The organism is Streptomyces sp. V4I2 (assembly GCF_030817655.1).
GTDB classification, from domain to species: domain Bacteria; phylum Actinomycetota; class Actinomycetes; order Streptomycetales; family Streptomycetaceae; genus Streptomyces; species Streptomyces plumbiresistens.
This window is the reverse complement of the sequence record NZ_JAUSZM010000003.1, coordinates 7,927,622-7,984,620: the sequence shown is the minus strand read 5'-3', so window position 1 is coordinate 7,984,620 and position 56,999 is coordinate 7,927,622. Positions and strand designations below refer to the sequence as shown.

Below are 56,999 nucleotides of genomic sequence, written 5' to 3'. Positions count from 1 at the left end.
GGGGGAAGAGGTGGAGGAGGGCGGCCAGCTTGCTGTGCTGGAACTCGTGGACCAGCGTCTCGGCGAGGGCGAGCGCGGAGGAAGGGCGGGCGATCACCATCGCGCCGAAGGAGTCGCCGCTGGAGGCGGAGGCCTGGACGGTCGGCGGGGCGGGAGGGAGCGTGCTCGTGCGGCCCCACGGCACGACCGCCCGGATCCATGCCGGGTCGAGCCGCCCGGGCCCGACACCGCCGGGCGCGGCGAGCACGGCGACGGCCTCCTCGAACACCCGCTGCCACTCCTCCGCCTCGGCGGCGTCGAGCCGGGCCGGCGGCAGGGGGTCGTCCAGGTCGCGGTAGGGGTCGAGGTCGTCGAGCGGGATGGCGACGGTACCGGTGGGCGTCGGATGGGTGAGGGTGCGCAGGGGCAGCCAGGAAGCCGCCGCCGAGCCGTCCTCGGCTCCCCCGCTCCCCAGCCCCACCGTCCCCGGCCGGACCGTCACGGACGTCATGTCCCCGTCGCGCCCCGGCCCCGCGAGAGTCAGCTCTCCCCTGCTCGTGCGGGCCCGTCCGATCGTCAACGCCCCTTCGGCGTCCGGGAGTCGGGCCAGGCCCAGTCCCGGCAGGGACAACGCGCCGTCCACCAGCGGGACCCGGAGTTCCGCGTCCGTGCCGGCGTGCAGCGACGCTGTCACCGCCAGGGCGCACAGGTGGCCGGCCTCCGCCCACAGGGCGGGTCCGGACGCGGTGCCGTGGGCCCGGCGCAGGACGTGGGCGAGCCAGCCGCCGGTCGCGGGGGCGAGCAGCAGCCGGTCGACCGGCTCGGGTGCCCGGGCCGCCGCGTCCTTCAGGATGTGCCAGGCCTCGGCGGCGGGCGTCAGCTGCGTGGGCAGCGCGTCGAGGCGGTCCAGCAGGGTCCGCAGGAGCAACAGCCGCCGCGCCCGCTCCGCCCGTCCGAGGAAGGCCACAGCCTCCGGGGAGCCGCCTCCGGCGGCCAGTTCCGCGAAGAGCCGCTCGGGCATGCGGAACGGAGCGGAGCGCGGCTCGCTGGACATTCCCGGAGACCTCCGTGTGTGGGCATGCCAGGGCCCGGGCCGGGCCCTGGCGTCGAAAGCGGGCGGTCGGCTATTCGGCCCGGCCCGTCTCACCCCCGCCCCTGATGCTGCCGCGGGCGCGCAGGACCTCCTCCAGGAGGCGGGCAGTGGGGCGGAGCGGGGCGAGACCGTCCACGGCGGTCAAGGGCATCTCCGCGAGGTCGGCCAGATCCGACTCCCAGACGTCGGTACCCGCACCGGCGGCCGGCCCAAGGAAGGCTGCTTCGGCATGGTGCAGAGCGGGCGACTGGTCCAAGATGCTCCCCCTTCTCGCACGGAGGCACGGGATGCCCCGTGCCCGTTTCCGTGTCCTTTTCCATCATGGCCATTCCTGCCCAAGTCGAAAACCGTACGATCACGCCACTCGATCATCTCCGATCACGCCGGCGCTTCGCCGAGGCCTCGAATTCACGCAACGCCGCACCGAGTTCCTCCCCCCGCTCGGGGTGGTCGTCGACGGACACCACGGCGTCGTACAGGTCCCACAGTGCCTGAGGCAGGTGCCGGGCGAGCCCGTTGAGGATGCCGATGGCGTCCGTGCGGGGCTTGGGGGTGACGGGGCAGTGTCGCTGTGACACGGGGGTTCAACGCGGCGACCACCGTCTGCCGTTCGGTGGGATCGTTCATCAGCGGATAGGCGAGGAGCGCCTCCACGGCCCGCTGGAGCGGCGAGGCCGGGCGCCGCTCGGGTGCCGCTCCCGCCGGTGGCAGGATCTCGACGCGCTCGGGACTCTGCAGGCGGATCTCGGGATACTGCAGAGTACGGCCCGCTTCCCTGAGGGCCGCGATACGTGTTCGAACGGCCGGAAACAGTTCCTCCGGATCCGGTGGTGCGGGCAGGACAGCGGCGCGGTCGGCCAGCAGCGACAGCAGGATCTCGGAGAAGAGTCCGGTGCCGCGCGCCGGTTCGTTGGCCGCGGCCCGGCCGCGCCCCGCGGCACGCAGCACGGTTTGCTGATGGGCGTGGTTGCGCCGCCCGACCGGCAGCGCGTCCGGCGGCAGCGGCTCCCGGAAGGCCAGGGTCTCCTCGAAGGTCTCGCAGGCGTCCACGATCCGATCCACAACTGCTCGGCGAAGCCGGCCACCGCGTCCCCGGCGTACCGCTCCAGCGCGGAGTCCAGGTCGATGCCCAGTTTGTCGGCGGTGGACGCGTCCGCGCAGAACAGCCGCAGATGGCCGGCCCGGTCGAGGACGCCGTGTCCGCCCCACCACACCCAGAGGATGTCGCCCTGGTTCGGGGGCAGTGCCGGCAGGCCGGGATGGACGGCTGGGCCGGAAACGGCGACGAACCCGGGTCGACGGGTCGCGGCCGTCCGGCTCACAGACGTGGGTCCACCGGCTCCGACTCCAGCGCCAGTACCCCGAACACGGCCTCGTGCACCCGCCACAGCGGCTCGCCCTCGGCCAGCCGGTCGAGCGCCTCAAGGCCGAGCGCGTACTCGCGGATCGCCAGCGACCGCTTGTGGTTGAGGAACCTGTGGCGGAGCCGGGCGAGGTGGTCCGGGCGGGTGTACTCCGGGCCGTAGATGATCCGCAGGTATTCGCGGCCGCGGCACTTGATGCCGGGCTGCACCAGACGGCCCTGCGCACTGCGTACCACCGCGCCGACCGGCTTGACGACCATGCCCTCGCCGCCCCGCCCGGTCATCTCCAGCCACCAGTCGACGCCCGCCCGCACCGACTCCGGGTCGCCGGTGTCGACGTAGAGGCGTCGGGTGGTCTGGAGCAGCCCGGTGCTGTCGTGCTCCACGAGCCGGTCCAGCAGGGCCAGCTGCTCGTCGTGCGGCAGGGCGGCGAGGCTGCGGCCCTGTACGGCGAGGATCTGGAACGGTGCCAGGCGGACGCCGTCCAGGCCGTCCGTGGTCCAGCAGTAGCGCCGGTAGGCGTCCGTGAACTTCGAGGCGGCGTCGGCCCGTTCGCGCTGGCGGGCCAGCAGGTCCGCGACGTCGACGCCGCGTGCCGCCGCGCTCTCCAGGGCGGTCAGCGCACCCGGGAAGACAGCGCCGGAGGCGGCGCCGACAGCCGCGTACTGACTGCGGAGCAGACCGGACGCCTTCAGCGACCAGGGCATCAGTTCTGCGTCCAACAGGAGCCAGTCAGTGTCGAGTTCGGTCCAGAGGCCGGCCTCGTCGATCGCCTTGCGCAGGCGGCCGAGGATCTCCTCGGTGACGGACTCGTCGTCGAAGAACGGGCGGCCGGTGCGGGTGTAGAGGGACCCGGTCGGACCGTCCACCCCGAAGCGCTTGCGGGCCGCCTCCGCGTCCCGGCACACCAGGGCCACCGCCCGCGAGCCCATGTGCTTCTCCTCGCACACGACCCGCTCGACGCCGTCCTCCTGGTACTGGGCGAACGCCTCGGCCGGGTGCTCCAGGTAGCCCTCGATGTGCGAGGTGGCGGTGGGCGCCATGGTCGGCGGAAGGTACGGCAGCAGCCGCGGGTCCACCGCGAAGCGGCTCATGACCTCCAGGGCCGCCGCCGCGTTCTCCTCCCGGACCGACACCCGGCCCGCGTGCCGTGTCTCCACGACCCGGCGCCCGTGCACGTCGGCGAGGTCGAGCGGGCGTCCGTCGTGCCCGCCCGGGGCCTCGCTGCGCAGCGGCTTCGTCGGCTCGTACCACATCTGCTCCGCCGGTACGTCGACCAGCTCGCGCTCCGGCCAGCGCAGCGCGGTGAGCTTGCCGCCGAAGACGGCGCCGGTGTCCAGGCAGATGGTGTTGTTGAGCCACGTGGCCTCGGGGACCGGGGTGTGGCCGTAGACCACGGCCGCCCGGCCCCGGTAGTCCTCCGCCCACGGGTAGCGCACCGGCAGCCCGAACTCGTCTGTCTCTCCGGTGGTGTCGCCGTACAGGGCGTGCGAGCGGACCCGGCCGGAGGTGCGGCCGTGGTACTTCTCGGGCAGGCCGGCGTGGCAGACGACGAGCCGGCCGCCGTCGAGGACGTAGTGGCTGACGAGCCCGTCGATGAACTCCCGGACCTCGGCGGCGAACTCCTCGCTCTCGCCGTCCATCTGCTCGATGGTCTCGGCGAGTCCGTGGGTGTGCTGGACCTTGCGGCCCTTGAGGTAACGGCCGTACTTGTTCTCGTGGTTGCCGGGCACGCACAGGGCGTTGCCCGACTTCACCATCGACATCACGCGGCGCAGCACGCCCGGGCTGTCCGGGCCGCGGTCGACGAGGTCGCCGACGAAGACCGCGGTGCGGCCCTCGGGGTGGACGCCGTCGGTGTAGCCCAACTTGCCGAGCAGGGTCTCCAGTTCGGAGGCGCAGCCGTGGATGTCGCCGACGATGTCGAAGGGTCCGGTGAGGTGGGTCAGGTCGTTGAAGCGCTTCTCGGTGACGACGGTGGCGTTGTCGATGTCCTCGACGCCCCGGAGGATGTGCACCTTCCGGAAGCCCTCGCGCTCCAAGTGCCGGACGGACCGGCGCAGTTCGCGGATGTGGCGTCCGATGACCCGGCGCGGCATGTCGGCGCGGTCGACGCGGGCCGTGTTGCGCTCGGCGCACACCTCCTCCGGCACGTCGAGCACGATGGCGATGGGCAGCACGTCGTACTGCTTGGCGAGGTCGATCAGCTGCCGGCGGGAGTCCTGCTGCACGCTGGTGGCGTCCACGACCGTACGGCGGCCCGCGGCGAGGCGCTTGCCCGCGATGTAGTGCAGGACGTCGAAGGCGTCCCTCGTCGCGCTCTGGTCGTTCTCGTCGTCGGAGACCAGGCCGCGGCAGAAGTCGGAGGAGATGATCTCGGTCGGCTTGAAGTGCCGGTGGGCGAAGGTGGACTTGCCGGAGCCGGAGGCTCCGACGAGAACGACGAGGGAGAGGTCGGTGACGGGGAGGACGCGTCCCTTGGTCTGCTGCTGCGTATCGGTCATGCTGCCTTCGCCTCCTTCTCGGTCGCGTTCTGCTGGATGAATATGGCCATCTGAGTCGGTGGCCCGACCTCCGGGTCATCGGGTCCGACCGGTATGAACTCCACGCCGTAGCCGTGCCGTTCGCCCACTGCCTGTGCCCATGCCCGGAACTCCGCGCGCGTCCACTCGAAGCGGTGGTCGCCGTGCCGGACGTGTCCGGCCGGGAGGCTCTCCCAGCGCACGTTGTACTCGACGTTCGGGGTCGTCACCAGCACGGTGCGCGGACGGGCCGAGCCGAACACCGCGTACTCCAGGGCGGGAAGCCGCGGCAGGTCGAGGTGTTCGATCACCTCGCTCAGCACGGCGGCGTCGTACCCCTTGAGCCGGTTGTCGGTGTACGCCAGCGAGCTCTGGAAGAGCTGGACGCGCGAGGCCTGCCGCTCCCCCATGCGGTCCAGCTTCAGCCGCCGGGAGGCGACGGTCAGCGCCCGCATGGACACGTCGGTGCCGACGATCTCGGTGAACTTCGGGTCCTTGAGCAGCGCCTGCACCAACTGGCCCTGCCCGCAGCCGAGGTCGAGCACCCGGGCGGCGCCGGACGCCTGGAGCGCGGCGACGATCGCGTCCCGGCGCTGTACGGCGAGCGGGGTCGGCTTCTCCTCGGTCTCGGCCTCCGCCTCGACCGCGTTGTCGATCTCCTCGACCTCGCTGTCGTCGGTCTCGGCCAGCCGCACGAGCTCCAGCCGTTCCATCGCCTGCCGGGTCAGCGACCAGCGGCGCGACAGATAGCGGCTGGTGATCAGCTTCTGCTCCGGGTGCTCGGGCAGCCAGCCCTCACCGGCCCGCAGCAGCTTGTCGACCTCGTCGGGGGCCACCCAGTAGTGCTTGGCGTCGTCGAGGACGGGCAGCAGGACGTACAGGTGACGCAGGGCCGCGGCGAGAGTGAGCTCCGAGGATTCCAGGACGAGCCGTACGTACCGCGAGTCGCCCCACTCCGGGAACTCGGCGTCCAGCGCCACCGGATCGACGGTCACCGCCCAGCCGAGCGGTTCGAAGAGGCGTCGTACGAGTTCCGGGCCGCCTCTGGCCGGAAGGGCGGGCACCTCGATGCGCAACGGCCTGGTCTGCTCGGCCGCTTCGGGCCTGGCGTTGCACACACCCCGCATCGCGCTGGAGAAGACGCCGCTCAGCGCCACGGCGAGCAGCGAGGAGGCGGCGTACGGGCGGTCGTTGACGTACTGGGCGAGCGCCGCGTCGGGGGCGCCGCCGCGTCCCTTGCCCTTGCCGCGCCTGACCAGTGCCACCGCGTCGACCTCCAGCAGCAGCGCCGCCGTGCAGCGCTCGGCATCCGCCTCGGGGTAGAGGACGTGTGCCGTGCCGTAGGAGGTGGAGAACGCCTGCGCCTTCTCGGGATGCTTGTGCAGCAGGAAGCCGAGGTCGGTGGCGGGGCGTTCGGCGGTGCCGGTGGTGCTGATCGTCAGGAACACGGTGGTTACACCTCGAAATACCTTCTGAGCTGGGAGGTTTCGTCATGTCGGACCTCGCGGTCGCGTCCGCACAACGTACATCGGCCGCTCCCTGCGCACACTCAGGATTTTTCACGCAACCCCGTTCGTCACGTGCCGCGCCGGATCCCCGATCCCGCGGCCAGGGCGGCGGCGGCCAGGGACACCCCGGCGAGCAGGACGAAGAGCTGCGGGTAGCCGCCCAACGCGTGCGCCAGCGCCGCGCCGGCGAAGGGTGCCAGCGCCCCCGCGATGGCGGCGGGGGCGGCGAGGATCCCGGACAGGCGGCCGTAGTCGGCCGTTCCCCAGCGGTCGGCCACGGCGGTGGCCTGGAGGAGAGTGAGGTTGCCGCGCACCATGGCCGCGGCGACGGCCAGGAGGAGCAGCAGCGGGTACGGGCCCGGGACGACGGCGAGGGCCGCGGTGGCCGCACCGCCCAGGACGATCAAGGCGACGGTGCGGGTGGTGACGCCGGTACGGCGGGCGAGCCCTTGGTACAGCGTGCGGCCCAGGGTCTGGCCCACTCCGCCGAGGCCCAGGGCCCAGGCCGCCTCGGTGGGGCTCGCGCCGCGTTCGGCGAGGAGCGGGACGAGGGCGACGACGACGGCGTACATCGCGAAGCCGTTGAGGGTGAAGGCGGCGGCGAGGAGGAGGAAGGGGCGGCTGCGGGCGACCGACCGGCTGCCGCCGCCCGCCCGGTGCGTGGGGTGGGCCGGTGCGGCCGGCCAGGGTCCGCGCAGGGCGAGGGCGTGGGCGGGGACGGTGACGGCCGCGAGGATCGCCGCCAGGACGGTGTACGTCAGGCGCCAGCTCAGGTGTTCGGCGAGGGCGGCCGTCAGGGGTGCGAAGGCGGTGGAGGCGAGGCCGCCGGCGAGGGTGACGATCGTGAGGGCACGGACGCGGTCCTCTCCCCACCAGCGCGTGACGGCGGCGAACGCGGGCTGGTAGAAGGTGGCGGCCATCGCCGTCCCGGCGAGCAGCCAAGCCGCTGTGAAGACCGCCAGGTTGGGCGCCCACGCGAGGGTGAGCACCGCGACGACGGCCAGCAGTGAGCCGGTGGTCATCACGGCGCGTGGGCCCCGGCGGTCCAGGATGCGGCCGACCGGTATTCCGGCGAGCGCGGAGACGACCAGGGCGCCGGAGAAGGCGCCGGTCGTTGCGGTGGTGGACCAGCCGGTGTCGGCGGTGATGCGCGCGTTGAGGACGGGGAAGGCGTAGTAGACGATGCCCCAGCCGGTGATCTGGGTCGCGCACAGGGCGGGAAGGGCGGCACGCGGTCGCGACCGGTCCCCGGTGCCGGTCGCGACCGCGCTGCCGTGCAGGTCCGTCACCGCGGGGTCAGCAACCGCCGGACGAGGCGGGGGCGCCGATACCGATCTGCACGAGAGCGGGCGCCGGGGCGCAGCACCCTCCGCCGTCCGCCTGCTCGGCGGCCGGGTCGTCGAAGAGCCCGGCTCCGCCGCACACCCCGGTCTCCGGCAGGGTCAGCTCCACGCGGTCGGCGGACCCGAGGTCACCGGCGATGGCCGCGGCGACGGAGCGGACCTGCTCGTAGCCGGTCATGGCGAGGAAGGTGGGGGCGCGGCCGTAGGACTTCATGCCGACCAGGTAGATGTCCTGCTCGGGGTGGGACAGCTCCTTGTGGCCGTGCGGGTAGACGGTGCCGCAGGAGTGCTGGTTGGGGTCGATGAGGGGCGCCAGCGCGGGTGGGTGCCTGGAGGCGCTCGTCCAGGCCGAGGCGGACCTCGGACAGGAAGGACAGGTCCGGGCGGAAGCCGGTCAGCACGATGACCTCGTCGACCGGGTCGAGTCGCCGTCCGTCGTCGCCGACCAGGATCAGCCGTTCGTCCTCGGCGCGCTCGATCGCCTCGGTACGGAAGCCGGTGACGGCGTCCGCGTGACCGTTGTCGACGGCGGCCTTCGCCGCCAGACCCAGGGCGCCGCGGGCGGGCAGTTCGTCGGCTTCGCCGCCGCCGAACGTGGAGCCGCTGATCCCGCGCCGCAGGATCCACACCGCGTGCGTGCCCGGCTCCTCCTGGGCGACGTCGGCGAGGGTGGCCAGCGCGGTGAAGGCTGAGGCCCCGGAGCCGATGACCGCGGTGCGCCTGCCGGCGTAACGGGCGCGGACGGCGGGGTCCTTGAGGTCGGGCACCCGGTACGTGACGCGGTCGGTGACGGCCTTCTCGCCGAGGGCGGGCAGGCCGCTCGCCCCGGCCGGACCGGGCGTGGTCCAGGTGCCGGAGGCGTCGATGACGGCCCGGGCGAAGAGGCGCTCCTCGCGGCCGTCGGAGGTGGTGAGGTGCAGGACGAAGGGCTGGGACTCGCGGTCGGCGTCGACGATGCGGTCACGGCCGGTGCGTGAGACGCCGGTGACCTGCGTGCCGTACCGGACGCGGTCGCCCAGGGCGTCGGCCAGCGGCTGCAGGTACTGCTCGGCCCAGTCGCCGCCGGAGGGATACGTGGCCGCGTCCGGCTTGGTCCAGCCGGTCGGGGCGAGCAGCTTCTCGGCGGCCGGGTCGGTGACCTCGCCCCAGGTGGAGAACAGCCGCACATGGCTCCACTCGCGCACCGCGGAGGCGGCGGCCGGTCCGGCCTCCAGGACGAGGGGTTCGATGCCGCGCTCGACGAGGTGGGCGGCCGCGGCCAGGCCGACAGGGCCGGCTCCGATGACGACGACGGGGAGCTGCTGCTCACTCATGGTGGTCGATCTCCCTGCTTGCTTCGATGATTGTCGATGTCCTGTGATGTCTGGAGCTTGCCACCCGTATCGACGAGTGTCAACATAGACGCATGTCGAAATCAGAGATCGCGGAACTGCCGGTCCTGGACGCCGGGGCGACCGTGCCGTGCTGCCCGCCGATCACCGCCGGGGAACTGTCCCGGGCCGACGCGGAGAAGATGGCCGCGATGTTCAAGGCGCTGTCCGATCCCGTGCGGCTGCGCCTGTTCTCCAAGATCGCCTCCTACCCGGGCGGCGAGGCGTGCGTCTGCGACATCTCCGACGTCGGCGTCTCCCAGCCGACCGTCTCCCACCACCTGAAGAAGCTGCGCGAAGCCGGACTGCTCACCTCGGAGCGGCGCGGGACCTGGGTCTACTACCAGGTCGCCCCGTCCGTGGTCGCCGCCATGTCCGCCCTGCTCGACCTGCGCACCTGAGCGACTTCGGCCTGATCAGGCGGGAAGCCATCGGTCGAGGTACTCGCGCAGCCCCGCGAGCTGCGCTCCGGTGGCCACATATCCGAGGTACCCGTCGGGGCGCAGGAGCCCGTGCGCGACGCCGGGCCAAGGGCCCCGGTTCTCGAGGCGGTGGACGCCGACGAGGCCGTCACGGCCGCGCAGGAGAGGGCCGATCCGTTCGTCGCTCCACAGGTGGGGCGGCCCGGTGTGCAGCAACTGGTACCCCGGGCCGGCGCACCGCGCCTGGAGCCCGCTCGGCAGGTCGGGCAGCCGGTCACCGGCCCGCGGGCCGCGCCGCGGCGGACGCGAGCCGTCCACCGAGGCGGGGCTGCGCCGGTAGTGGATGCCCAGTTCGGAGACCGTACGGAAGATCCGCCCGCGCAGCGCCGCCGACCGCAGCGCCAACGGGGCCAGCCGCGGGGCGAGTTGGGTGCGGGCGAGCCGGACGGCCGGGTTGCCGCTGGTACCGACGGTGAAGGCGCGGTCGGTGAAGCGCCGGACGACGCGGCCCACGGGGGCGCGCTCCGTCTCGTACGTCTCCAGCGATCCCTCCGGCGCGGCGCCCCGGCAGACGAGGGCGAGTTTCCAGCCGAGGTTGAGCGCGTCCTGGATGCCGGTGTTCATCCCCTGGCCACCGGCCGGGCTGTGGATGTGGGCCGCGTCCCCGGCGAGGAAGCAGCGCCCGGCGCGGTAGCGGGCGGCGCCGCGGTTGTGGAGCCGGAAGTCGGTCATCCACACCGGGTCCCGCAGCGCCAGGCGGTCGTCGGTGTAGCGGCCGACGGTCTCCTCCAGGAGCGACACCGTCACCTCGGCGTCCGGAGCGTCGGGCGGCCGCATCGCGAGCATCCGCCAGGTGGCCGGCGAGCCGAGCGGGAAGAAGAACAGCATCCCGTTCCCCGCCATGTACGAGTGCACGGCATCCGGCTCCAGTCCGTCGACCTCCAGATCGGCGAGCAGGAACGTCTGCGGATACGCGTACCCCTCGAACCCGATGCCCGCCTGCGCCCGCACAGTGCTGTGGGCGCCGTCGCAGCCGGCGACGTACCGCGCCTGCACCGTCTCCTCGGAACCGTCCGGGCCGCGCAGCCGGCAGACGACGTACGCGTCCTTCTCCTCCAGCCGGACCAGCTCGGTGCCGCGCTCGACCGCGACGCCTCGTGCGGCCAGCTGCCCGGCCAGGACACTCTCGGTCTCGGCCTGCGACAGGAACAGCAGAAAGGGGTACGGGGTGTCGCTCAGCCCGATGTCGAAGAGCCGCACCGACACCACCCGCCGGGGCAGGTGCATCCGCAGCCGCATCGCCGGGTTGCCCCGGGCGACCAGCTCGTCCGTCACACCGAAGCCGGCCAGCGCCTCCAGCGTCCGGGGCTGGATGGCCAGCGCCCGGGACTCGCGGACCCGGTCCAGGGACCGGTCGACGATCCGGAGCCGGGTCCCGTACGCACGCAGCTGCGCGGCGAGCGCGAGCCCGGTAGGGCCCCCGCCGACCACCAGCACATCCAACGGTGCCGCCATGGCCCCACGGTAGTGCGCCGTGCCGTCGATCACGTCACCGTGGACGCCGTGGCGTCAGCCGGAGCACCGTACCCTCCCCGTCGGCCGACAGGAGCAGTGTGCCGTCCGGGGCGGCGGCGAGTCCGGAAAAGCGGCGGGCCAGACCGGGCAGGCCGGCCGCGAACAGCGCGGGTTCGGCGCGGGGCACGTCGCCCGGCGGTGGGCCGACCGGCAGCTCCTCGGCGTCGATCCGGCTCTCCCCCGTCGTCAGGGAGATCACCCGCAGCCTGCGCGGCCCGCTCTCCACCGTGAACAGCTCGTCGCCCAGGACCACCAGCCCCTGCGGTGCGCCGAGCCCCTCCGCGACGACCGTCGTTTCCCCGTCCTCCTCGATCCTCAGTACGGCACCCCGCCGCTCGTCGCTGACGTAGCAGCGTCCCTCCGCGTCGAAGGCCACGTCCACGGGCTGGTCGAAGCCTTCCGCGAGCACGGTGACGGCGTCGCTCGCGTCGACGGCCACGACCCGCCCGGCACCCGCCTCCGCGACGACGAGCGAGCCGTCCGGGCCGACCGTGATGCCCAGGGGTCGGTTCAGTCCGGTGGCCCGGGTCCGCGCGGTCTTCTGTGCCGGGTCGTAGGTCTGCACCTGCCCGAACTGGGAGGTGAGGTGCAGGAGTTCACCGTCGGCGGTGATGCCGTGGGAGAAGTGCAGCAGGGCCTCGGTGGTCACTCCGCCGGGCTGGCCCCCGGTGGAGCCGGCGCTGTGCGGCTCGCCCTCGTGGGACAGTGCCGGGCTCGCCACCCGGTAGTGGTCGGCGGCGTACACCGTGCCGCCCAGGTCGATCGTCACGCCGTACGGCCCGTCGAGACCGCGCGGCACGAGCTCACGCGTCCGCCCGTCGGGATGCAGCTCGGTGACCCCGCCGCTGGCGTAGCTGGAGACGAACATCCGGTTCTCGGCGTCGAACGCCCCGTTGTCCAGGCCGACCACCCCGCTGGTGCTCAGCGTCCGCGACCCGCTGCCGTGCAGGTCGACGCGGGTGACGATGCCCTCCGGCCCCCGGGACAGGACGTGCAGGACGCCGCCCTGGTCGAAACGGACCGCGACCGGCTGGTGGACCTCCTCGGCGACCACCTCGGGCACCCCGCCGTCCGGCGGGATCCGCCAGACCTGGCCGGTCATCATGTGGGGGTAGTACAGGTGGCCGTCCGGGCCGCGCTGCATGGCGTTGCCGAGGGCCAGGCCCTCGGTGAGGACCACCGGATCGCCGCCTTCGGGGAACAGTTCCATCAGACGGCCGTCCGGCTTCATCTCGTTGACGAAGAGCCGGTCGCCGACGCAGGTTATGCCGTTCGGGTTCGTCACGTCGTCGGAGACGAGCATGAACTCCCCCTGTGGGCTGCGGCGCCACACCCGCCCCGGAACCAGGTCGGCGATGTACATCGAGCCGTCCGCCCCGAAGGCGAGGTCGTCCGGCGACTGGACCGGGCTGTCCATCGGTACGACCACCTCGACATCCCCGCCGGCGGGGTCGACGGCGCTGATCCGGCCGGCCAGGAACTGGGCGACGTACAGCCGCCCGTCGGGCCCGAACGCGACACCGTTGGAACCCCACAGCAGGTTGGGCGGGTTGAGCCGCTCGGCCTGCCAACGAGCGCTGGTGACCTGCCGGTTGCCGGTGTCGTCGAACCGGCTGGGAGACACGGTGCTCATGCCGGCCGCTCCGTCTCCCCGAGGACGTCGTCCATGCCGCCCTCCGCGCGCCAGCGGCTGAGCAGCTCGTGGAAGGCGACCGGCCCGTCGCCGTACGACTGGCTGCGCTGTCTGGGCATGCCCTCGTTGTTGTAGTAGCCGGGGGTGCACTCGGCCTGGAACCTGTGCAGGTCGGCGGCCTTCTCGCGGATCGTGGCCACCCAGGCGTCCTGGGCCTCGGCGGTCGGCTCGACGTGCCGGGCCTGCCGTTTGCGCGCCTCGGCGACGATCTCGGCGACGTGGCTCGCCTGCTCGTCGAGGATGTGCACGAAGTTCACGGCGGAGGCGTTCTGCAGCGGGCCGAGTAAGAAGAGGTTGGGGAAGCCGCCCATGGTGAACCCGTGCAGGGTCTTCGGGCCGCCGCCGGTCGTCCAGGACTGCAGCAGGTTGACGCCTCCCCGGCCGTACACGGGCAGTTGCCCGGACAGGATCCCGGACACCCCGACCTGGAAGCCGGTCGCGAAGATGACGCAGTCGACCTCGTACGCGGTGTCGCCGACCACCACGGCGCCCTCGGTGATCCGCTCCACTCCGTGGGTGTCGGCCGTGTCCACCAGCGTCACGTCGGGCCGGTTGAACGTGTCGAGGTAGGTGTCGCTGAAGGTGGGCCGTTTGCACATGTAGCGGTACCACGGCTTGAGCTTCTCCGCCGTCTCCGGATCCCCGACGACGGAGTCCACCCGGGCGCGCAGCTCGTTCATCTTCTGGAAGTCGGCGATCTCGTAGGCGCGTTCGCGCTCCTCGGCCGGCACGTCCGCGTACGCGTTGGTCGGGATGAGCTTCTCCTGCAGCCGGGCACTGGTGGTCCAGGCGTCGTCCACCAGGTCCTCGTCCACGCGGATGCCGGTGACGAGCTTCAGGAAGTTCTCCCTCCGCCGCTTCTGCCAGCCCGGCCGCAGCGACTTGGCCCACTCCGGGTCCGTGGGGCGCTGGCCGCGCACGTCCACCGTGGAGGGCGTGCGCTGGAACACGTACAGGTGCCCCGCGTCACGGCCCAGGTGCGGGACGACCTGGATCGCGGTCGCGCCGGTCCCGATGACGGCCACCCGCTTGTCGGCGAGCTTGTGCAGGCCGCCGCTCGCGTCGCCGCCCGTGTAGTCGTAGTCCCAGCGGCTGGTGTGGAAGACCTTCCCCTTGAACGTCTCGATGCCGGGGACGGCGGGGAGTTTGGGCGTGCTGAGCGTTCCGCTGGAGATCACCACGAAGCGGGCCCGCATCCGGTCACCGCGGTCCGTGCCGACGGTCCACTCCATGTCGGTGTCGTCCCAGCGCAGTTCGCTCACCCGGGTCTGGAAGCAGGCGTCCCGGTAGAGGTCGAAGTGCCGCCCGATCGCCATCGCGTGCTGCCGGATCTCCTCGCCCGGCGCGTACTTCCACTTCGGGAGGCGGCCGAGTTCCTCCAGCAGCGGCAGGTAGATGTACGCGTCGATGTCGCAGTGGATGCCCGGATACCGGTTCCAGTACCAGGTGCCGCCGAAGTCGCCGGCCTGCTCGATCACCCGGATCGACTCCACGCCCGCCTGCCGCAGCCGTGCCGCGGCGAGCAGCCCGCCGAACCCGCCGCCGACCACCACCGCGTCGACCCGGTCGTGCAACGGCTCCCGAGCGACGAACTCGGTGTACGGGTCGTCGTACGAGCCCGGCTCGGCGGTGAGGCGCCGGTACTGCTGGTTGCCGTCGGGACGGATCCTGCGGTCGCGCTCGGCGCGGTACTTGGCGCGCAGGGCGTCGGGGTCGAAGCCGAGATCTTGGGAAGTGGAGATGCCGGCGGTGTGGGGGGAGGTGGACATGTGTGTGCCCTTTCTACTGTCCCGGGCTCGTCATCGGTGGTGGGGGAAGTCCGATCCGAGTGCCATTCCGGGATGAGCTGCGGCACATATACAAGCAGGGCAAGCTGACAGCCTCGGCCGCGTTCCTGACAGAAACCTGACATGCCGGAGATCACGAGCGCGCGCTACCGCTCCTGGGCCGTCCAGGGGCCGACGCCCAGCTTTCCGGTGGTCCCGAGGTCGAGGTGGGGGGTCACCGTGACGGGTGCGGCGCCGGCCTTCGCGTGGACCCTGACGAAGGGGGCGTCGACGGCTTCGGGACCGGCTTCGGTCGTGTTGCGCCACACCAGGACTGCTCTGGCGCGTTCGCCGGGCTTCAGGGTCACGGGTCGGGGCGGGTCCTCGGCGCCGGTGACGGAACTGGTGATGTCGCCACTGCCCTTGAGGACCCTGACGCCCTCGACCGGTTCGCGGTCCTCGTCGAGGAGGGTGAGCCGCGGGTAGCCCTCGACGTGGTAGTCGGCGGTGCCGCAGTTCCTCAGCCACAGCCCCACGACCCGCAGCCCCATGGCGGCGTCGCCCTCGTCGACCGTGACGTCCACCCCGGAGGCGGGGCACGTGTCCGGAGCGGCCGGCGCCTCTGCGGCGGGGACGCTGGTGACCTCGGAGACCTTCACCCGCGTCACGTCCATGTCCCCGCCGCCACCCATCGAGAGCGGCATCTCGACGGTCCGCCGCACGGTGCGGCCGGGTTCGACGTCGTGCACGGTCTGCCGGGTGGTGGTCATCGCCGCGCCGGTGGCCGTCGTGAAGTCGAACAGGATCGTGTATGTCAGTGCTTCGGAGCTGTCGTTGACGACCTCGTAGGTGGCGGAGACCGGGGAGTACGCGGAGACGATCCCGGGCGTCGGGGGAGACGGAAGGGTCACGCCGGTGACCCGCACACCGTCCAGCCCCGGATCGGAGACCGGGGAGACCGAACTCCGGGGCGAGGCAGCGGATCCGGCGCTCGGGGAGCCGGCGCGTTCCGATCCGCAGCCGGTCACGAGCAGGGCCGCGGCGACCAGGACCGGCAGGAGGGGGGTGGCTCTTCGCATCGGGCCACCCCATCAGCCCCTGGTCGGTCCACCTGTGGCGGAGGCCACAGTTCCGGCCACAGGACTGTCACAGTGCCCTCCTTGCCGCCACGACGGCTTTCACAGCGCCGTTATTGGAGCTGCGACTGCACCTGCGAGGAGATCAGTTCCAGGTGGTCCAGGTCGGACAGGTCGAGGATCTGGAGGTAGATCCGCTCGGAGCCGATCCCGGCGTAGCGGCCGATCTTGTCGACGACCTCGGACGGGGTGCCGGCCAGACCGTCGGCCTTCAGGTCGTCGACCTCGCGGCCGATGGCGGCGGCGCGGCGGGCGACCTCCTGGTCGTCCTTGCCGACGCAGACGACGAGGGCGTTGGAGCAGGTGATCTCGTCGGCCTTGCGGCCCGCCTCCTCGGCGGCGGCGCGCACCCGGCCGAACTGGCGCTCGCTGTCCTCGACCGAGCCGAACGGCATGTTGAACTCGTCGGCGTACCGCGCGGTGAGCCGCGGGGTACGGCTCGCGCCGTGGCCGCCGATGAGCACGGGGATCTTGCTCTGCGCGGGCTTGGGCAGCGCGGGCGAGTCGGTGAGGTCGTAGTACGTGCCGTGGAAGTCGAAGGTCTCGCCGAGGCCGGTCGCCCACAGCCCGGTGACGATCTCCAGCTGCTCCTCCAGACGCGCGAACTTCTCCTTCGGGAAGGGGATGCCGTACGCCTTGTGCTCCTCCTCGAACCAGCCCGCGCCCAGGCCCAGTTCGACCCGGCCGCCGGACATCTGGTCGACCTGCGCGACCTGGATGGCGAGGACGCCGGGCAGCCGGAAGGTGGCCGCGGTCATCAGTGTGCCGAGGCGGATGCGCTTCGTCTCGCGGGCGAGGCCGGCGAGGGTGATCCAGGCGTCGGTGGGGCCGGGGAGGCCGTCCACGGAGCCCATCTTCAGGTAGTGGTCGGAGCGGAAGAATGCGTCGAAACCGAGGTCTTCGGTGGCCTTGGCGACGGTGAGAAGGGTGTCGTAGGTGGCGCCCTGCTGGGGTTCGGTGAAGATGCGAAGATCCATGCCTCCATCCTGCACGCTGCGCTCGCGGTCAACCTCACCGGTCCCTGTGGTCACACCGATGCCTGGTCGGGTGAAAATCGGTCAGCGCCGAGCGCGCGGGGTGACCTCGCCAGTGACCCGGTACGGCGGTGATCGTTGGCTCCGGGGCGTCGTCGTTCGTCACCCGCGTCGGCCTCCTGTGGGGCCGGGCCCTGGGCCGAGGAGGCCGTCATGTCCGAAGAAACTGTGCCGCAGCAGGGTGGGGGCGCGGGTTCCGGTTCCGGTACCGGAACCGGGCAGCCGAAGGGGCTGTTGGAGCAGATGGAGGAGCTGATGGCGGCGTTGAACGCGGATCTGTCGGCGCTGGAGAGGAGCACTGCGGGGTTGGCGGAGGACGGGGAGGCCGGCTGAGGGCGGTGCGCTTGCCGGGTGGACGGGGTTGGTGCCTGGGGGGTCGCGCAGCCCGGCGCCACGGGGTGCCGCCCGCGCCCACCCTCCCCCACTCGGCTTCGCTCGAGCGGAGGGACCCCCATCGCCCCAGCGGCACGACTGCCCGCGGACTGACGGCAGTTGCCTGGCCGCGGACTGACGTCACACGGCCGGGCCAGGCCGGGGTCGACCGCCGCGGACTGACGGGACATGACCGCCCGCGGACTGACCCGCACATGACTGGCCTCGGTTCGGTGGCACATGAACGTCAGCTGATTGACCGCACATCACCGCCCTCAGCCCGACCACCACACTAAGCCGGTAACGCCTCATCCCGGTCCGCCAGTTTCCGCAGCATGTCCATGACCCGGTCCCTCGACTCGTCCGCCGCGTCGATCGCCTCCATGCACTGCCAGTACGTGCGCTCGTCGTCCGCGGCGGAGGCGAGGCCGACGAGGGCGATGCCCACCTCGCCGAGGAGGCCGCCGAGGCAGAGCAGCGCCTGGCGGGCGTCGCCCAGTTCGGTGAGCTGGGCGGCACGGAGGTGTTCCGTGGTGATGTCCGGGCGGTCGAGGACGCCGCAGCCTCTGCCCGCCAGCTCGGTCAACCCGAGGGCCTCGCCGCGCAGTTCGGGCGGCCCGGCGACCGCGAGGCGGCTGCCTATCGCCTGGGCCAGGGCCTGCGCCTGCCACACCTCCGCCATGAGATCCGGCGCGTCACCGCCGCCCACCAGGGCGCGTCTGCTCGTCACGATCAGCCGCACAGCGTCCATGCGCTGCCCCCGTCTGTCCCGACGCGCTCATTGGCACGTCCGCCCGCACTCCCTTGTTCACTACCCAGAGTGAGAGCGGTTGAGACGAAAAGCCAGAGGAAGAGGGAAATCTTCGGACAACGAAACGGTTGCGGACAGCCGAATGACTCCGGAGAGTGAAAACGGACTCTGTTGTTCCTGAAATTGGTCTACGGCCCTGACATTGGTCTACGGCGCCGGGAACCTCCGCTCGTTGCGGTCGATCTTCGCGTCCAGCGCCGCCAGCGGGTCGATGCCGAGCACCTCGCACAGCTGCAGCAGATACGCGAGGACGTCGGCGACCTCGTCCGTGACGCGGTGCGCGGTGTCGGGGTCGTCCATGACGCCGGCGGACTCCTCGGGCGTCAACCACTGGAAGATCTCGACCAGTTCGGACGCCTCCACGCTGAGCGCGGCCACGAGGTTCTTGGGGGTGTGGTACGGCTGCCAGTTGCGCGCGGCGGCGAACTCGGCCAGCCGGCGCTGCAGTTTCGCCACGTCGAGAGGTTCGGTCACGGGGTCAGGTCTACCACCGTGACTCCGGTCGACCCGGCGGCCCAGGACGCGTCGCTCACCGCGCCGACCAGGCGGATGTGCCCGCGGTCGCACATCCGGGCGGCGAGCCGCAGCAGTTCGGTCCGCTGCCGTGGGTCCAGGCCGCGGTCGAGGTTGTCGGCGAGCACGGTGAGCGTCTGCAGGGCCGCCGGCACCTCGCCGGCCGGGTCGACCTCCAGCACTCCGGGCCCGGTGAACAGCACCAGGGCGAGCGCGAGGTACCTCAACTCCCCGTCGCCCAGCCGTCCGAGCCGGGTGCGGATCCCGTCGCCGCGGTCGAGCAGCGCGCGTACGGTCCCGTCGGGGAGCGGTTCGGCGTAGAGGTCCGCGACGGGGCCGGTGCAGCCGGCGCGTACCGCCGCGACGAGTTGCGCGTGCCGTCGGGTGCACTCGGCGCGGGTGCGCCAGAGGACGTCGGCGAGGTTGTCGCAGCCGCCGAGCAGCCGTCCGGAGCCGGTCGGGACGGGGGTGCGCATCCGGCCGGGGCGTGGGTCGCAGGCGAAGACGGAGCGCAGGGCGACGACCATCTGTTCGGCGGCGGCAAGCACCCTGCGCTGCCCGTCCGTCTTGCCGGCGACGCGCAGCGGGAGCAGGGCGGTGCCGAGCCGGTCGTCGGGCAGCGGGGCGCGGGTGACCGGTGCGGAGCCCGCCGTGTGCCAGGCGGCCTGCACGGTGCGCCGCGAGGGGTCGCGCAGGGCGGTCTGCAGGAGGACCAGGCCGTCCGTCGACAGCCGCTCGCCCACGATGCGCAGGTCGGGTTCCGCCTGGATCGCGACGTCGAGCCGGACCGGGCCCTCCGGCCCGTCGGCGGTGCAGCCGATGCGGAAGCCGCGCCGGCGCTGGGCGTCGGCCCGGGCCCGGTCGGGGACGCAGGCGGCCGGGTCGGGGAAGACCTCGTCGACGGCGGCTCCGCCACCGAGCCGGGCGAGTGCCTCGTACGCCCGCAGCGCGGTCGTCTTGCCGCAGCCGCTGGGTCCGGCGAACAGGGTGAGCGGGCCGAGCGGGAACCCGGCGCGCCGGTGCCCGGCGAAGGCGGACAGCCGCAGTTCGGTGACGCACGGCCGGTCCGGGTGGCCCCTGCCGTCCCCGGGCGGCGCCGGAGCGGGGGGTAAGGCGGACGCGGGGGGCGTGCAGGACACGGTCATGTGCGGACCGTAGGACTCCGCCGTCAGGCGAACCGTTTTGCCCCGGGCACCTTCCTACGATCGGGGGACCGGTCTCACGTGCCGGGCACCCCGACCCCCTCCATCAGGCCGGTCACCTCGGTGCCGGCCGGTGTGAGAAGGAACACGTTCCGTTCGACACGGTGCATTCCGCTCGCCAGTCCGAAGACGACGCCCGTGCTGAAGTCGAGGACCCGCTTGGCGACGTCGGTCTCCGCGCTGGTGAGGTCGAGGAGCACGGGTATGCCCGCCATGAGCGTCTCGGCGACCTCGCGGGCGTCCGCGAAGACATTGATCCGCAGGACGACGAAGCGGCGCCGGGTTTCGGTCTCGGCTTCAGGCAGGGACCGGTGTCCGACCGAGGACGGCCAGGCGTCCCGGCCTCGCAGCGGCACGACCTGGGCGAGCCCCTCCCACTGTTCGTCGGTGACATCGCGGCTGTTCACCGGCATGCTCCGTCCTTGGCTCGCGCTGCTGTCTGCATCGGGCAATTCTTACGCATGGTCACCCGTTCGGCCGAACACGACACGCTCCGCGACCCCCTCACACCGCCTCTGGTACGCCTGTGCAGCGGGCGTAACCCCTGGTGATCAAGTTGTGTCACATAGGCGTAACGGGCAATTCGTACGGTTGTCGGCATGACGACGACCCCACAGACGCAGCAGGTGCGAACGGTCTGCTCGTACTGCGGTGTGGGCTGCGGCATCCTGCTCGACGTCGGGATGGGTCCGGACGGCAGGCGTACGGTCCTGAAGGCGTCCGGCGACAAGGCGCACCCGGCGAACGCGGGCCGGCTCTGCACCAAGGGCGCGACCACCGCCGAGATGCTCGCCGCGCCCGGCCGGCTGACCACCGCGCTGGTGCGCGACGACCGGGGCGAGGAGCCGGTGCCGGTGCCCGTGGCCGACGCGATCGCCGAGACCGCGCGGAAGCTGCGCACGATCGTCGACGAGTACGGGCCGGACGCGATCGCCTTCTACGTCTCCGGGCAGATGAGCATGGAGGCCCAGTACCTGGCGAACAAGCTGGCCAAGGGCTTCGTGCGGACCAACCAGATCGAGTCGAACTCGCGGCTGTGCATGGCCAGCGCGGGTGCCGGATACAAGCTGTCGCTGGGCGCCGACGGGCCGCCCGGGTCGTACGAGGACTTCGACCGGGCGGATGTCTTCCTGGTCATCGGCTCGAACATGGCCGACTGCCATCCGATCCTGTTCCTGCGGATGATGGAGCGGGTCAAGGCGGGCGCCAAGCTGATCGTCGTGGATCCGCGGCGCACCGCGACCGCCGCCAAGGCCGACGTGTTCCTCCAGGTCAGGCCGGGCACCGACCTGGCTCTCCTGAACGGGCTGCTGCACCTCCTGGTCGAGAACGGGCACACCGACCCGGACTTCATCGCCGCGCACACCGAGGGCTGGGAGGCGATGCCGGAGTTCCTGGCCGACTACGCGCCTGCGGCGGTGGCCGAGCTCACGGGGATCGCGGAGGACGACCTCCGCGAGGCCGCGCGGCTGATCGGTGAGGCCGGTGAGTGGATGAGCTGCTGGACCATGGGGCTCAACCAGTCCACGCACGGCACCTGGAACACGAACGCCCTGGTCAACCTGCATCTCGCGACCGGTGCCATCTGCCGTCCGGGCAGCGGGCCCTTCTCCCTCACCGGCCAGCCCAACGCGATGGGCGGCCGCGAGATGGGCTACATGGGGCCGGGACTGCCGGGGCAGCGGTCGGTGCTCGTCGACGAGGAGCGGGCGTTCGCCGAGGAGGTGTGGGAGCTGCCGCCGGACACCCTCAGGAAGGACGGCGTCGGCAAGGGCACCGTCGAGATGTTCCAGAAGATGGCCGACGGCGAGATCAAGGCCTGCTGGATCATCTGCACCAATCCGGTCGCCTCGGTCGCGGGCCGCCGTACCGTCATCGAGGGCCTGGAGTCCGCCGAGTTCGTCGTCACCCAGGACGTGTTCGGGGACACCGAGACCAACGCGTACGCCGATGTCGTCCTGCCCGGCGCGATGTGGACCGAGGGCGAGGGCGTCTTCGTCAACAGCGAGCGCAACCTCACGCTGACCCGGGCGGCGGCCGATCCGCCCGGGGAGGCGATGGCGGACTGGCGGCTGATCGCGGCCGTGGCGCGGGAGATGGGGTACGAGAAGGGGTTCTCGTACGACAGTGCCGAGGAGATCTTCGAGGAGATCCGGCGCTTCTGGAACCCGGTGACCGGCTGGGATCTGCGCGGGGTGACGTACGAGCGGCTGCGGTCGACGCCCGTGCAGTGGCCGGCCGCGTCGGAGGAGGGGCCGGCCCGCAATCCGATCCGGTACGTCTCGGGTGCGGGCGGGCCACACTTCCCCACGGCGAGCGGGCGAGCCGTCTTCCATGCCCGGCCGCACCTGCCCGCCGCCGAAATGCCGGACGACGACTACCCGTTCGTCCTGAACACCGGGCGGGTGCAGCACCAGTGGCACACGCTGACGAAGACAGGGAAGGTCGCCAAGCTCAACAAGCTGAACTCCGGGCCGTTCGTGGAGCTGCATCCCGAGGACGCGCGGGAGTTGGGGATCGCGGACGGCGACCGGGTGGAGGTCGCCTCGCGGCGGGGGCGGGCGGTCCTGCCCGCGGTGGTGACCGACCGGGTGCGGCCGGGAGCCTGTTTCGCGCCGTTCCACTGGAACGACCTGTTCGGCGAGTACCTGAGCGTCAACGCCGTCACCAACGACGCGGTGGATCCGGTGTCGTTCCAGCCGGAGTTCAAGGTGTGCGCGGTGTCGCTGACACGCGTGGCGGCACCACCGGCGGCCCGCGCCGAGGTCATCCTCCCGACCGCCGTCACCCCGACCGCCGTCACCCCGGGCGCGGACCCCTTCGGGCTCGCCCCGGCCCCGCCGCCCGTGCTCTCGGCTCAGGAGCGGCTCTATCTCACCGGCTTCCTCGCGGGCATCGACTCCGGTGCCCCCGGCGTCCCGGTGCTCCCCCCGGACGCGCCCTTCAGCCCCGAGCACGCGCTGTGGGTGAATGGCGTCCTCGCCGGCATGTACTCGCGGACCGCGGCCGAGCCCCAGGTCCGGCGCGGCCGCGAGATCGTCATCCTGTGGGCCTCGCAGACCGGCAACGCCGAGGAGTTCGCCGGGGCCGTCGCCGACCGGCTGTCCCGGAGCGGGCACACGGCGAGGCTCCTCGGCATGGACGACACCGACCCGGGCGCGCTGCCGTCCGGCGCCGACCTGCTGCTGATCACCAGCACCTTCGGCGACGGGGACGCGCCGGACAACGGCTCCGGCTTCTGGGAGGCGCTGTCCGGCGAGCAGGCCCCGCGCCTGGAGGGCGTGCGCTACGCCGTCCTGGCCTTCGGCGACTCCTCGTACGACGACTTCTGCGGGCACGGCCGCCGACTGGACGCACGGCTGGACGAGCTGGGCGCGGTGCGGCTGGCGCCGCGCATCGACTGCGAACCGGACTTCGAGCCGTCGGCGGACGCCTGGCTGGACGAGGTGCTCGGCGCGCTGGCCGCCCAGACCGACGTCCAGGAGCCGACGACGGGTACGCCGCCCCCGGCCCCGAAGTCCGCCCGCTCCCCCAAGCCCGCCCCCGCCGCCGCCCGTCTCGTCGGCAACCGGCTGCTCAGCCGGCCCGGCGCGGACAAGGAGGTCAGGCGGTTCACGTTCGACACCAGCGGGACGCCGCTTGCGTACGAGGCCGGGGACGCGCTCGGGGTGCGTCCGGTCAACTCGCCCGCGCTGGTGAAGGAATGGCTCGCGGCGACCGAGGTGGCGGGGTCGGCCTCGGTGTCCCTGGAGGGAGTCGGGGAGGTGCCCTTCGCCGAGGCCCTGCACCGGCACCTCGACATCACGAAGATCACCCCCGACCTGCTCCGCTTCGTCGCCGACCGGGTGCGGGACGACCGGGAGCTGCGCAGGCTGCTGCGTCCCGACAACAAGGACGGCCTCGCCCAGTGGAGTTGGGGCCGCCAGGCGGTGGACGTGCTCGCCGAGCACCCCGTGCGGGCGGGTGCGCAGGACTGGGCGGACGTGCTCAGGAAGCTGCAGCCGCGGCTGTACTCCATCTCCTCCAGCCCGCTCGTCGACCCGCACCAGGTCTCGCTCACGGTGTCCGTCGTGCGCTACGAGAACCTGTACGGCCGTCCGCGCGGCGGGGTCTGCTCGCCCTTCCTCGCCGACGCCGAGGCGGACACCGAGGTGCCCGTGTTCGTGCAGCGCTCACCGCACTTCCGGCCGCCCGCCGACGCCTCGACGCCGATGGTGATGGTCGGACCGGGCACGGGGGTCGCGCCCTTCGTCGGCTTCCTCCAGGAGCGGCGCGAGCTCGGTCACCGGGCGCCCAACTGGCTGTTCTTCGGCGAGCAGCACCGCGCCACCGACTTCTACTACGAGGACGAGCTGACCGCGCTGCTCGACGAGGGCGCCCTGTCCCGCCTCGACACCGCCTTCTCCCGGGACCAGCGCAACAAGGTCTACGTGCAGGACCGGATGCTCGAACACGGCCCCGAGCTGTGGCGCTGGCTCCAGGACGGCGCCCACTTCTACGTCTGCGGCGACGCCTCCCGCATGGCGAAGGACGTGGACCGGGCCCTGAGGGACATCGCGGTCGCGCACGGCGGTCTTGACGAGGCGGAGGCGTCGGCGTGGGTGAAGCAGCTGGCGGCGGCGAAGCGGTACGTACGGGACGTCTACTGACCCGGGCCCTGAGGCGCCGTTTGCCCGGGATGCCCGGTTCTTACCTGCCTCACACCGGACTCTTCACCTCCGTCGGCACCTCGCTCACCAGCCACGATTAGCGTCCGGTGACGTGCTCCTGGCAGATACTCAGCTGTCGGCGCCCGGCCGGCGAACCCAGCCGGCGGTGTCCGCCGCCCCGGAACCTCCCGCGCAGTGGCATCGCGTCCTGACGCTGCTCGCCGACATCAGCCTTCTCATCGGCACGCGCTCGGTGTGGACACAGGCGGCCGGCCACCGGCTCCCCGTGGCCGCGGTGATCTCCGTGTGCTACGCCTCGATCCTGGTGTGCGGGGTGCTGGCGCTGGTGGTGCGCCGGGAGCGGTCGCTGGCACGGGTGGACCTGTGCGTCCTGGTGACCGCGGTGACGCTCGCCCTGTGCGCGCTCGTGCTCTTCCACCGGGGCTCCGACGAGGCGGACCTCACCACACAGGCCGCCCGGGCACTGGTCGCCGGGCACCCCGTCTACGGGCAGCCGTGGCCCTGGCTGTTCGGCCGGCCCGGCGTCGGCCTCACCGCGACGGTGACCGGCGGCTACGACCTCACCTACGGCTATCCCCCGCTGGCCCCGCTGCTGACCGCGCCCCTGCTGTGGCTGGGCGGCGGCGGTGTGCCGGCGTCGGTACTGGCCACCGGCGCACTGCTCGTCGGCACGGTGGTGCTGTGGCGGCTGCTGCCCACGCCGTGGCGGTCGGCGGCGACCATGGCGTGCCTCGGCTTCGGCATGCTGCCCTCGTACGCCAGGCTCGGCTACCCGGCGATCCTGGCCCTGGCCCTGCTGGTGCCGGTGGTGGTGCGCTGGCCGCGGATCGGGCGGGGCGGGCGGCTCGGCACGTCCGGGCTCGCGCAGGCGGCCTGTCTGGGAGCGGCCTGCGCGGCGCAGCAACTGCCGTGGTTCCTCGCGCCGTTCCTGCTGGCCGGCGTCTACGCCGTGCGGCGCGGCGAGCTGGGCGCGCGGGCGGCGGCGCTGGTGGTGCTGCGGGTGGTCGGGGTCGCCGTCACCGTATGGCTGCTGATCAGCACGTACTTCATCGTGAGCGAGCCGGGTCCCTGGCTTGCCGGTATCGCGCTGCCGTTGACCCAGGGCGCGGTGCTGCACGGGCAGGGCCTGCTGGACGTCTCGCTCTACTTCACGAACGGCAGCGACCGGCTCGACTGGTACGGGCACGCGAGTCTGCTGCTGGCCGTGGGACTGCTCGCGCTGTTCGTGCTGTTCGTACGGCGGTTGGGGCCCGCGGCGACCGTCCTGCCGTGGTGCGCCTTCTTCCTGGCGACGCGTTCGCAGGACGGCTACTACCTGCTGATGACGCCGCTGTGGCTGGCGGCGGCCGTGACCGCGCCCCCGTCCGAGTTCGCCGACGCGTGGCAGCCGAGGCCGCGCCTGCTGTCCGGCCTGGATCGGAGTCCGGCGCGAGCCGCTGCGGTCGTCCTGCTGCTCGCACCCGCCCTGGTCGGGTCCGTGCTGGCAGTGACGGGGACGCCCCCGCTGCGGATGCGGGTCGCCGCGGTGCGGCGGGCCTCGGCGACCGCGGCGTCCGAGCTGACCGTGCGGGTCACCAACACGGACGGCAGCGCTCTGACGCCCCACTTCACCCTCACCACGGGCCAGGGCATGGACGCGTACTGGTCGGTCGTCCGAGGCCCGGCCTCGCTGCCCGCGCACGCGACGGCGACATACGAACTCCGGCCGCCGAGCGGGACGTACGCCCTGCCCCGACGGGCGGGCGTACGGATCCGGCTGCGGGCCTTCACGGCCTCGCCGCAGACGCTGTCCAGCGCCTACATCACGCTGCCGACCGGCTGAAGCGGAGCGTCGTCGCGATCGTGGTCAGGCCGCGGATCATGCTCATCTGGTTCCAGCCCATGCCGAACTCCTCGCGGTCCACGGTGAATTCGGCCTCCAATGTGAGCGCGTCGGCGTCCGCTCCGACGAGGTTCGCGGTGAAGGTCAGGGGCCTGCTGATGCCGCGTGCGGTGAGCTGAGCGACGACGTGGACCTTGTTGCCCTCGCGGAGTTCGGCGCTGCGGACGGTGAGGCTGATCTGGGGGTGGTTGTCGACGTCGAAGAAGTCGGCGGATTTCAGGTGGACGTCGCGCTTGGCGTTCTTGGTGTCCAGGGAGGCGGCCTCCAGGGTGAGGGTGCCGACGGCCGAGCCGTCGGGGCGGACCTCGCCCTGCCCCGCCACGCCGGAGAAGGTGCCCTTCACCGTGACCAGGCCCCACATCGTCTTGTGCCGGAACGCCACGGTCGAGGCGGTCGGGTCGAGCTGCCAGAGGCCGGTTTCCACAGCGACGGTCATGATCTCTTACTCCCTGTCGTCCAAATTTGGATGACCTGACCGTAGCCAATAATCCAAACTTGGACAACAGGTAGACTCGAATTCATGGCCGACCTGCCCGAATGCCCTTCCACGTCCGGCGACAGAGTCCTGCCGGACGAACTGCGCGCCTGGATGGTCGTGCTGGCCTCCACCGGGGCCGTGGAACAGCGGCTGCGCTCCGTCGTCAAGGAGCGGCTCGACGTCTCGCACGACGAGTTCCTGGTCCTGTGCCTGCTGGCCGAGCAGCCCGCGGGCCTGCGCATGACGCAGATCGCGGAGCTCCTGGGCCGCCCCAAGACCCGGCTCACCTACCAGATCGCCTGCCTTCAGCACGCCGGTCTCGTCACCCGCAAGTCGGTCTGCGGCGACAAACGGGGCGTCGAGGTGGCCCTCACGGAGAAGGCACGACAGCTCCTGACGGAGTCCTCCGGGCTGCTGGCCCAGACGGTGATCCAGGCGCTCGAGCAGTTCGTGGGTCCCGCCCAGCGCGACGCGATGTGCGCGCTGCTGCCGGGCCTGGCCTCGGAGGCGGACGCCCAGTAAGGCCCCGTGTCGTCGGCACCGCCGGGGGTACCCGGTCGCCCCCGTGCCCCGGGGCACGGTCGCCGCTGCGCCGACGACGCGAGGAGGGGCCCATGGGCGCGCTGGACCTGCCCGATCCCGTCACGAGGCGAGCGGCCCTGCCGCCGGTCGACACCGGGGCCCTGGAGAGGACCCTGCGCGCGCGGGTCGACGGTGAGGTCCGGTTCGACGCGGGCAGCCGGGCCGCCTATTCCACGGACGCCTCCAACTTCCGGCAGACCCCGGTCGGCGTGGTTGTGCCCCGTACCCCCGAAGCCGCCGCGGCGGCGGTGGCCGTGGCTCGGGAGTACGACGTGCCCGTGCTGTCCCGGGGCGGCGGGACCAGCCTGGCCGGGCAGTGCACCAACACCGCCGTCGTGATCGACTGGTCGAAGTACTGCCACCGGCTGGAGTCCGTGGACGAGGACGCCCGTACCTGTGTCGTCCAGCCCGGCATCGTGCTGGACGAGCTGAACCGCCAACTGGCTCCGACCGGGCTGCGCTTCGGTCCTGAGCCCGCCACCCACGCGAACTGCACGATCGGCGGCATGATCGGCAACAACTCCTGCGGGGCCACCGCACAGGCGACCGGCAAGGTCGTCGACAACATCGCCCGCCTGGAAGTGCTGCTCTACGACGGCACCCGTTTCTGGTGCGGTGCGACCAGCGACGAGGAGTACGCCGAGATCGAACGGCACGGCGACCTCCGGGCCGCGGTCTACCGCCGGTTGCACGCCCTGCGCGACACGTACGCCGACGAGATCCGCCGCCGCTTCCCGGACATCCCCCGCCGGGTCTCCGGCTACAACCTCGACTCACTGCTCCCGGAGCACGGCTTCGACGTGGCGGGACTGCTGGTCGGCAGCGAGTCGACGCTGGTCACCGTCCTGCGGGCCGAGTTGGAGCTGGTGCCGGTCGTCACGGGACGCACGCTGGTGGTCCTGGGTTTCCCGGACATCAACCGGGCCGCGGACGCGGTGCCGTCGATCCTGCCGTACGAGCCGATCGCGCTGGAGGGCGTCGACTCCAAGCTGATCCGCGACGAGCAGCTGAAGCACCTCAACCCGAAGGCACTCGCCGAACTCCCTGAAGGGCACGCCTTCCTGATGGCGCAGTTCGGCGCCGACACCGTCGAGGAGTCGGACACGCGGGCGCACCGGATGCTCGACGCGCTGCACGAGTCCGACCACGACCCCCAGGTCGCCTTCATGGACGACCCGGCCCGCGAGGAGGAGTTGTGGCAGGTCCGCGAGGCCGGTCTCGGCGCCACCGCGCACATCCCGGGCCGGCCCGACACCTTCGAGGGCTGGGAGGACTCCGCCGTCCCGCCCGAGCGGCTCGGCGACTATCTGCGCCGACTGCGGGGCCTGTACGAGGAGTTCGGCTACCAGAGCGACACCGGACCCAGCCTCTACGGCCACTTCGGGCAGGGCTGCGTACACACCCGGATCCCCTTCGACCTGTACTCCGCCGACGGGGCCGCCGCCTACCGGCGGTTCATGGAACGGGCGGCCGATCTGGTCGCCGAGTTCGGCGGCTCCTTCTCCGGGGAGCACGGGGACGGGCAGAGCCGGGGCGAGTTGCTGCCGCGGATGTTCGGGGACGAGCTGGTGGAGGCCTTCGGGCGGCTCAAGGCCGTGTTCGACCCGGGCGACCGGATGAACCCCGGGAAGGCCGTGGCACCGTACCGGCTCGACGAGAACCTGCGCCTCGGCGGGGACTGGGCGCCGCACGACCCGCGCGACCTGCACTTCCGCTTCCCGCACGACGGCGGGTCCTTCGCCGAGGCCGCCAACCGGTGCGTGGGCGTGGGGAAATGCCGGCAGCACACCAACGAGGGCGGCGCGGTGATGTGCCCCTCCTACCAGGTGACCATGGAGGAGGAGCACTCCACGCGCGGACGCGCCCGGCTGCTGTTCGAGATGCTCGACGGACACGGCGACAGCGCCGTCCGGGACGGCTGGCGGTCCGAGGCGGTGCGCGACGCGCTCGACCTGTGCCTGGCGTGCAAGGGCTGCAAGAAGGACTGTCCGGCCGACGTGGACATGGCCACGTACAAGGCGGAGTTCCTGTCCCACCACTACGAGGGCCGGCACTGGCGCAGGCCCCGCGCCCATCTGTCGATGGGATGGCTGCCCGCCCTCGCCCAGGCGGTCGGCCGGGCGCGGCTCGGGCCGGTCGTCAACGCGCTCACCCACACGCCCGGCCTGTCGAAGGCGGCCGTGGCCGTGGCGGGGGTGGCGGAGCGGGAGGTGCCGCTGTTCGCCGGGGAGACGCTGCAGCAGTGGTTCGGCCGGCACGAGCCGTACGGCGACGGGGCGCGCGGGAGCGTCCTGTTGTGGCCGGACACCTTCACCAACCACTTCCACCCACACGTCGGGCAGGCGGCCGTACGGCTGTTGGAGCACGCGGGGTGGCGGGTGATGGTGCCCCGGGAGCCGCTGTGCTGCGGGCTCACGTGGATCTCGACGGGGCAACTCGCCGTCGCCGAACGTGTGTTGTCCCATGCCGTGCGCCATCTCGCCGACCACGTACGGGCGGGCGGTCTGGTCGTCGGCCTCGAACCGAGCTGTACGGCCGTGTTCCGGTCGGACGCGGCCGAGCTGTTCCCCGGCGACCGTGACGTGCGCCGGCTGCGCGAACAGACGGTCACCCTGGGCGAGTTGCTCACCGAGCGCTCCCCCGGTCACGAACCCGAGCAGGTGCCGGACCGTTCCGCACGGGCGCTGGCCCAGGTGCACTGCCACCAGCACGCGGTACTCGACTGGACGGCCGACGAACGCCTCCTGCACCGCGCGGGGGTCGAGGTCGAGCGGCTGGAGTCCGGGTGCTGCGGCCTCGCCGGGAACTTCGGCTTCGAGCCCGGGCACCTGGACCTCAGCAGGGCGAGCGCGGAACGCGTCCTGCTGCCGCGGCTGCGCGAGGAGGCGCCGGAGACCGTGGTCCTCGCCGACGGCTTCAGCTGCCGTACGCAGATCCACGAGTTCGACAGCGGCGGCCACGAGGCGGTGCACCTCGCGGAACTGCTGGCTTCGGCCCTCCCCGAGGCCGCCCGGTCCGGCACACCGGGGAGCGCGTACGGCCTCGCTCCCGGCGCCCGGCCCGCCCCGCCCGGGCGTCCGGCCAAGGCGCTCGCCCTGGCCGGAGCCGGTCTGGCCACGCTCGGCACGGCGGCCGGGCTGGTGCGGAAGCTGCGCCGCTGAGCCGGGCCGCGTCAGGCCGCCACAACCGCCGGCCGCGGACACTGCTCGTCCGCCGCGGTCAGCAGGTCGATGAGCGTGGCGCGGGCGCGGGCCACCCGGGAGCGGACCGTGCCGACCGGGCAGCCGGTCAGCGCGGCCGCCTCCCGGTAGGGCAGGCCCAGCAACTGGGTGAGGACGAACGCCTCCCGGCGCTCCTCGGGCAGCGCCGCCAGCAGGTCGGCCAGCGCGACGCCGTCGTCGAAGCCGGGCAGCCCGCACGGCTGGGCCCGCTCGACGGCGAGCTGCCAGTCCGTCGCGTCGTGCAGCCGGGGCCGGGCCGCCGAGTGCCGGTAACTGTCGATCACCGCGCGGCGCGCGATGGACAGCAGCCAGGCACGGGCGGAGGAACGGCCCTCGAACCGGTGCAGGCTGCCGAGCGCCCGCAGGAACGTGTCCTGGGCCAGGTCGTCCACGGCCTGGGGATCGGCGCAGAGGTGGGCGACGTACCGCAGCACGTCACGGTGCAGGGCGCGGACGAAGTGCTCGACGGCCTCGGCGTCACCGGCGCGGCCGGCGAGCGCCCAGGCGGTCGTCGACTCGTCCATGGGGTCCCTTGTGGGGATCATCTGGTGTCCTTCTCGGTCATCCGTGAGGGAGGAGAGGGGGATGGCGGCCGTACGACGCCTGCGTGGGCGTACGACGCCCGGCGTGGGCGTACGGCAGCCGCCCGAGGCGCCCTACGGCGGCCTCGGGTTACCAGAGCTGTCTTCAGACGACAGCCGTCCCCAGGGGCGGACCCCGAGAAGTGATCGCGTGGACGAGAAGGAGCAGGCGGGGCGCCCGGCCCGAGCGCGGGCGGCGTCCGCCGAGACGCGGGCGGTCGGCCACGGCGGGCAGCGCCAGCAGCAGCCGCAGCGGAGCCGCCAGCCGTCCTGCGACGGCCCGCAGGATGCGGAAGGCGGCCCGTTCGCCGTGGGCCAGCCACAGGCCGCACAGCAGCGCGGCCAGGAGGTGGGCGGCGAACATGCCGAACGAGGACGTGCCGCCGTCGGCGGAGGAGCCCATGTGGCTCATGTCCATGTGGCCCAGGCCCATGGAGTCCGTGCCCATGGAGTCGATGCCCATGGAATCCATGCCGTCCATGTGCATCGAGCCTGTGTGGGCGGAGCCCGAGTGCGGGGAGCCCGAGTGCGGGGAGCCGTTACCCGGGGAACCCGGATCCGGTGCCGTCGCGCCGCCCGCGAGCGAGAACGCCGAGTGCAGAAGCGTCTGGACGGTGACCACGACGGCCACGATCAGCGGCAGCCCGCGCTCCCGCCCGGCCAGGCACCAGCCGACGGCGCCGGTCGCGACGAATCCGGCGGCCAGCACCCAGGCGGGTACCTGGCTGCCGGACATCATGACGTGGCCCAGGGCGGCGAGCAGCACACAGACGGCCGCGAACACCGCGGCCCGTGCTGTGCGAGAACCCCGCCCGGCTGTCATGGCGCCTCATCCTCGCATCGACTCGCAGATCATCACGCGGGGGTACGGATATCCCCCCGCCCCCGGACTCATCCCCACACATGTGATCCACGACACGCCAACGCGGGTGGGAACGCCGCGCGTTACTCGGACCGGCCCCGGGCCGTACGGCTCCGTACGACGGCGAACGCCCCTGCCGCCAGCCCCAGTACGCCCACGGCCAGACCGGCGACACCGAGCCCGCGCGCGGTGGAGTCGCTCGCCGAAGCCGTCGACGTCGAGCGCGCGGGCGCTGCCGCTGACGTGCTGTCACCGGCCGTGAGCTTGAGCACCGGCGCCGGGTTCTCGGGTTCGTCCGCGCCCTGTTCGGCCTCCTCGATCCAGCGGACGACCTTTCCGTCGGAGTACGTCTGCAGGGTCTTGAAGGTCAACTGCGCGGTGCTGTCGGGCAGTTGGCCGAAGGCGAGGTCGAAGTCCTCGTAGTGCCCGGGTTCGATCCTGCCGCCGGTCCAGGTGATCTCGGAGACGGCGTCGGTGATGGTGCCGTCGTCCGTCTTGACCGGCGCCTTCAGCTTCGTGTCGGTCACCTTGGCCCTCCAGCCGTCGTGCGGGGAGACGAGCACGCCGAGGACGGGGTGGTCGGTGGGCAGGAAGAGCTGCACCTCGGTGGTGCTCGCGGAGGCGTTCTCGTCGGGGACGCGGAAGCTCAGCACGCCGTCGGTGGCGCCCTTGGCGTAGCTCTCGGGGTGGACGGTGACGTGCGCGGAGGCGACGCCCGCGGCGGCCAGGACTCCGGCGGCGGCGAGGGCGGTGACGACGCCGGCGCGGCGCAGGGTGGTGTGGGCTGAGGACATGGGTGGGTGGATCTCCGTACTGAGGAAGAGTGTCGGGTCAGATCGCGTACGGAGTCCCGGCGGGCGGCCCACGCCGCCGCACCGCGTGCCGCAGCAGGACCCGGCGCAGCGCTCGCGCTCCGTCGCCCGCTCGTCGTACGCCCCCGGGACGGACCGGTACGGCCCACCCGCCCCTCACCACCCGCCACCAGGCGACAAGCCCCGGCAGGAGCGCGACGGCCCGGCGCAGCAGCGACCACAGCGCGGCCTCGCCGCACCGCAGCCACCAGGTCAGCAGGAGGGCGGTCGAGACGTGGGCGAGGGTGGCGTGGGGCATCAGGCCGTGCGACTGAGTCGTACGCATGCCGGGCACGGCCAGGACCGCATGCGGCGACCTCGCGGCCCCGAACGCGACATGCAACCCGCCCTGCGCCACCAGCGTCCCGCCGCCGATGGCCATCAGCGACCGCTCCCGCCCGCCCAGCAGGCACCCGCCCGCGAACACGACCAGGAACCCGGCGACCTGCACCCACACCGGCGGCGCCATACCGGTCGCCAGCGCGTGTCCCCCGGCGGCCAGCAGCACGCACAGCGCCGCGAACATCGCCGCGCGCAGCCCTCGTACGGCAGGGGACGCCCTCATGCCGCCCGATCCTGCCACGCGCCCCGGAACGCCCCGCCGGCGCCCGGGAGTTCCGGGACCGATTTTGCCTACTGAAGACGCCACACCATTCCAGGAGGTGGCATTGCAGCGGCAAACCGTGACGGCGGCCGCGCGGTCGTTGTCGGCCGCCGGGTCGTCGCCGCCTCGATCGCCTGCCCTCGTCGTGGCCGACGAGCCGGCGTTCCCGCATCCCCGGCACGCGTTCGTCACCGGGGCGCTGCCGGTGCTGCACGGCGGGCTGCCGGCGGCGGTGGACATGACCTGTCGAAATACCCCCTGGGGGTATATGGTTCACGGCGTACGGAAGCCCGAGAACGAGTCACACCGGACCGGAACGGAGACGGGACATGGACCACGGCGCCCACCACACGATGTCTCACGACGCGATGTCTCACGGCGGACCCGCAGGAGCCTCCTGGGCGACCGCGGCGAAGGCCACGCTGCACTGCCTGACCGGGTGCGCCATCGGCGAGATCCTCGGCATGGCCATAGGAACCGCCCTGCTCTGGGACACCGTGCCGACCATGGCCCTCGCGATCACCCTGGCGTTCCTGTTCGGCTACTCCTTCACCCTGTTCGCGGTGCGGCGGGCGGGCCTGGACCTCAAGTCCGCGATCAAGGTGGCGCTGGCCGCCGACACCGTGTCGATCGCCGTGATGGAGCTCGTGGACAACGGCATCATCGCCCTCACCCCCGGCGCGATGGACGCCCATCTGTCGGACGGCCTGTTCTGGTCGGCCCTGCTGGGCGGATTCGCGGTCGCCTTCCTGGTCACCGTCCCCGTGAACAAGTGGATGATCGGCCGCGGCAAGGGTCACGCGATCGTCCACGCCCATCACTGAGGAACGTCCGACGGCCGCCGGGCCTCGACCCGGCGGCCGTACGGGCACGTCACATCCCGGCCGCGTCCACCACCGCGCCGAGGTCGACGAACGTGAAGGACATGCCGATGGTGCGGGAGAAACCTTGCCTCCAGAAGACCGCGACCTGTCGCCCCGGTGCCGGGACGCCACCCGGCATGACACCAGACTTGTACCGTTCCTTTTCTTGAACCGTTCGTGTTAATGAGGGTAGGTTGAGGCCATGACTTCACCCCAGCCCTCGACCACTGCCGAGGAACTCCGCGGTGCGGGTCTGCGGGTGACGGCCGCGCGTGCCGCACTCCTCGAGACCGTCCGGGAGGGTGACCACCTCGGCGTCGAGGCGATCGCCTCCGGGGTGCGCGACCGCGTGGGCCACATCTCGCTGCAAGCGGTGTACGAGGCCCTGCACGCACTCACCGCCGCGGGCCTTGTACGCCATATCGAGCCACCGGGCAGCCCCGCCCGGTTCGAAGGGCGCGTCGGCGACAACCACCACCACCTCGTGTGCCGGTCGTGCGGCGTCGTCGCCGACGTCGACTGCGCGGTCGGCCACGCCCCCTGTCTGACCGCCGCCCAGGACCACGGCTTCTCGGTCGACGAGGCCGAGGTCATCTACTGGGGCCTGTGCCCCGACTGTTCCACCGCTTCCCCAGCTTCCACCGCACTCAGTACCTGAGCGTTCCTGAGCATGTGATCCACCCCGTTCGGAAGGATTTCCCCCATGACCGAGAACCATGACGCGATCGTCACGGACCCGAAGCCGGAGGAGGCCGGAGGCTGCCCGGTCGCGCACGGGCGCGCCGCGCACCCGACCCAGGGCGGCGGAAACCGCCAGTGGTGGCCGGAGCGCCTCAACCTGAAGATCCTTGCCAAGGACCCGGTCGTCGCGAACCCCCTCGGTGAGTCGTTCGACTACGCCGAGGCGTTCCAGAACCTCGACCTGGCGGCCGTGAAACAGGACATCGCCGAGGTGCTGACCACCTCGCAGGACTGGTGGCCCGCCGACTTCGGCAACTACGGCCCGCTGATGATCCGCATGGCCTGGCACAGCGCCGGCACCTACCGCATCAGCGACGGCCGCGGCGGTGGCGGCCGTGGCCAGCAGCGCTTCGCGCCGCTGAACAGCTGGCCGGACAACGGCAACCTCGACAAGGCCCGCCGTCTGCTGTGGCCGGTGAAGAAGAAGTACGGCCAGTCCATCTCCTGGGCCGACCTCATGATCCTCACGGGCAATGTCGCGCTGGAGACGATGGGCTTCACGACCTTCGGCTTCGGCGGCGGCCGCGCCGACGTCTGGGAGGCCGACGAGGACGTCTACTGGGGTCCCGAGACCACCTGGCTCGACGACCAGCGCTACACCGGCGACCGCGAGCTGGAGAACCCGCTCGGCGCGGTCCAGATGGGCCTCATCTACGTCAACCCGGAGGGCCCCAACGGCAACCCGGACCCGCTGGCCGCGGCCCGCGACATCCGCGAGACGTTCCGCCGCATGGCGATGAACGACGAGGAGACCGTCGCCCTCATCGCCGGTGGCCACACCTTCGGCAAGACCCACGGCGCGGGCCCGGCCGACGCGGTCGGCAACGACCCCGAGGCCGCCTCCATGGAGGAGCAGGGCCTGGGCTGGAAGTCCACCTACGGCTCCGGCAAGGGTGGCGACGCCATCACCTCCGGTCTCGAGGTCACCTGGACCACCAAGCCCACCCAGTGGAGCAACGACTTCTTCGACATCCTCTTCGGCTACGAGTGGGAGCTGTCCGAGTCCCCGGCCGGCGCCAAGCAGTGGGTGGCCAAGGACGCCGAGGCGATCATCCCGGACGCGCACGACCCGTCGAAGAAGCGTCTGCCCACGATGCTCACCACCGACCTCTCGCTGCGCTTCGACCCGGTCTACGGTGAGATCTCGCGCCGCTTCCACGAGAACCCGGCCGAGTTCGCGGACGCCTTCGCCCGCGCCTGGTACAAGCTGACCCACCGCGACCTGGGCCCGAAGTCGCTGTACCTCGGCCCGGAGGTCCCTGCGGAGACCCTGCTGTGGCAGGACCCGCTGCCGGAGGTGACGCACGAGCTCGTCGACGCGGCGGACATCGCCTCCCTCAAGAGCCAGATCCTCGCCTCGGACCTCACGGTCTCCGAGCTGGTGTCCACGGCGTGGGCGTCGGCCTCGTCCTTCCGTGGCAGCGACAAGCGCGGCGGCGCCAACGGCGCCCGCATCCGCCTGCAGCCGCAGAGCGGCTGGGAGGTCAACAACCCCGACCAGCTGGTCTCGGCGCTGCGCACCCTCGAGGGCATCCAGGAGTCCTTCAACGCCGCCCAGTCCGGCGGCAAGCAGGTCTCCCTCGCCGACCTGATCGTGCTCGCCGGTGCGGCGGGCGTCGAGAAGGCCGCCAAGGACGCCGGCTTCGACATCGAGGTCCCCTTCACGCCGGGCCGCGTCGACGCGACGCAGGAGCAGACGGACGTCGAGTCGTTCGCCGCGCTCGAGCCGACCGCCGACGGGTTCCGCAACTACGTCGGCAAGGGCAACCGCCTGCCGGCCGAGTACCTGCTGCTCGACAAGGCGAACCTGCTCACCCTGAGTGCCCCCGAGCTGACCGTCCTCGTCGGCGGCCTGCGCGTTCTCGGTGCGAACCACGGGCAGTCGTCGCACGGCGTCTTCACCGACACTCCCGGGACCCTGACGAACGACTTCTTCGTCAACCTGCTCGACCTGGGTACGACGTGGAGCTCCACCTCGGCGGACCAGACCACCTTCGAGGGCCGCGACGCCGCCACCGGCGAGGTCAAGTGGACCGGCACCCGTGCCGACCTGGTGTTCGGCTCCAACTCCGAGCTGCGCGCCCTCGCCGAGGTCTACGCGAGCGACGACGCGAAGGAGAAGTTCGTGAACGACTTCGTCGCGGCGTGGGTCAAGGTCTCGAACCTGGACCGGTTCGACCTGATCTGATCTGCCTGATCTGTGCGGTCTGTGTGATCCGACCTGTCTGATCTCACGGATGATGCCCGGGCCGGCCCGCAGGGGCCGGTCCGGGCATCGCCATGTGACGGGGGTCGCGCCCGACCCGCCCCTGCTCACTCGGTTGAGGCGAGCGACGTGCCGCGGTGACGAGCGACCCGAGCCGTACGACGGTCCCGGCCGGCCAGCGTTCCGCCGCACATCCACCCAGACTCACCCCCGCGCACACGCGCCACCCGGCCGGAGTCGCAGCCCCAACTCTCAGCAAAGGATGAGCACTTCAAGGGGCGGCAATTTGACACCCCCGCCGCTCCCTCCGCAACCTATGCGCATGACATCCATTTCCAATAGGGCCGGTTAGCCATGCGCATCGCCTTCGTCGGCAAGGGCGGCAGCGGCAAGACCACCCTGTCCGCCCTCTTCTCCCGTCACCTGGCCCGCTCCGGCGCGCCCGTCGTCGCCATCGACGGCGACATCAACCAGCACCTGGCGTACGCGCTCGGTCTCGACGAGGACGAGTTCTTCGCCGCGCCGCCGCTCAGCGCGCGGACCGGTGAGATCAAGGACTACCTGCGGGGCACGAACCCGCGGATCGCGTCCCGCGACGCCATGGTCAAGACGACTCCGCCCGGTCGCGGCTCCCGCCTGGTGCGGCTGCTGGGCGACGACGAGATCCACACCCACCACGTGCAGGAGGTCGGCGGGGTGCCCGTGATGGTCACCGGCGCCTTCGGCGAGAGCGACCTGGGCGTGGCCTGCTACCACTCCAAGCTCGGTGCGGTCGAGCTGTACCTCAACCACCTCGTGGACGGGCCCGGCGAGTACGTCGTCGTCGACATGACGGCCGGTGCCGACGCCTTCGCCTCCGGCCTGTTCACGCGCTTCGACATGACCTTCCTGGTCGTCGAGCCGACCCGCAAGAGCGTCTCGGTGTACCGCCAGTACCGCGACCACGCCGCCGAGTTCGGCATCCCGGTCGCGGTGGTCGGCAACAAGGTCACCGGCGAGGACGACCTGGCCTTCCTCCGGGAGCACGTCGGCGCCGACCTGGTCGCCCACTGCGAGCAGTCCTCCTTCGTACGCGCCCAGGAACAGGGCCGGGACGCCGGCGAGCTGGAGTCGCACAACGCGCGCACCCTGGACCGGCTGCGCGCGGCCGTGGACGCGCGCCCCAAGGACTGGGCCGCGTTCCAGCGGCACGGCGTCGAGTTCCACCTGCGCAACGCCACCGCCTGGGCCAACGAGGCCACGGGCCAGGACCTGGCCGCCCAGGTCGACCCCGACTTCCAACACGGTCCGGCGGCGCTGGCGGCCTTCGCCTGAGGCTGCCGCGCCACCCTCCCCTCCCCCAGCCCTTCAGCCCCCCAGCCCTCCTCCAGCCCCCACAGCACCGCCAGAACAACGAACAGACAGGAAACACCATGTCGCTCGACGTCTCCCCGCAACTGCTCGCCGAAGCCGAGAACGGCGAGGTGCGGGAGCAGGACTTCGTGGAAACGGTCCGCACGTCCCTGCCGTACGCCTACGACCTCATCGCCCGCCTGGTAGGCGAACTGCGCGCCGGTGACGCGGTGTTCGCCGACAACCAGACGCCGCCGCCCTCCGAGGAGGAGCGCGGCCAACTGCTGCGGGCGCTGTCCAGCGACGCGATCCGGGGCAGCCTGGAGCGGCACTTCGGCGTCGCCCTCGCCTTCCAGAACTGCCACCGCGTCGCCGCGTTCCGCCCCGAGGACCGCGATGGTGAGACGTACACGCGCTTCACCTCTCTGCGGTCCCAGATCCTCAACCAGTCCCCCGAGTTCCGCGACTGCTGACCCCTCGGGCGCGTGCGGCGCGCCCCCTTTGTCAGGCCCCACCGTCACCGGAGGCATGCGCCATGCATGACGGGTCGACCACCCAGCGGCCGCCCGCCTGGCGGTCGACCCGCCAGCGGAACGCCGTACTGCGGGCGCTGCACGACTCCCCCGAGTTCGTCTCCGCGAAGGAGCTGCACGAGGCGCTCGCCGACACGGGCGGCACGGTGGGGCTGACCACGGTGTACCGGACCCTGCGCATGCTGGAGCGGGCCGGGCACGTCGACGTCGTACGGGACAAGGGCGGCGAGCGGCTCTACCGCCCCCGCCCGACCGACGGGCACCGCCACTATCTCGTCTGCCGCGGCTGCGGGCTGAGCCTGGCCGTGGACGCGGACGCCGTCGAGCGCTGGGCCGACGGCGTGGCCGAGAGCACCGGGTTTGCCGAGGTCGAACACACCGTGGAACTGACCGGGATCTGCGATCGCTGCCGGCCGCGCCCCGCTCGGGACGCGGCCCCTTCACGGCCGTAGCGGACGTGCCAAGTCTTGGCAATGGTTTTCATATGGATCGGAATCGGCCATGTTCTTGACATTCATTTCCATCTAGCGTGGCGCCTGCCCGGCTCGCTCCGGGCTTGTCCCAGCCCTCGTGAACATCCGTGTTCCCCCTGTCGTGGAGGACCCATGCCCTCGTCCCCGTCCCGGCGCCTGGCCGCCCTGCTCACCGGCGCCTCACTGGCCCTCCTGGCAGGGTGCGGCAATTCGTCGGACTCCGGCAGCGACGGGAGCAGCTCGCAGGAACCGGTCGCCTCGTCCAAGGTCACCGTGGTCGCCTCGACCAACGTCTACGGCGACATCGTCGAGCAGATAGGCGGCGCGAAGGTCGACGTCACCTCGCTCATCAGCGACCCCGACCAGGACCCCCACTCCTACGAGGCCGACACCCGGAACCAGCTGACGCTGTCCAAGGCGAAGGTCGTCATCGAGAACGGCGGCGGCTACGACGACTTCGTCGACCGGATGCTCAAGAGCAGCAACTCCTCCGCCGAGGTGATCAACGCCGTCAAGGTCTCCGGCAAGACCGCCCCGAAGGGCGGCGAGCTCAACGAGCACGTCTGGTACGACTTCCCCACCGTCGCCAAGCTCGCCGACCGCATGGCCGCCGCCCTCGGCAAGGCCGACCCCGCCGACGCGGCCACCTTCACCAAGAACGCCACGGCCTTCAAGGCGAAGCTCCAGCCGCTGGAGGCGAAGGAGGCCGCGATCAAGAAGGAGCACGGCGGTGAGGGCGTGGCCATCACCGAGCCCGTGCCGCTGTACATGCTCGGCGCGGCCGGTCTGGTCAACAGGACGCCCGCGGAGTTCAGCGAGGCCATCGAGGAGGGCGACGACGTCTCCCCCAAGATCCTCCAGGCCACGCTGGCCGTGTTCAGCGCCAAGGAGGTCAAGGCGCTGGTCTACAACGAGCAGACCTCCGGGCCGCAGACCGAGAAGGCCGAGGCCGCGGCGAAGGCGGCCGGCGTCCCCGTCGTCCCGGTGACCGAGACCCTGCCCGAGGGCAAGGACTACCTCGGCTGGATGACCGCCAACGTCGACGCGCTCGCGAGCGCGCTGGCCAAGTGAGGCGTCCGGGCGCGGCCCCGGTGCCCCGGCCCCGGCACGGGGAACCGGGGGCCGGCGCGGTGATCAGCCTGCGCGGGGCCGCCGTCTCCTACGGCGAGCGCGTGGTGTGGCAGGGCCTCGACCTGGACGTGCGGCCCGGGGAGTTCGTGGCCGTGCTCGGGCCGAACGGCTCGGGCAAGACCAGCTTCGTACGGGCCCTGCTGGGCCGGCAGCCCCTGTCCGGCGGCACCCTGACCGTCCTCGGCCGCCCGCCCCGCGAGGCCGCCCGGCACCTCGGTTACGTCCCCCAGCAGGCGGAGTTGTCCGCGCAGGCGATGCTGCGCGCCCGTGATCTCGTACGCTTCGGGATCGACGGACACCGCTTCGGACCGCGCCTGCGCACGGCCGCCGTCCGCCACCGGGTGGACGAGATCCTCGCCTCGGTCGGCGCGTCCGCGTACGCCGACGTCCCGCTCGGCCTGCTGTCCGGAGGCGAACGGCAGCGCGTGCGCATCGGCCAGGCCCTGGCCACCGACCCGCGCATCCTGCTGTGCGACGAGCCGCTGCTCTCGCTCGACCTGAACCACCAGCGGGCCGTCACCGAACTGGTCGACGCCCGCCGCCGCTCGCACGGCACGGCCGTGGTCTTCGTGACCCACGAGATCAACCCGGTGCTCGGCCTGGTGGACCGGGTGCTGTACCTGGCCCGCGGCAGTCACCGGGTCGGCACCCCGGAGGAGGTCCTCACCTCCGAGTCGCTGTCGCGGCTGTACGGCACCCGGGTCGACGTCGTCCGCGTCCACGGCCGCGTCGTGGTCGTCGGAGCCCCCGACGACCCGGCCACGCCACCGCACCACGCCCAACAGCCCGAGGAAGTACGCCCATGACGCTCACCGACGGGGTCTGGCAGCAGATCTTCAGCTTCGACAACTACGGCGAACTCCTGGCGCTGGTCCGCAACTCCCTCGTCGCCGGTGCCGCGCTCGGCCTCGTCGGCGGCCTCGCCGGGGTCTTCGTCATCATGCGCGACCTGCCCTTCGCGGTGCACGGCATCAGCGAGTTGTCCTTCGCCGGAGCTTCGGCGGCCCTGCTCCTCGAGGTGAACGTCGTGGCGGGCTCGATCGTCGGCTCGCTCCTGGCGGCCGGCGTGATCGGCGTCCTGGGCGCCCGGGCCCGCGACCGCAACTCGGTGATCGGCATCATCATGCCGTTCGGCCTCGGCCTCGGCGTGCTCTTCCTCGCCCTCTACAAGGGCCGGGCGGCCAACAAGTTCGGCCTGCTCACCGGCCAGATCGTCGCCGTCGACACCCCTCAGATGACCTGGCTGCTCGGCACGTCCGCCGTCGTCCTTCTCGCCCTGACGATCATGTGGCGCCCGCTGACCTTCGCCAGCGCCGACCCGGACGTCGCCGAGGCCCGCGGCGTACCGGTGCGCGCCCTGTCCTTCGCCTTCATGATCGTGCTCGGACTCGCCGTCGCCCTCTCGGTGCAGATCGTCGGCGCCCTGCTGGTCCTCAGTCTCCTGGTCACCCCCGCCGCGGCCGCCGCCCGCATCACCGCGTCGCCGGTCATGCTGCCGGTGCTCAGCGTGCTCTTCGCCGTGGCCTCGATCGAGGGCGGCATCCTGCTGGCCCTGGGCGGCAGCATTCCCATCAGCCCCTACGTCACGACGATCTCGTTCACGATCTACGCCGCCTGCCGCATCGCGGGCAGGTACCGCACCCGGCGATGGGGAGCCAGAAGGACTGCGGCGCAGCCTGCCTGACGCTCCATCAGGTGGGTGACTCCACGCGATGCGGGCCCGGAGACACGAGGACGGCCGGCTACTTCAGCGCTCCTGCCATGACGCCGTTGACGAACTGCCGCTGGAAGGCGAAGAAGACCACCAGCGGGATGATCATGGAGAGGAAGGCGCCGGAGGACAGGACGTCGATATTGGTGCCGAACTGGCGGGTCTGCTGTTGCAGGGCAACGGTGAGCGGCGCTGAGCCCGGGTCGGCGAAGATGAGCGCCACGAGCATGTCGTTCCAGACCCACAGGAACTGGAAGATGCCGAGCGAGGCTATCGCCGGCCCGCCCAGCGGAACCACCACTCGGACGAAGAGCCACAACTCGCCCGCACCGTCGAGACGGGCGGCCTCCAGGAGTTCGCGCGGGATCTCCGCGAAGAAGTTCCGAAGCAGGAAGATCGCGAACGGCAGACCGAAAGCGACGTGGAAGAGGACGACGCTGACGATGCTGCCGAAGATCCCGAGCTTCCCGAACAGGCTGGTGATCGGCACCAGCGCGACCTGCAGCGGCACCACGAGCAGGCCGACGACGAGCAGGAAAACCCAGTCCCGGCCCGGGAATTCGACCCATGCGAAAACGTACCCGGCGAGCGAGCCGATGACCACGACCAGCAGCGTGGCCGGGACAGTGATCAGCAGACTGTTCAGGAACGAACGCGTGATCGTCGGGTCGTCCAGCAGGTTGGTGTAGTTGTGCAGGGTCAGCTGCGCGGGCTTGGTGAGGACCGTCCACCAGCCGGACTCCTGGATGTCCAGTGGCCCGCGCAGCGAGGAGAGCAGCAGGCCGACGGTGGGCAGCAGCCAGAACAGGGCGACGACCAGCAGGACGAGCCTGGTGGATCCGCCGGCCAGCCGACGAGCCGCACGCGTGGCAGCGCCCGGCCCCGTGCGGCCGGAGGCGGTCCCGGGAGCCCGAAAGGTCTGCGCGGCCTCGGCGGTCTGAAGGGTGGTCACCGTGACTTCTCCTTTCGGAACCGCTTGATGTTGAGGAACATGACCGGCGCGACCAGGGCGAGCAGGAGTACGGCGAGCGCGCTGCCGGTGCCCTGGTCGTTGCCGCCGCCGAAGGAGGACAGGTAGAGCTGCAGGGCCAGTACGTTCGCGTCCTGCTGGCTGGCTCCGGGCGCGATGACGTACACCAGGTCGAAGATCTTCAGCACGTTGATCACCAGCGTGACCAGGACCACGCCCAGCACCGGCGCCAGGAGCGGCACCGTGATGCGGCGGAAGACCTGCCACTCCTTCGCGCCGTCCACACGTGCGGCCTCCAGCAACTCCCGCGGTATCCCGGCCAGTCCGGCAGCGATGAGCACCATGGCGAAGCCGGTCCACATCCAGACGTAGGCGCCGATGATCGACCAGGTGACCAGGGTCGGACCGAGCCAGTCGACACCCGCGTACTGGGCGGTGAAGTTCGTCGCGGGCAGGCGCAGTTGAATCGGTGAGGCGCCGATCCGGGACGCGGGCAGAGTGAAGGTGCCGTCCTTGTCGGCGGTCGCCGTGGCGAGCACCCGACCGTCACGCACAGCCTCGACCCGGACGCCGGCCAGTGCCTTCTCCCCCGGGTCGATCTTCCCGGGAGTGCCGCCGCCCGGCTGGAAGTCCAGCCAGACCGTGCCGCACAACGCGCCGCGCGGGCAGGCACTCGGTGCCGCGGCCTGCGTCGCGCCGGTCAGGGTGCTGGGCTGCACTCCGACGAGAGCCAGCGCGGCCGGAACGTCACCGGGGCTGACGGGCCTGCCGGTGTAGGGGCCGCCGACCGGGCCCGTCAGGGGGCTGCCGGGGCCTGCCACCCTCGGATGGGCCCCGGGGTACGCCGATGCCTTGAAGAAGGTGTCGTGGACGCCGGTCACCATCGCGTTGGCCACGCCCTTGCCGGGGTCCTGGTCGTAGACCAGCCGGAAGATGATGCCGGCGGCCAGCATGGAGATGGCCATCGGCATGAAGACGACCAGTTTGAACGCGGTGCCCCAGCGGATCCGTTCGGTGAGCACGGCGAAGATCAGGCCGAGCCCGGTGGCCGCGACGGGTGCGACCACGACCCAGATCGCGTTGTTCCGGAGGGCGACGAGAGTCTGGTGGTCGGTGAAGACGCCGGTGTAGTTGGACAGCCCGACGAAGTCGGTGAAGCCGTCGGGGCCGAAGAGACTGCGCACGACCGACCACACGATCGGATACACCACGAGCGCCCCGAGCAGAACCAGCGCGGGCAGCAGGAAGAACGCCGCGACCCACGTACGGCCTCGGGGCGTCCTCCCCCTGCGGCGGGGCGGTGCCCCCGCCGCCGCGGGGGCGGCGGGGGACGGAGGGGAAAGGGTCTGTGACACGACTGCCTCAGCCCGCCTTGGCGAACGCCTTCGCGGCGTCCGCCTCAAGCTGCTTCTGCGCGCCCGCGACGTCGGAGGGCTTGGCGAGGAAGTCCTGCAGGTCCTTCCACTCGCCTTGTCCCTTCGTTCCGCCGAACGCGGCCGGCGCCTGATCGGACATGTCGACCCGGATGTTGTCGCCCGCCTTGATCAGGTTCTTCGCTATGTCCCGCACGATGTCGTCGCGGTAGTTGGAGAAGGCGACCGCCTTGTTCGGTGACAGGAAACCGCCCTGCTGCACGTCGATCGCCGCCGCCTCGGGAGAGACCAGGAAGCGCATCAGCGCCTGCGCGCCCTCGCCGTCCTTGAGTGCGACCGCGACGTCGCCGCTGCTCAGCACCGGTGCCTTACCGCCGTCCACGGACGGGAAGGGGAAGACCTTGGCGTCGGTGCCGACCTTGGCCGTGGTCTCCTGGGTGATGTTGGTGGCGATGAACTCGCCCTCGTAGACCAGCGCCGCCTTGGGCGGCTTGGCGAAGACCTGGCCGACCGAGGTGGGGAAGTCGGTCTGCAGCGCCCCGCGGGTGCCTCCGGCGATCAGGTCCGGCCTGCCGAAGAGCCGGCCCAGCGTCGTCAGCGCCTTCGTCACCGAGGGGTCAGTCCACTTGATCTGGTACTTCGTCAACTTGTCGTACATCGCCGGGCCGGCCTGGCTGAGGTAGATGTTCTCGAACCAGTCGGTCAGGACCCAGCCGTCGCCGCCGCCTATGGAGAACGGAGGGGTGCCGGAGTCGGAGAGTGTCTGGCCGTCCTTGAGCAACTGCTCCCAGGTGGCGGGGGCGGTGGTCAGTCCGGCCTGCTCCCAGGCCGCGGTGTTGTACCAGAACAGCGACTTGTTGGTGACCTTGAAGAAGACGCCGTACGGAGTGTTCTTGTAGGTGCCGAGGTCCCGCCAGACCTTGCTGTAGTTCTCGTTCAGCTCCTTGGTCACGTCCGGCTGGAGCGGCTTGAGCCAGCCGGCTTCGGCGAACTGCTGGAGCACGCCGGGCTGGGGCAGCAGGGCCACGTCCGGCGGAGCGCCGCCCTGGATCTTGCTGCCGACGAAGGTCGACACGTTGTCGCCGGTGGGCACGAAGGTGGTCTTCGCTCCCGTCAGCTTGTCGAAGCGGGCCAGTACCTTGAGGAAGTTCTTCTGCTCGGCGCCGGTCCAGACGCCGGCCACCTGCAGGCTCTGCCCGTCGAGCCGGGGCAGGTTCAGCGTGGAGGCGTCTTTGGCGGTGGCCCCAGGGGTGCCGGCGGCGTCCTCGTCCGAGGAGCCGCATCCCGCGGCCCCGATCATCAGGACGGTGACGGCCGTCAGTGCTGCCGCTCTGCCATTCATCGGGTCACTCCTTTGTGAGAGATGGAAAGAACAAGACGGAAAGAACAGGTGGCGAGGGACAGCGGGGTCAGACCGCGAGACCGTCGGCCGCCCACCAGGCGGCCGTGCTGCCCGGGAGGGTCCCGGGCGGGCAGGGACCGCTCGCGAGAAGTGGCGTGCCGGGGACCGGGGCGGGAGAAGGGACGTCGCCGAAGTTGACGGCGCACACCAGCCCGTCACCGCGGACGAAGGCCAGGACCTGCGGCGGAGATTCCAGCCAGCGAAGGGTCCCGTTGCCGAGCGACGGCAGGCTCGCGCGCAGCCGGAGCGCGTCGTGGTAGAGGTGCCAGAAGGATTCCGGGTCGGCCATGAGCCGTTCGGTGGTGTGCGCGGCGAACCAGGCGGGCTGGGGCAGCCACGGCTCGGCGACGCCTTCACCCGAGGTGAATCCGAACGGGGACAGGTGACCCGACCACGGCAGGGGCACGCGGCAGCCGTCCCGTATTCCCACGCGGCTGCCGCTGCGGTGGAAGATCGGATCGGTGAGCACCTCGTCCGGCAGGTCGACGACCTCCGGCAGGCCGAGCTCCTCGCCCTGGTAGACGTAGGCGGCGCCGGGCAGGGAGAGCATCAGCAGCGCGGCGGCGCGAGCACGGGCCGCGGCCGCGTACCGGGTGACGGTGCGGACCTGATCGTGGTTGTTGAGCACCCAGGTGATGGTCGAGCCGGTGTCGGCGATGTCCCGCAGCGCGTCCTGGATGACCCGGCGGAAGGTGGCGGCGTCCCACGGGGCCGTCAGCATGTGGAAGAAGAACGCCTGATGGAGCTCGTCCGGGCGGACGTAGGCGGCCTGCTCTGCCGGGGTGCGTACCGACACCTCTCCGACGAGCAGCCGGTCGACGCCGTCCCGGGCGGTGTACTCCTCGCAGACGGCACGCCAGGTGCGCCAGACACCGTGTGTCTCGGGCTGGTTCCACGCCAGGGGGTTGACCGTGTCGCGGGCCCGCGCGTCGGCCGCCGGGTCCGGGGAGTCCGGCAGTCCGGGATGCTTGAAGAGGCCGGTGGCCACGTCGATACGGAACCCGTCGACGCCGCGGTCCAGCCAGAACCGCAGTACCTGCTCGAAGTAGCCGCCGACCTCGGGGTTGCGCCAGTTCAGGTCGGGCTGCTCCGGCCCGAACAGGTGCAGGTACCACTGGCCCGGCGTGCCGTCGGGCTCGGTGACCCGGGTCCAGGCGGGCCCGCCGAACATCGAGTACCAGTTGTTGGGCGGCAGTTCGCCTCCCTTGCCACGGCCCTCGGCGAAGTGAAAACGGGATCGGTCCCGGCCGCTGTCCGGGCCTTCGGCCAGGGCCTGGAGGAACCAGGGGTGCTTGCTGGAACAGTGGTTGGGGACGATGTCGATGAGCACCTTGAACCCCAGGCGGTGCGCGTCGTCCACCAGGCGGCCGAACTCCGCCAGGTCTCCGTAGACCGGGTCCACGTCGCAGTAGTCGGCGACGTCGTAGCCGTGGTCGTACTGCGGAGAGGGATAGAACGGGTTGAGCCAGATGCCGTCGACACCGAGTCGCTCGAGGTACGGCAGGCCCGCACGGACACCGGCCAGGTCGCCGATGCCGTCCCCCGTGCTGTCGAGGAAGCTGCGGACGTACACCTCGTAGATGACGGCCGTGCGCCACCACTGTTGTCGCGCGGTGTGCCGGGACCGCTCGGAGGGGCCCGGTTCGTTCTGCACCGAGCCGTCGTCGACGTATGCGTCGATCATCGGGAAACCATCCTGGGCTGGGCTTGAGGGAGACCGGCCGCCGCGTTGGGAGAAGGGCGGCCGGTGGACAGGGCGCCTGATCCCGCGCTGTGGACGGCGGGTGGGAAGGCACGTCGAGAAGCAGGGGCGAGGAAATCGCGGACACGGATGTCCTCGGCGGCCGGAGCCGGGTCGCCGGGCATGCCCGCCCGCCGGGTGGGACGAAAGGCGATGCGGCAGTCGCTGCACCCGCCGGCAGGGACGCAGGCTGTTCGACCGACGGGTGCGGAAGGCCGTCAGCTCACGGCTAACCGAGGCAGCGTCGAAGCGGTGGCGAGGGGCTGCGCCGTGGCGTTCAGGGCCGCCCCCATCGCGCCGGCGTGCGGGCCGAGTTCGGCGGCCAGGAGTGTCACCGGTCCGATCAGTGTCCGGCGGTCGCGCAGCTTGAGCTCGACGGCCGGTCGCATCACGTCGAAGGCAGGCGCGACGCCACCGCCGACGACAACGGTCGAGAGGCCGAGTTGGGCCAGCACGCTCCCCAGTACCGTGCCCACGGCCGTGGCGGCGGCATCGAGGACCTCCCGGGCCGTGGTGTCGCCCGACCGGGCGGCCCGGACCAGGTCTTCGGGAGTCGCCGGCCGGTCCTGGTTCCCGGTTCCGCGAGAGGTGAGGGCCCGGGACCAGAGGGCCGCGAGTGCCCGGCCGCCCGCCACTGTCTCCAGGCAGCCGCGGGCCCCGCATCCGCAGAGGTCGCCACCCGGCTCGGCGGTCATGTGCCCGATTTCGCCGATTCTGTCGCCGGGCCCGCGCAGTACGTTGCCGCCCAGGGCGATCGCACCGCCTATTCCGGTGCCCATGGTCATGAACAGCACGTCGGTGTGACCGCGCGCGGAGCCCAGAGCGAGCTCCGCGGAGGCGAACGCGCGTGCGTCGTTCATCAGCAGGACGGGCTTCGCGGTCGCGCGCTCGATCGTGTCCGCCAGCGGGAAGCCCTGCCAGTCGCCGTCGAGGTTCGGGATGGTGGTGGTGGAGCGAAGGTCCGGGCTCAGGTGACCGGGCAGTGTTACGCCGACGGCCTCGACGGTGTGTGCGCCCGCGATCTCGGCGATGGCGGCGGCGACCCGCACGGGTCCGGCGGCGGGTGTCGGCAGCGTGCCCCGTGCGACGACGGCCGCGCCGGCCCGGTGCACCCACTTGATGTTCGTGCCCCCGATGTCCACCCCCAGGGCGGACCCTTCGGGGCGAGGACCGCCCCTGGTCACGACCATGCGAACTCCTGATCAGCATCAGTATTGCCTGTATAGACTTAACGGGAAGCTAGGCCGCGCACATCGTCCAGTCAATCGGTTGAGCCGTAAAGAATCGGAAACTCGGGCTGATTGAGCCGACACGATCGGCCCTCCAGAGGGAGTCGGCGTCCCGCGCACGACCTGTCTAGCCTTTTCCGGCAGAGCCGGTCAGTCGGGTGAGATCAGGGCGCCGTCCGCTGCGAGTTGCTCACGCAGCTCGACGGTGTCCACATCGCGAGGCCGGTGTCCGGCGGACGCCGTCAGCGCCGCCGCGGTCCCCGCGGCCTGCCCCATCGCCATGCACTGTCCGATGGAGCGGACGGAGGCGTGGGCGTCGTGGGTGGCCGACAGGCACCGGCCCGCGACGAGCAGACCGTCGACGCCGCGGGGCAGCAGACATCGGTAGGGAACACCGTAAGTGCGGCCGGTGGGCGTCTCGTTGCCGGAGCCGACGTACTGCCAGATCGTCCTGTGTCCGGCGGCGTGGTCCTCGATCGGAGCGCCGCAGCGCGCGATGGCGTCCTCGAACTGACGCGCGCTCAGGACGTCTTCCTTGCCCAGGACGTACTCGCCGATCAGGCGACGGCTCTCCCGCACGCCGATGCGCGGCGCGGACGCGATGAGGAAGGCCCGTTCGTACCCCGGCACCTGCTCGACGAGGAACCGTGCGTACTCGACGACTTGGCGGCGCCCCTCCTGCTCGGCTGCCGAAAGCTGCCAGGGGTCGGTCGGGTCGATGCCGTTCACGCGCGTCAGATTGGTGTGGACGACGCCGGGTTCGGTGGTCCGGTGGACGGAACCTTCACGCCGGGGGAGCTCGTACGCTCCCGAGTCCGCGTGCAGAGTCATCAGGCGGTGCAGCTCCGCCGTGGGTGTCGCCGTGGCGTCGACACCGGCGAGACGGAAGGTCTGGGTGAGCGGTTGCACGACGCGGTCCTCGGCCGGCCGTTCCAGCGCCGCCCCCGCACGCCACGCGACGTCGGCGTCACCACTGGCGTCGACCACGACCCTGGCGCGTACGTACCCGGGGCCGGCGACCGTCTCGACGACCACCCCGACAACGTTCTGATCCTCCATCACCACCCGAGAGGCACGGGCGTGGAACAGGACCCGTACCCCGGCGGCGCCGGTGAGTTCGTCCCAGACCAGCTTGAGCGTCTCGGGATCGTAGGTGATGCCGGTGCCGGCACCGTAGGTGTTGGGACGTTCGAAGGCCGCCTTGCGATCGGTGAGCGCCTCGCACACCTCCCAGCCGACGCCGCCGACGACGCGCTCCCCGGTGCCGGGCGCGTAGAAGCCGTAGAAGGTGTCCAGAACGCTCGCCCCGGTGCCACCGAGGTGAGCGGCGCTCTCCACGAGCAGAGCGGAAGCGCCCCGCCGGGCGGCCGCGACTGCTGCCGCCGACCCCGCCGATCCGCCGCCGACGACCACTACGTCGCCGTCCCACAGCAGCGGATGGCGCCCGGCCTCCGCCGGGCTGATGCGTGTGCCGTTCACCTCAGGTGCCACCCTCCGTCTACGGGGACGACCGCGCCGGTCGTGCGGGAGGAGGCGTCCGACAGCAGCCACACGGCGGTGTCGGCGATCTCCTCGGGGCTGCAGGCCCGCGCACCGAGCGGCATCAACCGCGGCATCCGGTCCTGGATCGCGGGATTGGCCATGGCACGCGCGGCCATCGGGGTGTCCACCAGGCCGGCCGCGACGATGTTGACGCGCACACCCTTGGGGGCTCCGGTGAACGCGGCCGAGCGCACCAGGGGGACGAGGGCGCCCTTCGCACTGGCGTAGGCCGCGGTGAGGAAGTCCTCGTCGAGCGTGCTCGCCAGGGCCGAGCCGATGACGACGATCGACCCGCCCGAGCCGGACAACTGCCGTAGCCCTGCGCGCAACAGGTAGAACACCGAGTCGAGATCGACCCGGTGCACTTCGCGCCACGCCTCGTCGCCGCACTCGTCCACGGGCCCGTCACCGAGCCGCCGGCCGGACATGCCCACCGCGTGCACGATGCCGTCGAGACCGCCCAGGGCCTCGGCCGCTCGCGCCACGGCCGCGTCGGCGCCCGTGGACACGGTGATGTCGTACGTGTCGCGGTCGGCCTCGAAGACCTGGGCACCGGCGGCCCGCGCGGCGTCGACACACGCGGCGCCGATTCCGCCCTGGGCGCCGGCCACCAGCACGCGCTTCACCGTGCACCGTCCGCGGTGCGCAGAGCGGCGGCGGAGCGGCGGGCGAACTCCAGGTAGGCGCCCTCGAACAGCTCGTTGCTGCGGTCCGCGCCGACCAGACGGGAACTGGTGATGACCGGCGGCATGGCGCCCCGCTCGGCCAGCAGTTCGGCCACCCGGACCTTGATCTCGTTGACCACGGCGATCGCGGTGAAGGTACTCACCGGGCCGACCGGGACGTCCAGGCCGGGGACCCGGCAGATGGCATCGCCGACCGGTGATCCCAGATCGATCACCACATCGGCGTGGTCGGCGAGCCGGGATCCGCTCGGATGCCGCGGTTCGGCGGCGTTCGTCTCCTGCAGCGACGTGGCCGCGATGACCGGCAGACCCGCCTTCTTCGCGCCCATCGCCATCTCGATGGGGACGGCGTTGAGCCCGCTGACGCTGAAGATGAACATGCTGTCGCAGGGGCGCAGCCGGAAGTTCGCCAGGATCTGGTCGGCGAGCCCCTCGACGCGCTCGATGAACATCGCCTGCCGCTGTCCGTTGGCTCCCACCACCTGGGTGTGGAACGTCATCGAGAGCTCCACCAGCGGCTGGAAGCCGGGGTAGGAGCCGTAACGGGGAAAGATCTCCTCCACCGGCATGCGCGAATGACCGGTGCCGAAGGTGTAGACGACGCCGTCGTCGGCGATCGACCTGGCCGCGATCTGGGCCGCGGCCTCGATGGCGCCGGCCTGGGACTCGGCAAGCCGCTCGACGATCCCGACTGCGGTACGGATCCACGAAGACACGGGCAGAAACCTCTCGGTACGAGGGCGGAGACAGGGCGCCCTACCGCGGAGCAGCATCCGGCGGGCAATGTATAGACAGGTAGTACACGTCGGGACGCTAGGGCGGCGACCGGCCCAGCGTCAAGCACTTGTACGGGCTGATCTTCGCTTCCTACGGGACGGGACGGGTGTGGACGCGTGCTGGGTGACGGCCTATGCTGCGGAAGGCATACCGGTATAGACACCAGTGCAGACAAGGGAGGAAAGCCGTGGCTCGGCGGCCCATGCCGCGACATGAAGCGGTCGAACGGCACATCCGCGGCCGGATCGCGGGGCTGAAGCCCGGAGATCAGATCGAGTCCGACGCGGAACTGTGCGACCTGTTCCAGGTCAGCCGGATGACCGTCCGCCAGGCGACCCAGCGCCTGGTCGCCGAGGGTGCGATCTACCGGATCTCCGGTGTCGGCACCTTCGTGGGGGAACCGCAGGTCCACCGCCAGATGGGCCGACTGCGCTCCTTCACCGAGGAGATGGCCCTGCGCGGCATGACGGTGTCATCGACCGTCCTGGCGAGCGAACGGCGCGCGGGCACCCAGGAGGAGACGACCGCGCTCCGGCTCGCACCCCAGTCCAACGTCGTTCATGTACGGCGGCTGCGGCTGGCCGACGACCAGCCGATGGCGATCGAGAACGTCGTGCTGCCGCCTTCCTGCGCCTGGCTGTTGCGCGAGGACCTGGCCCACGGCTCGCTGCACCAGGCGCTCACCGAGCAGGGCTTCGCCCCCTCCCGTGCGACCGGAACCCAGATCGCGGCCATCGCCACCGACGACGACGCCGCCCTCCTGGACCTGCCCGTCGGCGCGCCCATCTTCGTCGAACGCCGACTGGTCACCACCGCCGACGGCACACCCGTCGAACTCACCGAATCCCGCTATGCGGGTTCCCGTTTCGTGTTCCACATCGAGCTGGCCTAGGCGGCTGCCCGAGCCGCGGAGGTGGGCATCGCAACGGAGAACCGAAGGAGAACAACGTTGTCTGTCGTCGAGACGGTCCTTGGCCCTGTTGCCGCCGCCGAACTCGGCGAGGTGGATGCCCACGAGCACGTCTTCCTGCGCACCCCGGTCAACCCGGGTGACGAGTTCCTCGACACCGACAGGGCGGCGGCCGAGCTCCTGCGGGTCGCGGCGAGCGGCATCCGCACCGTCGTCGACCTGACGCCGGTCGGCCTCGGACGCCGCCCCAGCCAACTCGCCGAGGTCGCCCGCGCAAGCGCCCTTCACATCGTCGCCGCGACCGGCTACCACCGCAGCGCGCACTATCCGGCCGCTCACTGGGCCCGCCACGCCGACGACGCGACGCTCCTCGACGTACTCGTGGACGACCTCCAGGTCGGCATGGACAGCCACGACTGGGACTTCCCCCGCCCCGTCCCCAGCCCCCACAAAGCCGGAATCATCAAACTCGGTGCCTCCTACCACCGGATCGACCGCCACGAGGAACGCTGGTTCGCCGCGGGAGCGGCGGCGGCCCGGCAGACGGGCGTGGCCGTGGCGGTCCACACCGAGGTCGGGACCGCCGCACATGCCGCCCTGGACCTCCTGGACAAGCACGGCGTGCCGGCCGGACGGGTCCTGCTCGCCCACACCGACCGCAACCCCGATCCGGAACTCCACCTCGACCTGATCGCCCGCGGCGCCCACCTCGTCTACGACACGATCGGACGGATCAAGTACCGGCCGGACTCGGTCGTCCTGGACCTGATCGAGCGCATGGCCGAGGCCGGCAAACTGGGCCACGTCTGCCTGGGGACCGATGTCGGACGCAAGTCCTCGCTCATCGCCTACGGCGGCGGGCCGGGGATGGACGTACTCGGCCGGGACTTCGTCCCGCGGTTGCGCCGGCGCCTGGGCGCCGCGGCGGTCGACACCGTGCTGCGGCATGCCCCCCAGGCGCTGCTGGCCAAAACGACCTCTGCCCTGTGAAGGCCCGCGTACGGGGTTCAGCGACCTGACTGTGCACCGGCTGGGCACGCCTGCTCCTGGCCGACCCGCCCGGCCCCGGCTGTGGGGCGACAAGGTCAGCCCTTCTCGCCTTCTCGACGACCACCCGCGCATGCCCAGCCCGGAGGCCGCGGGCGATCCGCCGACGCAGGCCCCGGGTGCGCGGGGACTGAGAGAACATCTGCTCTCCGCCTTCTCCGCCTTCTCCGCCTCCTCCGCCGACGAACGGGCCCTCACCCGTGCGGTGCCGGGTCGCGTGATCGGCCCATACCGCACAGCCCAGCCGCGCACCTCACCCCTGCCCGCACCACTCGCTCCCAGCTGTGAAGGGGCGCGAGCAACGGGGCCGTTCGCCCGTCACCTTCACGGTCGGCCGCCCTCGGCCGACCGCCGCTAAGGCAGCGGGTCGGCGACGCAGATCCCGGTGGCGGAGCGCCCGGTGACGGTGACCCGGGCGGACTCGCGGCCATCCACCAGCACCACCAGTTCGGCTCGTCCTCCGTCCTCGTCGAGGGTGACGCCCAGCACGGGTATCGCGATCGGCCCGCGCATGACGACCTCCTTGCTCCACGGCAGGTGCGGCTCGTCGACACGTACCTCTTCCTCCCCCTCTTGGCCGGTCGGGGCGTAGTTCAGCTCCGCGACACCCTCGCCCCCCACCCGGTACTCCACCCGCAGGCGCGTCCCTCCCCCGGTCACGGAGAACCGCGGCGACCCGCTGATCGCCCCGTCCAGCACGCCCGCGTCGTCTCAGAGGGCGCGGTCCCGCCCTTCCTCGCTCATGATCAGGCTTCCTCCTTCGCGCGGCACGGCGCCTGCGCCCCCCCCCGTACGGTATGCGGGGCCGGGGCAGTGCCGGTCGGGATCATGGCCACGCGCGAGGTCGGTCACGAGTACTGCGCTCAGGCGAGAACATGGGAGGGAATCGCGGCTCGTGCCGGAGGCAGGCCGTCCCCCGGACGGGGCGGGGCTACGCCATCACCACTGAAGAACCCGAAGCTCCCGACAACTGGCTGTTGACCGAGGGACCCAACCTCAAGGCCCTGGGCCGACGCCGTCTCTCGACGGCGGACAGTTCATCATTCCGGAGCGAGCGACCCGAGCTCGATTTCCTCGAACACCCGAGACCACCAGGAATCCTCATCCTCGAAGACCTCAGGGTCTGCATCGCCGGCCTCGGCAACAACCTGGAGTCAAACCGCGATTGAGCGCGTGACGGCGGCTCCTTCCGAAAAAAGAGGAGGGAACCGCCGTCAACGCGCGCCGCAAGCGCCCGGTACTACTCCACAGTCGACACCAGTCGGTGTGCCGCTTCTGCCACGCCAGGGGTCGGATCGTCCAGCAACCGCTGGTACACCCCCCGGCCTGCACCCAGAAGGGGTGGCCGGCGGTCGTGGTGACCGTGGACGCGGAGGTCTTGGCCTTCGCGCGATCATGGACCGTCAGCGTGATCCGCACCAGGTCCTTGCTGCCCTTTCCGACGATCGTCGCCGTGGCCGACTGGACGGAAGTCCTGCCGGTCCTGGGATCGGTAGCGATGGCCTTGTCACCGACCACGACCTTTTCGATCGCTCTGGTGGAGCCGTCGGCCATGAGGACCTTGGTGCCTGGAACAAAGCTGTTGATCTGGCAGACCTGGCCCTATGCTTCGTCCTTGACGGTCTCCTTGGCCTCCTCCCGGACTTCCTTGGCGACCTTCTTCACCGCCCGCTTCACCTGCCGAGGCTTGGGCCTCGGCTTCGGCTGGGAGCGGGGCTTGGCGCGCGGCTTCGGGCGGGCCGCCGCCTTTCTGGCCGCGGCTCTGCGGGCCGCTGCCCGCTTGGCCGCCGCGCGCTTGGCCGCCGCCGCCTTCCGGGCCGCCTCACGGCGGGCCTTCGCCGCAGCGCGCTTGGCCGCGGCGCGACGGGCCGCCTTGCGGGCCGCGAATCGCCGCCTGGATGGCGATACGGGCCGCGATGCCGATCAGGATCGGGAAGAACGCCCCGGACGGATCGGAGAAGGTGGCCGGCGCGTTGTTGCTGTAGGCGTACGGGTTCATCGTGCCCGGGTTGCCGTAGTCGACCATCGGGTCGACCTGGATGAACCGTCCTGTGGCCGGGTCGTAGTCCCGGGCGCCCAGCCGGGTCAGCCCGGTGTCCTCGTCGACCGTGCCGCCCACGAAGCCGCGCTGTCCGGGCCAGGACGCGGGTTCCAGCCCCCGTGTCTCGCCGAACGGCATCGACTTGCGCCGAGTGACGCCCATCGCCGGGTCCACCATGTCCACGACCGTGTGGGAGGTGCCGTGGTGGTCGGCGAGCATCATCTGACGGACGCCGCCGGTCGCGCGGACCATCGTGGAACCGTCCGGCAGCGCGTAGAAGCGCTCCGCCTTCGCAGTGGTGTTGGCCGCGTTGACCGTCAGCTCCGCCTCACCGAGGTAGAGCGTGCGACTGCCGTCCGCACCGGTGCGGATGAGGCGTTCGCCGTCCGCGCCGTAGAGGTACGACGTGGTCTTGGTGCCGCCGCCCTCGACGGGCTGGGTGACCTTGCGCAGCTGGCCCTCGATGTCGTACTCGAGGGTCTGGTTGGTGCCGCCGTGCTGGCGTCCGGTGGTGTTGCCCTCCTTGTCGTAGCCGAAGGTGGCGAGGGTCTCGCCCTTCGGGCCGGTCGACTTGACCTCGGCCAGCGCGTTCGGGCCGCCGACGCCCTGCTTTCCGTAGACGTAGTCACGGGTGACGTTCTTGGCGGCGTCGCCCGTGGTGTCGTGCTCGACGAGCTTGGTGCGGTTGCCGGCCGCGTCGTACTGGAACGACTGCCAGTACGCCTCCGGACCGCCGACCGTCTCCTTCGAGGGCGCCGCCGCGCAGTCGTCCGCCGTCTTCGACGTCCAGGCCGAGGTCATCTGCCTGAGCTGGTCGTAGACGAAGCACTGCGTGTCGGTCTCGCCGGAGCCCGGGG

48 protein-coding genes and 1 pseudogene (2 of these 49 running past the window's edge) are annotated in these 56,999 nt (G+C 71.6%); 17 read left to right on the top strand and 32 right to left on the bottom strand.

The features are described 5' to 3' along the window. The 7 genes and pseudogenes from QFZ76_RS37535 to QFZ76_RS37505 all read right to left on the bottom strand — a co-directional run. Window positions 1-1,033, bottom strand: the 5' portion of a protein-coding gene (locus QFZ76_RS37535) for an HEXXH motif domain-containing protein (protein ID WP_307677842.1). Its footprint begins 716 nt before the window's first position; 1,033 of the gene's 1,749 nt are visible here — the first part of the coding sequence; the start codon lies at window positions 1,031-1,033; the stop codon falls past the left edge of the window. Between the two features lie 70 nt (window positions 1,034-1,103). Beyond that, on the bottom strand, window positions 1,104-1,328 hold the full coding sequence (locus QFZ76_RS37530; protein ID WP_307677841.1) for a hypothetical protein: 225 nt from the start codon (window positions 1,326-1,328) through the stop codon (window positions 1,104-1,106). A gap of 112 nt (window positions 1,329-1,440) precedes the next feature. Beyond that, window positions 1,441-1,650 (bottom strand): hypothetical protein, encoded by a 210-nt coding sequence (locus tag QFZ76_RS37525; RefSeq protein WP_307677840.1) that lies wholly within the window; start codon window positions 1,648-1,650, stop codon window positions 1,441-1,443. A gap of 740 nt (window positions 1,651-2,390) precedes the next feature. Further along, window positions 2,391-4,940 carry a polynucleotide kinase-phosphatase gene (locus QFZ76_RS37520; protein ID WP_307677839.1) on the bottom strand — a complete coding sequence of 850 codons (2,550 nt, stop codon included), beginning with the start codon at window positions 4,938-4,940 and terminating at the stop codon, window positions 2,391-2,393. Beyond that, window positions 4,937-6,406, bottom strand: coding sequence for a 3' terminal RNA ribose 2'-O-methyltransferase Hen1 (locus tag QFZ76_RS37515; protein ID WP_307677838.1), 1,470 nt, complete (start codon window positions 6,404-6,406; stop codon window positions 4,937-4,939). The genes QFZ76_RS37520 and QFZ76_RS37515 overlap by 4 nt, the downstream gene beginning before the upstream one ends. A gap of 128 nt (window positions 6,407-6,534) precedes the next feature. Beyond that, window positions 6,535-7,755: an MFS transporter gene (locus QFZ76_RS37510; RefSeq protein WP_307677837.1), complete on the bottom strand. Its 1,221-nt coding sequence runs from the start codon at window positions 7,753-7,755 to the stop codon at window positions 6,535-6,537. 7 nt (window positions 7,756-7,762) lie between these two features. Continuing rightward, window positions 7,763-9,122 (bottom strand): annotated as a pseudogene (locus tag QFZ76_RS37505) (NAD(P)-binding domain-containing protein). 92 nt (window positions 9,123-9,214) lie between these two features. Between QFZ76_RS37505 and QFZ76_RS37500 the strand changes: the two are divergent. Further along, entirely contained in the window at window positions 9,215-9,580 is a 366-nt protein-coding gene (locus QFZ76_RS37500) for a helix-turn-helix transcriptional regulator (RefSeq protein ID WP_307677836.1), read from the top strand. Between the two features lie 15 nt (window positions 9,581-9,595). Here the strand turns inward: QFZ76_RS37500 and QFZ76_RS37495 are convergent, their stop codons facing one another. The 5 genes from QFZ76_RS37495 to QFZ76_RS37475 form a co-directional block, all read right to left on the bottom strand. Then, a complete protein-coding gene (locus tag QFZ76_RS37495) occupies window positions 9,596-11,116 on the bottom strand; it encodes an FAD-dependent monooxygenase (RefSeq protein WP_307677835.1) in 1,521 nt (506 codons plus the stop codon). Window positions 11,117-11,150: 34 nt separating this feature from the next. Further along, a complete protein-coding gene (locus QFZ76_RS37490) occupies window positions 11,151-12,809 on the bottom strand; it encodes a hypothetical protein (protein WP_307677834.1) in 1,659 nt (552 codons plus the stop codon). After that, window positions 12,806-14,638, bottom strand: a complete 1,833-nt coding sequence (locus QFZ76_RS37485; protein WP_307677833.1) for an NAD(P)/FAD-dependent oxidoreductase — start codon at window positions 14,636-14,638, stop codon at window positions 12,806-12,808. Before QFZ76_RS37485 ends, QFZ76_RS37490 begins: the two co-directional genes overlap by 4 nt. A 164-nt stretch (window positions 14,639-14,802) precedes the next feature. Continuing rightward, the gene (locus tag QFZ76_RS37480; RefSeq protein WP_307677832.1) at window positions 14,803-15,714 is read right to left on the bottom strand and encodes a DUF4232 domain-containing protein; all 912 of its coding nucleotides are present in this window, start codon (window positions 15,712-15,714) and stop codon (window positions 14,803-14,805) included. A gap of 110 nt (window positions 15,715-15,824) precedes the next feature. Beyond that, a complete protein-coding gene (locus QFZ76_RS37475) occupies window positions 15,825-16,748 on the bottom strand; it encodes an LLM class F420-dependent oxidoreductase (RefSeq protein ID WP_307677831.1) in 924 nt (307 codons plus the stop codon). A 210-nt stretch (window positions 16,749-16,958) separates the two neighbouring features. On the opposite strand from QFZ76_RS37475, the gene QFZ76_RS37470 reads away from it, so the two are divergent. Continuing rightward, window positions 16,959-17,138: a hypothetical protein gene (locus tag QFZ76_RS37470; RefSeq protein ID WP_307677830.1), complete on the top strand. Its 180-nt coding sequence runs from the start codon at window positions 16,959-16,961 to the stop codon at window positions 17,136-17,138. A 331-nt stretch (window positions 17,139-17,469) separates the two neighbouring features. Here the strand turns inward: QFZ76_RS37470 and QFZ76_RS37465 are convergent, their stop codons facing one another. The 4 genes from QFZ76_RS37465 to QFZ76_RS37450 all read right to left on the bottom strand — a co-directional run bounded on the left by QFZ76_RS37465 (window position 17,470) and on the right by QFZ76_RS37450 (window position 20,116). Beyond that, entirely contained in the window at window positions 17,470-17,928 is a 459-nt protein-coding gene (locus QFZ76_RS37465; protein ID WP_307677829.1) for a DUF6099 family protein, read from the bottom strand. A gap of 207 nt (window positions 17,929-18,135) precedes the next feature. Beyond that, window positions 18,136-18,462 (bottom strand): nucleotide pyrophosphohydrolase, encoded by a 327-nt coding sequence (locus tag QFZ76_RS37460; protein WP_266432681.1) that lies wholly within the window; start codon window positions 18,460-18,462, stop codon window positions 18,136-18,138. Next, window positions 18,459-19,646 carry an AAA family ATPase gene (locus QFZ76_RS37455; RefSeq protein WP_373464408.1) on the bottom strand — a complete coding sequence of 396 codons (1,188 nt, stop codon included), beginning with the start codon at window positions 19,644-19,646 and terminating at the stop codon, window positions 18,459-18,461. Before QFZ76_RS37455 ends, QFZ76_RS37460 begins: the two co-directional genes overlap by 4 nt. A 74-nt stretch (window positions 19,647-19,720) precedes the next feature. Beyond that, window positions 19,721-20,116 (bottom strand): cell division protein SepF, encoded by a 396-nt coding sequence (locus tag QFZ76_RS37450; protein ID WP_307677828.1) that lies wholly within the window; start codon window positions 20,114-20,116, stop codon window positions 19,721-19,723. A 186-nt stretch (window positions 20,117-20,302) separates the two neighbouring features. On the opposite strand from QFZ76_RS37450, the gene QFZ76_RS37445 reads away from it, so the two are divergent. Both QFZ76_RS37445 and QFZ76_RS37440 read left to right on the top strand, forming a co-directional pair. Further along, window positions 20,303-24,352 carry a bifunctional nitrate reductase/sulfite reductase flavoprotein subunit alpha gene (locus tag QFZ76_RS37445; RefSeq protein ID WP_307677827.1) on the top strand — a complete coding sequence of 1,350 codons (4,050 nt, stop codon included), beginning with the start codon at window positions 20,303-20,305 and terminating at the stop codon, window positions 24,350-24,352. Window positions 24,353-24,518: 166 nt separating this feature from the next. Beyond that, window positions 24,519-26,195, top strand: coding sequence for a hypothetical protein (locus QFZ76_RS37440; protein WP_307677826.1), 1,677 nt, complete (start codon window positions 24,519-24,521; stop codon window positions 26,193-26,195). On the opposite strand, the gene QFZ76_RS37435 is transcribed toward QFZ76_RS37440, so the two are convergent. Continuing rightward, entirely contained in the window at window positions 26,176-26,691 is a 516-nt protein-coding gene (locus tag QFZ76_RS37435) for a YceI family protein (RefSeq protein ID WP_307677825.1), read from the bottom strand. The genes QFZ76_RS37440 and QFZ76_RS37435 overlap by 20 nt on opposite strands. 84 nt (window positions 26,692-26,775) lie before the next feature. On the opposite strand from QFZ76_RS37435, the gene QFZ76_RS37430 reads away from it, so the two are divergent. After that, entirely contained in the window at window positions 26,776-27,255 is a 480-nt protein-coding gene (locus QFZ76_RS37430) for a MarR family winged helix-turn-helix transcriptional regulator (RefSeq protein WP_307677824.1), read from the top strand. A 92-nt stretch (window positions 27,256-27,347) separates the two neighbouring features. Then, window positions 27,348-30,476 (top strand): FAD-binding and (Fe-S)-binding domain-containing protein, encoded by a 3,129-nt coding sequence (locus QFZ76_RS37425; RefSeq protein ID WP_307677823.1) that lies wholly within the window; start codon window positions 27,348-27,350, stop codon window positions 30,474-30,476. Window positions 30,477-30,487: 11 nt separating this feature from the next. Here QFZ76_RS37425 and QFZ76_RS37420 read toward each other — a convergent pair whose 3' ends face one another. From QFZ76_RS37420 to QFZ76_RS37405, 4 genes are all read right to left on the bottom strand, one after another. Then, window positions 30,488-31,081, bottom strand: a complete 594-nt coding sequence (locus tag QFZ76_RS37420; protein WP_307677822.1) for a sigma-70 family RNA polymerase sigma factor — start codon at window positions 31,079-31,081, stop codon at window positions 30,488-30,490. 142 nt (window positions 31,082-31,223) lie between these two features. Next, a complete protein-coding gene (locus tag QFZ76_RS37415) occupies window positions 31,224-31,940 on the bottom strand; it encodes a hypothetical protein (protein WP_307677821.1) in 717 nt (238 codons plus the stop codon). 122 nt (window positions 31,941-32,062) lie between these two features. Next, window positions 32,063-32,773 (bottom strand): YcnI family protein, encoded by a 711-nt coding sequence (locus QFZ76_RS37410; RefSeq protein WP_307677820.1) that lies wholly within the window; start codon window positions 32,771-32,773, stop codon window positions 32,063-32,065. 37 nt (window positions 32,774-32,810) lie between these two features. Continuing rightward, a complete protein-coding gene (locus QFZ76_RS37405; protein WP_307677819.1) occupies window positions 32,811-33,395 on the bottom strand; it encodes a hypothetical protein in 585 nt (194 codons plus the stop codon). Between the two features lie 368 nt (window positions 33,396-33,763). Here QFZ76_RS37405 and QFZ76_RS37400 point away from each other — a divergent pair, with 368 nt between their 5' ends. After that, window positions 33,764-34,258, top strand: coding sequence for a DUF4396 domain-containing protein (locus QFZ76_RS37400; RefSeq protein ID WP_307677818.1), 495 nt, complete (start codon window positions 33,764-33,766; stop codon window positions 34,256-34,258). 49 nt (window positions 34,259-34,307) lie between these two features. Here the strand turns inward: QFZ76_RS37400 and QFZ76_RS37395 are convergent, their stop codons facing one another. After that, window positions 34,308-34,436, bottom strand: coding sequence for a hypothetical protein (locus QFZ76_RS37395; protein WP_307677817.1), 129 nt, complete (start codon window positions 34,434-34,436; stop codon window positions 34,308-34,310). Between the two features lie 63 nt (window positions 34,437-34,499). Between QFZ76_RS37395 and QFZ76_RS37390 the strand changes: the two genes are divergently transcribed. The 8 genes from QFZ76_RS37390 (at window position 34,500) to QFZ76_RS37355 (ending at window position 42,397) form a co-directional block, all read left to right on the top strand. Then, window positions 34,500-34,955 (top strand): Fur family transcriptional regulator, encoded by a 456-nt coding sequence (locus tag QFZ76_RS37390; RefSeq protein ID WP_307677816.1) that lies wholly within the window; start codon window positions 34,500-34,502, stop codon window positions 34,953-34,955. A gap of 45 nt (window positions 34,956-35,000) precedes the next feature. Further along, entirely contained in the window at window positions 35,001-37,226 is a 2,226-nt protein-coding gene (gene katG, locus QFZ76_RS37385; RefSeq protein WP_307677815.1) for a catalase/peroxidase HPI, read from the top strand. Between the two features lie 372 nt (window positions 37,227-37,598). Further along, entirely contained in the window at window positions 37,599-38,558 is a 960-nt protein-coding gene (locus QFZ76_RS37380; protein WP_307677814.1) for an ATP-binding protein, read from the top strand. 98 nt (window positions 38,559-38,656) lie between these two features. Beyond that, on the top strand, window positions 38,657-39,049 hold the full coding sequence (locus tag QFZ76_RS37375; RefSeq protein WP_307677813.1) for an SCO5389 family protein: 393 nt from the start codon (window positions 38,657-38,659) through the stop codon (window positions 39,047-39,049). Between the two features lie 62 nt (window positions 39,050-39,111). Next, window positions 39,112-39,561 carry a Fur family transcriptional regulator gene (locus QFZ76_RS37370; protein ID WP_307677812.1) on the top strand — a complete coding sequence of 150 codons (450 nt, stop codon included), beginning with the start codon at window positions 39,112-39,114 and terminating at the stop codon, window positions 39,559-39,561. 153 nt (window positions 39,562-39,714) lie between these two features. Further along, window positions 39,715-40,653, top strand: coding sequence for a metal ABC transporter solute-binding protein, Zn/Mn family (locus QFZ76_RS37365; protein WP_307677811.1), 939 nt, complete (start codon window positions 39,715-39,717; stop codon window positions 40,651-40,653). A gap of 59 nt (window positions 40,654-40,712) precedes the next feature. Continuing rightward, window positions 40,713-41,519 (top strand): metal ABC transporter ATP-binding protein, encoded by an 807-nt coding sequence (locus tag QFZ76_RS37360; RefSeq protein WP_307680236.1) that lies wholly within the window; start codon window positions 40,713-40,715, stop codon window positions 41,517-41,519. Further along, entirely contained in the window at window positions 41,516-42,397 is an 882-nt protein-coding gene (locus QFZ76_RS37355) for a metal ABC transporter permease (protein ID WP_307677810.1), read from the top strand. Before QFZ76_RS37360 ends, QFZ76_RS37355 begins: the two co-directional genes overlap by 4 nt. Before the next feature lie 58 nt (window positions 42,398-42,455). Here the strand turns inward: QFZ76_RS37355 and QFZ76_RS37350 are convergent, their stop codons facing one another. From QFZ76_RS37350 to QFZ76_RS37315, 8 genes are all read right to left on the bottom strand, one after another. Then, complete coding sequence (locus QFZ76_RS37350; protein WP_373464407.1) at window positions 42,456-43,376, bottom strand: carbohydrate ABC transporter permease; 921 nt, start codon at window positions 43,374-43,376, stop codon at window positions 42,456-42,458. After that, window positions 43,373-44,749, bottom strand: a complete 1,377-nt coding sequence (locus QFZ76_RS37345) for a carbohydrate ABC transporter permease (protein ID WP_307677809.1) — start codon at window positions 44,747-44,749, stop codon at window positions 43,373-43,375. Before QFZ76_RS37345 ends, QFZ76_RS37350 begins: the two co-directional genes overlap by 4 nt. 7 nt (window positions 44,750-44,756) lie before the next feature. Beyond that, window positions 44,757-46,109, bottom strand: coding sequence for an ABC transporter substrate-binding protein (locus QFZ76_RS37340; protein ID WP_307677808.1), 1,353 nt, complete (start codon window positions 46,107-46,109; stop codon window positions 44,757-44,759). A gap of 67 nt (window positions 46,110-46,176) precedes the next feature. After that, on the bottom strand, window positions 46,177-47,853 hold the full coding sequence (locus tag QFZ76_RS37335; RefSeq protein ID WP_307677807.1) for a glycoside hydrolase family 13 protein: 1,677 nt from the start codon (window positions 47,851-47,853) through the stop codon (window positions 46,177-46,179). Window positions 47,854-48,128: 275 nt separating this feature from the next. Continuing rightward, window positions 48,129-49,100 carry an ROK family protein gene (locus tag QFZ76_RS37330; protein ID WP_307677806.1) on the bottom strand — a complete coding sequence of 324 codons (972 nt, stop codon included), beginning with the start codon at window positions 49,098-49,100 and terminating at the stop codon, window positions 48,129-48,131. Window positions 49,101-49,289: 189 nt separating this feature from the next. Then, entirely contained in the window at window positions 49,290-50,618 is a 1,329-nt protein-coding gene (locus QFZ76_RS37325; protein ID WP_307677805.1) for an FAD-dependent oxidoreductase, read from the bottom strand. Then, window positions 50,615-51,307, bottom strand: coding sequence for an SDR family oxidoreductase (locus QFZ76_RS37320; protein ID WP_307677804.1), 693 nt, complete (start codon window positions 51,305-51,307; stop codon window positions 50,615-50,617). Before QFZ76_RS37320 ends, QFZ76_RS37325 begins: the two co-directional genes overlap by 4 nt. Further along, complete coding sequence (locus QFZ76_RS37315; protein WP_307677803.1) at window positions 51,304-52,083, bottom strand: SIS domain-containing protein; 780 nt, start codon at window positions 52,081-52,083, stop codon at window positions 51,304-51,306. Before QFZ76_RS37315 ends, QFZ76_RS37320 begins: the two co-directional genes overlap by 4 nt. A 263-nt stretch (window positions 52,084-52,346) precedes the next feature. On the opposite strand from QFZ76_RS37315, the gene QFZ76_RS37310 reads away from it, so the two are divergent. Both QFZ76_RS37310 and QFZ76_RS37305 read left to right on the top strand, forming a co-directional pair. Beyond that, complete coding sequence (locus QFZ76_RS37310) at window positions 52,347-53,036, top strand: GntR family transcriptional regulator (RefSeq protein ID WP_266432738.1); 690 nt, start codon at window positions 52,347-52,349, stop codon at window positions 53,034-53,036. A 57-nt stretch (window positions 53,037-53,093) separates the two neighbouring features. Beyond that, a complete protein-coding gene (locus QFZ76_RS37305) occupies window positions 53,094-54,044 on the top strand; it encodes a phosphotriesterase (RefSeq protein ID WP_307677802.1) in 951 nt (316 codons plus the stop codon). A gap of 411 nt (window positions 54,045-54,455) precedes the next feature. On the opposite strand, the gene QFZ76_RS37300 is transcribed toward QFZ76_RS37305, so the two are convergent. Together QFZ76_RS37300 and QFZ76_RS37295 are read right to left on the bottom strand one after the other, a co-directional pair. Continuing rightward, window positions 54,456-54,800, bottom strand: a complete 345-nt coding sequence (locus QFZ76_RS37300; protein WP_307677801.1) for a hypothetical protein — start codon at window positions 54,798-54,800, stop codon at window positions 54,456-54,458. A 1,123-nt stretch (window positions 54,801-55,923) separates the two neighbouring features. Further along, window positions 55,924-56,999, bottom strand: the 3' portion of a protein-coding gene (locus tag QFZ76_RS37295; protein WP_307677800.1) for an RHS repeat-associated core domain-containing protein. 154 nt of this gene lie beyond the right edge of the window; 1,076 of the gene's 1,230 nt are visible here — the last part of the coding sequence; its start codon lies off the right edge, out of view; the stop codon is at window positions 55,924-55,926.

Excerpts from the sequence above, each read along its gene's own strand:
- QFZ76_RS37330 (WP_307677806.1), bottom strand. The coding sequence starts at position 49,100 with ATGGTCGTGACCAGGGGCGGTCCTCGCCCCGAAGGGTCCGCCCTGGGG.
- katG (WP_307677815.1), top strand. The coding sequence starts at position 35,001 with ATGACCGAGAACCATGACGCGATCGTCACGGACCCGAAGCCGGAGGAG.
- QFZ76_RS37485 (WP_307677833.1), bottom strand. The coding sequence starts at position 14,638 with ATGTCCACCTCCCCCCACACCGCCGGCATCTCCACTTCCCAAGATCTC.
- QFZ76_RS37465 (WP_307677829.1), bottom strand. The coding sequence starts at position 17,928 with ATGGACGCTGTGCGGCTGATCGTGACGAGCAGACGCGCCCTGGTGGGC.
- QFZ76_RS37455 (WP_373464408.1), bottom strand. The coding sequence starts at position 19,646 with ATGACCGTGTCCTGCACGCCCCCCGCGTCCGCCTTACCCCCCGCTCCG.
- QFZ76_RS37450 (WP_307677828.1), bottom strand. The coding sequence starts at position 20,116 with ATGCCGGTGAACAGCCGCGATGTCACCGACGAACAGTGGGAGGGGCTC.
- QFZ76_RS37375 (WP_307677813.1), top strand. The coding sequence starts at position 38,657 with ATGTCGCTCGACGTCTCCCCGCAACTGCTCGCCGAAGCCGAGAACGGC.
- QFZ76_RS37425 (WP_307677823.1), top strand. The coding sequence starts at position 27,348 with ATGGGCGCGCTGGACCTGCCCGATCCCGTCACGAGGCGAGCGGCCCTG.
- QFZ76_RS37500 (WP_307677836.1), top strand. The coding sequence starts at position 9,215 with ATGTCGAAATCAGAGATCGCGGAACTGCCGGTCCTGGACGCCGGGGCG.
- QFZ76_RS37395 (WP_307677817.1), bottom strand. The coding sequence starts at position 34,436 with ATGCCGGGTGGCGTCCCGGCACCGGGGCGACAGGTCGCGGTCTTCTGG.
- QFZ76_RS37445 (WP_307677827.1), top strand. The coding sequence starts at position 20,303 with ATGACGACGACCCCACAGACGCAGCAGGTGCGAACGGTCTGCTCGTAC.
- QFZ76_RS37420 (WP_307677822.1), bottom strand. The coding sequence starts at position 31,081 with ATGATCCCCACAAGGGACCCCATGGACGAGTCGACGACCGCCTGGGCG.
- QFZ76_RS37480 (WP_307677832.1), bottom strand. The coding sequence starts at position 15,714 with ATGCGAAGAGCCACCCCCCTCCTGCCGGTCCTGGTCGCCGCGGCCCTG.
- QFZ76_RS37475 (WP_307677831.1), bottom strand. The coding sequence starts at position 16,748 with ATGGATCTTCGCATCTTCACCGAACCCCAGCAGGGCGCCACCTACGAC.
- QFZ76_RS37310 (WP_266432738.1), top strand. The coding sequence starts at position 52,347 with ATGCCGCGACATGAAGCGGTCGAACGGCACATCCGCGGCCGGATCGCG.
- QFZ76_RS37340 (WP_307677808.1), bottom strand. The coding sequence starts at position 46,109 with ATGAATGGCAGAGCGGCAGCACTGACGGCCGTCACCGTCCTGATGATC.
- QFZ76_RS37355 (WP_307677810.1), top strand. The coding sequence starts at position 41,516 with ATGACGCTCACCGACGGGGTCTGGCAGCAGATCTTCAGCTTCGACAAC.
- QFZ76_RS37405 (WP_307677819.1), bottom strand. The coding sequence starts at position 33,395 with ATGAGGGCGTCCCCTGCCGTACGAGGGCTGCGCGCGGCGATGTTCGCG.
- QFZ76_RS37400 (WP_307677818.1), top strand. The coding sequence starts at position 33,764 with ATGGACCACGGCGCCCACCACACGATGTCTCACGACGCGATGTCTCAC.
- QFZ76_RS37365 (WP_307677811.1), top strand. The coding sequence starts at position 39,715 with ATGCCCTCGTCCCCGTCCCGGCGCCTGGCCGCCCTGCTCACCGGCGCC.
- QFZ76_RS37390 (WP_307677816.1), top strand. The coding sequence starts at position 34,500 with ATGACTTCACCCCAGCCCTCGACCACTGCCGAGGAACTCCGCGGTGCG.
- QFZ76_RS37380 (WP_307677814.1), top strand. The coding sequence starts at position 37,599 with ATGCGCATCGCCTTCGTCGGCAAGGGCGGCAGCGGCAAGACCACCCTG.
- QFZ76_RS37370 (WP_307677812.1), top strand. The coding sequence starts at position 39,112 with ATGCATGACGGGTCGACCACCCAGCGGCCGCCCGCCTGGCGGTCGACC.
- QFZ76_RS37430 (WP_307677824.1), top strand. The coding sequence starts at position 26,776 with ATGGCCGACCTGCCCGAATGCCCTTCCACGTCCGGCGACAGAGTCCTG.
- QFZ76_RS37335 (WP_307677807.1), bottom strand. The coding sequence starts at position 47,853 with ATGATCGACGCATACGTCGACGACGGCTCGGTGCAGAACGAACCGGGC.
- QFZ76_RS37490 (WP_307677834.1), bottom strand. The coding sequence starts at position 12,809 with ATGAGCACCGTGTCTCCCAGCCGGTTCGACGACACCGGCAACCGGCAG.
- QFZ76_RS37435 (WP_307677825.1), bottom strand. The coding sequence starts at position 26,691 with ATGACCGTCGCTGTGGAAACCGGCCTCTGGCAGCTCGACCCGACCGCC.
- QFZ76_RS37495 (WP_307677835.1), bottom strand. The coding sequence starts at position 11,116 with ATGGCGGCACCGTTGGATGTGCTGGTGGTCGGCGGGGGCCCTACCGGG.
- QFZ76_RS37410 (WP_307677820.1), bottom strand. The coding sequence starts at position 32,773 with ATGTCCTCAGCCCACACCACCCTGCGCCGCGCCGGCGTCGTCACCGCC.
- QFZ76_RS37415 (WP_307677821.1), bottom strand. The coding sequence starts at position 31,940 with ATGACAGCCGGGCGGGGTTCTCGCACAGCACGGGCCGCGGTGTTCGCG.
- QFZ76_RS37470 (WP_307677830.1), top strand. The coding sequence starts at position 16,959 with ATGTCCGAAGAAACTGTGCCGCAGCAGGGTGGGGGCGCGGGTTCCGGT.
- QFZ76_RS37520 (WP_307677839.1), bottom strand. The coding sequence starts at position 4,940 with ATGACCGATACGCAGCAGCAGACCAAGGGACGCGTCCTCCCCGTCACC.